This is a genomic window from Pantoea latae (assembly GCF_002077695.1).
Classification (GTDB): domain Bacteria; phylum Pseudomonadota; class Gammaproteobacteria; order Enterobacterales; family Enterobacteriaceae; genus Pantoea; species Pantoea latae.
The window spans coordinates 1-55,462 of record NZ_MWUE01000019.1; the positions used below are offsets into that span (position 1 = coordinate 1).

The 55,462-nt window shown below is 60.8% G+C and carries 55 protein-coding genes and 1 other annotated feature (1 of these 56 cut by a window edge); of the genes, 25 read left to right on the forward strand and 30 right to left on the reverse strand.

All coding sequences use genetic code 11. The features are described 5' to 3' along the window. The 4 genes from B2J69_RS13175 to gndA all read left to right on the forward strand — a co-directional run. Positions 1–1,241: rhamnan synthesis F family protein (locus B2J69_RS13175; protein ID WP_081139855.1), on the forward strand; the 1,241-nt coding region annotated here is incomplete at its 5' end. After that, the gene (locus tag B2J69_RS13180) at positions 1,241–2,041 is read left to right on the forward strand and encodes an ABC transporter permease (protein ID WP_081139857.1); all 801 of its coding nucleotides are present in this window, start codon (positions 1,241–1,243) and stop codon (positions 2,039–2,041) included. The genes B2J69_RS13175 and B2J69_RS13180, both read left to right, overlap by 1 nt. 8 nt (positions 2,042–2,049) lie before the next feature. After that, positions 2,050–2,829, forward strand: coding sequence for an ABC transporter ATP-binding protein (locus tag B2J69_RS13185; protein ID WP_081139859.1), 780 nt, complete (start codon positions 2,050–2,052; stop codon positions 2,827–2,829). Positions 2,830–2,961: 132 nt separating this feature from the next. Next, positions 2,962–4,371, forward strand: coding sequence for an NADP-dependent phosphogluconate dehydrogenase (gene gndA, locus B2J69_RS13190; RefSeq protein WP_081139862.1), 1,410 nt, complete (start codon positions 2,962–2,964; stop codon positions 4,369–4,371). Between the two features lie 32 nt (positions 4,372–4,403). Here the strand turns inward: gndA and B2J69_RS13195 are convergent, their stop codons facing one another. The 12 genes from B2J69_RS13195 to hisL all read right to left on the reverse strand — a co-directional run bounded on the left by B2J69_RS13195 (position 4,404) and on the right by hisL (position 14,456). After that, the gene (locus B2J69_RS13195) at positions 4,404–5,702 is read right to left on the reverse strand and encodes a succinylglutamate desuccinylase/aspartoacylase family protein (RefSeq protein ID WP_081139864.1); all 1,299 of its coding nucleotides are present in this window, start codon (positions 5,700–5,702) and stop codon (positions 4,404–4,406) included. 108 nt (positions 5,703–5,810) lie between these two features. Continuing rightward, positions 5,811–6,605: an ABC transporter substrate-binding protein gene (locus B2J69_RS13200; protein ID WP_081139867.1), complete on the reverse strand. Its 795-nt coding sequence runs from the start codon at positions 6,603–6,605 to the stop codon at positions 5,811–5,813. 62 nt (positions 6,606–6,667) lie between these two features. Beyond that, positions 6,668–7,144: a YbaK/prolyl-tRNA synthetase associated domain-containing protein gene (locus B2J69_RS13205; protein WP_081139870.1), complete on the reverse strand. Its 477-nt coding sequence runs from the start codon at positions 7,142–7,144 to the stop codon at positions 6,668–6,670. 76 nt (positions 7,145–7,220) lie between these two features. Beyond that, positions 7,221–7,832, reverse strand: coding sequence for a bifunctional phosphoribosyl-AMP cyclohydrolase/phosphoribosyl-ATP diphosphatase HisIE (gene hisIE, locus B2J69_RS13210; RefSeq protein WP_081139874.1), 612 nt, complete (start codon positions 7,830–7,832; stop codon positions 7,221–7,223). After that, a complete protein-coding gene (gene hisF / locus B2J69_RS13215; RefSeq protein WP_081139877.1) occupies positions 7,826–8,602 on the reverse strand; it encodes an imidazole glycerol phosphate synthase subunit HisF in 777 nt (258 codons plus the stop codon). The genes hisIE and hisF overlap by 7 nt, the downstream gene beginning before the upstream one ends. Next, positions 8,584–9,321 (reverse strand): 1-(5-phosphoribosyl)-5-[(5-phosphoribosylamino)methylideneamino]imidazole-4-carboxamide isomerase, encoded by a 738-nt coding sequence (hisA, locus tag B2J69_RS13220; RefSeq protein WP_081139879.1) that lies wholly within the window; start codon positions 9,319–9,321, stop codon positions 8,584–8,586. The genes hisF and hisA overlap by 19 nt, the downstream gene beginning before the upstream one ends. Beyond that, the gene (hisH, locus tag B2J69_RS13225; RefSeq protein WP_081139881.1) at positions 9,321–9,911 is read right to left on the reverse strand and encodes an imidazole glycerol phosphate synthase subunit HisH; all 591 of its coding nucleotides are present in this window, start codon (positions 9,909–9,911) and stop codon (positions 9,321–9,323) included. Before hisH ends, hisA begins: the two co-directional genes overlap by 1 nt. Further along, positions 9,912–10,979: a bifunctional histidinol-phosphatase/imidazoleglycerol-phosphate dehydratase HisB gene (gene hisB / locus B2J69_RS13230; RefSeq protein ID WP_081139884.1), complete on the reverse strand. Its 1,068-nt coding sequence runs from the start codon at positions 10,977–10,979 to the stop codon at positions 9,912–9,914. After that, on the reverse strand, positions 10,976–12,052 hold the full coding sequence (gene hisC / locus B2J69_RS13235) for a histidinol-phosphate transaminase (protein ID WP_081139886.1): 1,077 nt from the start codon (positions 12,050–12,052) through the stop codon (positions 10,976–10,978). Before hisC ends, hisB begins: the two co-directional genes overlap by 4 nt. Then, positions 12,049–13,356, reverse strand: a complete 1,308-nt coding sequence (hisD, locus tag B2J69_RS13240) for a histidinol dehydrogenase (RefSeq protein WP_081139889.1) — start codon at positions 13,354–13,356, stop codon at positions 12,049–12,051. Before hisD ends, hisC begins: the two co-directional genes overlap by 4 nt. A gap of 3 nt (positions 13,357–13,359) precedes the next feature. Next, on the reverse strand, positions 13,360–14,259 hold the full coding sequence (gene hisG / locus B2J69_RS13245) for an ATP phosphoribosyltransferase (RefSeq protein ID WP_081140126.1): 900 nt from the start codon (positions 14,257–14,259) through the stop codon (positions 13,360–13,362). 53 nt (positions 14,260–14,312) lie between these two features. Next, positions 14,313–14,433 (reverse strand) — a sequence feature (His leader region). Further along, positions 14,409–14,456: a his operon leader peptide gene (hisL, locus tag B2J69_RS23845; protein ID WP_100396937.1), complete on the reverse strand. Its 48-nt coding sequence runs from the start codon at positions 14,454–14,456 to the stop codon at positions 14,409–14,411. Its footprint overlaps the feature before it by 25 nt. 147 nt (positions 14,457–14,603) lie before the next feature. Between hisL and B2J69_RS13250 the strand changes: the two genes are divergently transcribed. Further along, a complete protein-coding gene (locus B2J69_RS13250) occupies positions 14,604–15,431 on the forward strand; it encodes an SDR family oxidoreductase (protein ID WP_081139891.1) in 828 nt (275 codons plus the stop codon). 3 nt (positions 15,432–15,434) lie between these two features. Here the strand turns inward: B2J69_RS13250 and B2J69_RS13255 are convergent, their stop codons facing one another. Genes B2J69_RS13255 through puuD form a run of 3 tightly spaced genes read right to left on the reverse strand, consistent with a single transcriptional unit; the run spans position 15,435 to position 18,055 of the window. Beyond that, a complete protein-coding gene (locus B2J69_RS13255) occupies positions 15,435–16,712 on the reverse strand; it encodes an NAD(P)/FAD-dependent oxidoreductase (protein ID WP_081139894.1) in 1,278 nt (425 codons plus the stop codon). A 24-nt stretch (positions 16,713–16,736) separates the two neighbouring features. Then, entirely contained in the window at positions 16,737–17,294 is a 558-nt protein-coding gene (puuR, locus tag B2J69_RS13260; RefSeq protein ID WP_081139895.1) for an HTH-type transcriptional regulator PuuR, read from the reverse strand. Next, positions 17,291–18,055 carry a gamma-glutamyl-gamma-aminobutyrate hydrolase gene (puuD, locus tag B2J69_RS13265; RefSeq protein ID WP_081139898.1) on the reverse strand — a complete coding sequence of 255 codons (765 nt, stop codon included), beginning with the start codon at positions 18,053–18,055 and terminating at the stop codon, positions 17,291–17,293. Before puuD ends, puuR begins: the two co-directional genes overlap by 4 nt. 209 nt (positions 18,056–18,264) lie before the next feature. On the opposite strand from puuD, the gene B2J69_RS13270 reads away from it, so the two are divergent. Both B2J69_RS13270 and B2J69_RS13275 read left to right on the forward strand, forming a co-directional pair. Further along, positions 18,265–19,680: a glutamine synthetase family protein gene (locus B2J69_RS13270; protein WP_081139900.1), complete on the forward strand. Its 1,416-nt coding sequence runs from the start codon at positions 18,265–18,267 to the stop codon at positions 19,678–19,680. 349 nt (positions 19,681–20,029) lie between these two features. After that, positions 20,030–21,385 (forward strand): APC family permease, encoded by a 1,356-nt coding sequence (locus B2J69_RS13275; protein WP_033791508.1) that lies wholly within the window; start codon positions 20,030–20,032, stop codon positions 21,383–21,385. A 47-nt stretch (positions 21,386–21,432) separates the two neighbouring features. Here the strand turns inward: B2J69_RS13275 and B2J69_RS13280 are convergent, their stop codons facing one another. Both B2J69_RS13280 and ygbI read right to left on the reverse strand, forming a co-directional pair. Then, positions 21,433–22,698 (reverse strand): acid phosphatase, encoded by a 1,266-nt coding sequence (locus tag B2J69_RS13280; RefSeq protein ID WP_081139903.1) that lies wholly within the window; start codon positions 22,696–22,698, stop codon positions 21,433–21,435. Positions 22,699–22,794: 96 nt separating this feature from the next. Continuing rightward, positions 22,795–23,556, reverse strand: coding sequence for a DNA-binding transcriptional repressor YgbI (ygbI, locus tag B2J69_RS13285; RefSeq protein WP_081139905.1), 762 nt, complete (start codon positions 23,554–23,556; stop codon positions 22,795–22,797). A gap of 260 nt (positions 23,557–23,816) precedes the next feature. On the opposite strand from ygbI, the gene ltnD reads away from it, so the two are divergent. The 5 genes from ltnD (at position 23,817) to B2J69_RS13310 (ending at position 28,857) form a co-directional block, all read left to right on the forward strand. Continuing rightward, positions 23,817–24,716, forward strand: coding sequence for an L-threonate dehydrogenase (gene ltnD / locus B2J69_RS13290; protein ID WP_081139907.1), 900 nt, complete (start codon positions 23,817–23,819; stop codon positions 24,714–24,716). Between the two features lie 2 nt (positions 24,717–24,718). After that, positions 24,719–25,987, forward strand: a complete 1,269-nt coding sequence (gene otnK, locus B2J69_RS13295; RefSeq protein WP_081139909.1) for a 3-oxo-tetronate kinase — start codon at positions 24,719–24,721, stop codon at positions 25,985–25,987. Continuing rightward, positions 25,980–26,606 (forward strand): 3-oxo-tetronate 4-phosphate decarboxylase, encoded by a 627-nt coding sequence (gene otnC / locus B2J69_RS13300; protein WP_081139912.1) that lies wholly within the window; start codon positions 25,980–25,982, stop codon positions 26,604–26,606. Before otnK ends, otnC begins: the two co-directional genes overlap by 8 nt. Then, the gene (locus B2J69_RS13305; protein WP_081139914.1) at positions 26,606–27,391 is read left to right on the forward strand and encodes an HPr family phosphocarrier protein; all 786 of its coding nucleotides are present in this window, start codon (positions 26,606–26,608) and stop codon (positions 27,389–27,391) included. Before otnC ends, B2J69_RS13305 begins: the two co-directional genes overlap by 1 nt. Before the next feature lie 110 nt (positions 27,392–27,501). Beyond that, positions 27,502–28,857, forward strand: a complete 1,356-nt coding sequence (locus B2J69_RS13310; RefSeq protein ID WP_081139917.1) for a GntP family transporter — start codon at positions 27,502–27,504, stop codon at positions 28,855–28,857. A 73-nt stretch (positions 28,858–28,930) separates the two neighbouring features. On the opposite strand, the gene sbcB is transcribed toward B2J69_RS13310, so the two are convergent. The 3 genes from sbcB to B2J69_RS13325 all read right to left on the reverse strand — a co-directional run bounded on the left by sbcB (position 28,931) and on the right by B2J69_RS13325 (position 31,114). Further along, positions 28,931–30,355, reverse strand: coding sequence for an exodeoxyribonuclease I (gene sbcB, locus B2J69_RS13315; protein ID WP_081140128.1), 1,425 nt, complete (start codon positions 30,353–30,355; stop codon positions 28,931–28,933). Between the two features lie 130 nt (positions 30,356–30,485). Continuing rightward, positions 30,486–30,890 carry a type II toxin-antitoxin system HicB family antitoxin gene (locus tag B2J69_RS13320; protein WP_081139919.1) on the reverse strand — a complete coding sequence of 135 codons (405 nt, stop codon included), beginning with the start codon at positions 30,888–30,890 and terminating at the stop codon, positions 30,486–30,488. 62 nt (positions 30,891–30,952) lie between these two features. Further along, on the reverse strand, positions 30,953–31,114 hold the full coding sequence (locus B2J69_RS13325; RefSeq protein WP_407944745.1) for a type II toxin-antitoxin system HicA family toxin: 162 nt from the start codon (positions 31,112–31,114) through the stop codon (positions 30,953–30,955). A 288-nt stretch (positions 31,115–31,402) separates the two neighbouring features. Here B2J69_RS13325 and dacD point away from each other — a divergent pair, with 288 nt between their 5' ends. Beyond that, complete coding sequence (gene dacD, locus B2J69_RS13330; RefSeq protein ID WP_174580904.1) at positions 31,403–32,566, forward strand: serine-type D-Ala-D-Ala carboxypeptidase DacD; 1,164 nt, start codon at positions 31,403–31,405, stop codon at positions 32,564–32,566. A gap of 34 nt (positions 32,567–32,600) precedes the next feature. Here dacD and B2J69_RS13335 read toward each other — a convergent pair whose 3' ends face one another. From B2J69_RS13335 to B2J69_RS13345, 3 genes are read right to left on the reverse strand one after another with little or no spacing between them, the layout of a single operon-like run. Then, positions 32,601–33,815: a cytochrome c gene (locus tag B2J69_RS13335; RefSeq protein WP_081139926.1), complete on the reverse strand. Its 1,215-nt coding sequence runs from the start codon at positions 33,813–33,815 to the stop codon at positions 32,601–32,603. Further along, positions 33,812–35,575 carry a GMC family oxidoreductase gene (locus tag B2J69_RS13340; protein WP_081139928.1) on the reverse strand — a complete coding sequence of 588 codons (1,764 nt, stop codon included), beginning with the start codon at positions 35,573–35,575 and terminating at the stop codon, positions 33,812–33,814. The genes B2J69_RS13335 and B2J69_RS13340 overlap by 4 nt, the downstream gene beginning before the upstream one ends. Further along, positions 35,572–36,324, reverse strand: coding sequence for a gluconate 2-dehydrogenase subunit 3 family protein (locus B2J69_RS13345; protein WP_081139931.1), 753 nt, complete (start codon positions 36,322–36,324; stop codon positions 35,572–35,574). Before B2J69_RS13345 ends, B2J69_RS13340 begins: the two co-directional genes overlap by 4 nt. 207 nt (positions 36,325–36,531) lie before the next feature. On the opposite strand from B2J69_RS13345, the gene B2J69_RS13350 reads away from it, so the two are divergent. Continuing rightward, positions 36,532–37,590 carry an FUSC family protein gene (locus B2J69_RS13350; protein ID WP_174580905.1) on the forward strand — a complete coding sequence of 353 codons (1,059 nt, stop codon included), beginning with the start codon at positions 36,532–36,534 and terminating at the stop codon, positions 37,588–37,590. Positions 37,591–37,751: 161 nt separating this feature from the next. After that, the gene (gene tmaR, locus B2J69_RS13355; RefSeq protein WP_033791495.1) at positions 37,752–38,072 is read left to right on the forward strand and encodes a PTS system regulator TmaR; all 321 of its coding nucleotides are present in this window, start codon (positions 37,752–37,754) and stop codon (positions 38,070–38,072) included. A gap of 119 nt (positions 38,073–38,191) precedes the next feature. Here the strand turns inward: tmaR and B2J69_RS13360 are convergent, their stop codons facing one another. Genes B2J69_RS13360 through B2J69_RS13370 form a run of 3 tightly spaced genes read right to left on the reverse strand, consistent with a single transcriptional unit; the run spans position 38,192 to position 39,786 of the window. Beyond that, positions 38,192–38,455: a DUF2442 domain-containing protein gene (locus tag B2J69_RS13360; protein ID WP_081139935.1), complete on the reverse strand. Its 264-nt coding sequence runs from the start codon at positions 38,453–38,455 to the stop codon at positions 38,192–38,194. Further along, a complete protein-coding gene (locus B2J69_RS13365; RefSeq protein WP_081139937.1) occupies positions 38,436–38,672 on the reverse strand; it encodes a DUF4160 domain-containing protein in 237 nt (78 codons plus the stop codon). The genes B2J69_RS13360 and B2J69_RS13365 overlap by 20 nt, the downstream gene beginning before the upstream one ends. A 52-nt stretch (positions 38,673–38,724) precedes the next feature. Beyond that, positions 38,725–39,786, reverse strand: a complete 1,062-nt coding sequence (locus tag B2J69_RS13370) for a LacI family DNA-binding transcriptional regulator (RefSeq protein WP_081139940.1) — start codon at positions 39,784–39,786, stop codon at positions 38,725–38,727. A 95-nt stretch (positions 39,787–39,881) separates the two neighbouring features. On the opposite strand from B2J69_RS13370, the gene B2J69_RS13375 reads away from it, so the two are divergent. Next, entirely contained in the window at positions 39,882–40,661 is a 780-nt protein-coding gene (locus B2J69_RS13375) for a YdcF family protein (protein ID WP_081139942.1), read from the forward strand. Here B2J69_RS13375 and B2J69_RS13380 read toward each other — a convergent pair. Both B2J69_RS13380 and B2J69_RS13385 read right to left on the reverse strand, forming a co-directional pair. Next, positions 40,658–41,569 carry a ketopantoate reductase family protein gene (locus tag B2J69_RS13380; RefSeq protein ID WP_081139944.1) on the reverse strand — a complete coding sequence of 304 codons (912 nt, stop codon included), beginning with the start codon at positions 41,567–41,569 and terminating at the stop codon, positions 40,658–40,660. The two genes, B2J69_RS13375 and B2J69_RS13380, sit on opposite strands and share 4 nt — an antisense overlap. Before the next feature lie 73 nt (positions 41,570–41,642). Then, positions 41,643–41,948 (reverse strand): ArsR/SmtB family transcription factor, encoded by a 306-nt coding sequence (locus tag B2J69_RS13385; protein WP_081139947.1) that lies wholly within the window; start codon positions 41,946–41,948, stop codon positions 41,643–41,645. Positions 41,949–42,089: 141 nt separating this feature from the next. Between B2J69_RS13385 and fusA the strand changes: the two genes are divergently transcribed. The 8 genes from fusA to B2J69_RS13425 all read left to right on the forward strand — a co-directional run bounded on the left by fusA (position 42,090) and on the right by B2J69_RS13425 (position 53,091). After that, complete coding sequence (fusA, locus tag B2J69_RS13390) at positions 42,090–44,186, forward strand: elongation factor G (RefSeq protein ID WP_081139949.1); 2,097 nt, start codon at positions 42,090–42,092, stop codon at positions 44,184–44,186. 172 nt (positions 44,187–44,358) lie between these two features. Then, on the forward strand, positions 44,359–45,975 hold the full coding sequence (locus B2J69_RS13395) for an ABC transporter substrate-binding protein (protein WP_081139952.1): 1,617 nt from the start codon (positions 44,359–44,361) through the stop codon (positions 45,973–45,975). Between the two features lie 159 nt (positions 45,976–46,134). Beyond that, on the forward strand, positions 46,135–46,659 hold the full coding sequence (locus tag B2J69_RS13400; RefSeq protein ID WP_081139954.1) for a GNAT family N-acetyltransferase: 525 nt from the start codon (positions 46,135–46,137) through the stop codon (positions 46,657–46,659). A gap of 39 nt (positions 46,660–46,698) precedes the next feature. After that, a complete protein-coding gene (locus B2J69_RS13405) occupies positions 46,699–48,312 on the forward strand; it encodes an ABC transporter substrate-binding protein (RefSeq protein WP_081139956.1) in 1,614 nt (537 codons plus the stop codon). Positions 48,313–48,324: 12 nt separating this feature from the next. Continuing rightward, on the forward strand, positions 48,325–49,314 hold the full coding sequence (locus B2J69_RS13410; protein ID WP_081139958.1) for an ABC transporter permease: 990 nt from the start codon (positions 48,325–48,327) through the stop codon (positions 49,312–49,314). Then, the gene (locus B2J69_RS13415; protein ID WP_081139960.1) at positions 49,314–50,147 is read left to right on the forward strand and encodes an ABC transporter permease; all 834 of its coding nucleotides are present in this window, start codon (positions 49,314–49,316) and stop codon (positions 50,145–50,147) included. The genes B2J69_RS13410 and B2J69_RS13415 overlap by 1 nt, the downstream gene beginning before the upstream one ends. Further along, a complete protein-coding gene (locus B2J69_RS13420; protein ID WP_081139962.1) occupies positions 50,144–51,745 on the forward strand; it encodes a dipeptide ABC transporter ATP-binding protein in 1,602 nt (533 codons plus the stop codon). Before B2J69_RS13415 ends, B2J69_RS13420 begins: the two co-directional genes overlap by 4 nt. An 11-nt stretch (positions 51,746–51,756) precedes the next feature. After that, complete coding sequence (locus B2J69_RS13425; protein WP_081139964.1) at positions 51,757–53,091, forward strand: LLM class flavin-dependent oxidoreductase; 1,335 nt, start codon at positions 51,757–51,759, stop codon at positions 53,089–53,091. Position 53,092: 1 nt separating this feature from the next. Here B2J69_RS13425 and B2J69_RS13430 read toward each other — a convergent pair whose 3' ends face one another. Both B2J69_RS13430 and B2J69_RS13435 read right to left on the reverse strand, forming a co-directional pair. Beyond that, a complete protein-coding gene (locus B2J69_RS13430; RefSeq protein WP_081139966.1) occupies positions 53,093–53,860 on the reverse strand; it encodes a phosphate/phosphite/phosphonate ABC transporter substrate-binding protein in 768 nt (255 codons plus the stop codon). Next, positions 53,757–54,815, reverse strand: coding sequence for a fatty acid desaturase (locus B2J69_RS13435; protein WP_081139969.1), 1,059 nt, complete (start codon positions 54,813–54,815; stop codon positions 53,757–53,759). Before B2J69_RS13435 ends, B2J69_RS13430 begins: the two co-directional genes overlap by 104 nt. Before the next feature lie 210 nt (positions 54,816–55,025). On the opposite strand from B2J69_RS13435, the gene B2J69_RS13440 reads away from it, so the two are divergent. Further along, positions 55,026–55,462, forward strand: partial view of an LLM class flavin-dependent oxidoreductase gene (locus B2J69_RS13440; protein ID WP_081139971.1) — the 5' portion only. Its footprint extends 586 nt past the window's final position; the window shows 437 of its 1,023 coding nt (coding positions 1–437); the start codon lies at positions 55,026–55,028; its stop codon lies beyond the right edge, outside the window.

Consider the following 55,462-nt stretch of genomic DNA (forward strand, 5'->3'; position numbering starts at 1 on the left):
CTCTAAAAGACAGTATAAAAATAAAAAAGTACAATAATACTATTGTAAAAAAAGAATTTTCTGGCGGCAATGTCATGCTGTTAGCTTTATATGAGAAAAGTGCGCTTCGAAACGATACACAGCTTTTGATCAAGGAAGCCAAAGAGCAGGGTATTTATGTTATTGGTGTCAATACATTAAAACTCAAGCCTGAAAATATCGCATCTAATCTCTTTGATGTTTATATTGAAAAAGATAACTATGGCCGCGATTTCAGCAGTTATCAGACAGGAATGAAATTTATCTTTGATAATAAAATTGATGAAAGGTGCGAAAGGCTGCTAATTATAAACGATAGTGTATTTTTTTCAATCAGAGGCTTAAAAGAATTTCTTTATCAGTTGTTTAATAGTAAAACTGAAGTTTTAGGAGCAACTGAGAATAGCCAGCACTCCCATCATCTAGGTTCTTTTTGTATTTCAGTATGCGGAGATATAGTCAGGAACCAACGATTTGAGGAATATTGGAAAAAATACAAATTATCTAATGTTCGTCCACTTGTTATCAAGAGAGGTGAGTTTGCACTCAGTAAACTGTTAAAATCATTAGTAAGCTCAGAACAACAATTCAAATCTCTTTACAATATCTCTTTTATTGAAAAGAAACTCAAGACAGATGAAGATTTTTTTAACAACTATTACTACTATCGTCGAGAAGGTGAGCGCGCCTGGTATAACCAGACGATTACTTCACTATTCAAAAATGATGAAGTGCTTAACTCTTATTTTCGTAACTTTGTGAAAGATGAGAAAAGTAAAAAACATGAAATAAAAATGCAGTCAATTATCAGCAGTGGTGGAAGTTTTCCAACCAGTATTTATGATCCAGAGAACAAAGAAGAAAAAGAAGATCAAAAAATAGATTATCTCGAGTTGATAAGATTTTTGACGCGGGAGAACATTGAAAGTAATAAACATCTCAAGCAGTTAAAACATCGTTTAATTGCTCTTTACCTTGATGAGTTTACTCTTGGTTCACAAATTCATATCAACTGCCTTGCTTTGCATCACTGTGGATTGCCAATCATCAAACTTGATTTGCTGTTTAGATGTGTATGTAATATTAGTGATATAATTAAGCTTAGAGATCAGCTTGATGAATCGCAACGTGAAGAATTTATGACTTTAATGACGTCACGTTTGTGTGGCGACAGATTTCTTGTTGGGCTTGATCGCTTGGCTTATCAACATGGTATATTGTAATGAAATTTCTTAAAAACTCTCCAGGGATGGAAGATCTTCTTTCTGCCTTAAAGAACTATCATATTATTCAAGTAATGGGCGGACAAGACATCCGCATGAGATATAAAAGGTCTAAAATGGGTCCATTTTGGATAACCATTAGCATGGCTGTTATGATAACTACTATGGGGCTAGTTTTTGGTAATCTCTTCAAAACGAATGTTAAGGAGTTCCTTCCTTTCTTGACTTTGGGATTAATCATCTGGACCTTTATGCTAAGTAGTATTAGTGAAGGGTGCGACGCATTAATTTCGTCAGAAGGAATAATAAAGCAACTTCCCGTTCCTCTTCACATACATATCTTGCGCGTTGTATGGAAGAATTTTATTATATTTATGCATAATATTGTTATTTTCCCATTGGTCATGTTGGCTGTAGGAAAAGGATTGAATTGGTATGCATTATTAGCTATTCCTGGATTTATTTTATTGGCTATCAATCTGTCATGGTTACTGGTCGTGTTGTCATTAATTTGTGCTAGATTTCGCGATATGACACAGATTGTATTGAGTATAATGCAAGTTATCTTTTATCTTACGCCTGTAATCTGGTTACCCAAGCTTTTAACGCACCGAACTGGCGAGCTATTGCTGAATCTGAATCCTTTTTATCACCTCATTGATCTTGTGCGCACTCCTTTGCTAGGGGAGGTGCCTATGGTTTCGAGTTACTATACCGCTATGGTGATGGGAATACTTGGTGTCATGTTCTCAACGTTTATGTTGAGCAAGTATAAGTATCGTGTGCCTTATTGGGTTTAGGAAATCATATGGCTATCATAAAATTTGAAAATGTTGGGATAGAATTTCCAATATATAACGCTGCAGCACGATCAATAAAAAAAGGTTTTATCAATTTTGCTACAGGTGGAAAAGTTGGTGAGCAAAATGGACGCGTAGTTGTCTCTGCACTAAATAACCTTAATTTTGAAATTAAGGATGGAGAAAGAGTTGGTCTAATCGGTCATAATGGAGCAGGTAAAACCACGCTTTTACGCATGTTTAGCCGTGTGTATCATCCTACAACAGGTAATGCAACTATTAAAGGTGAAATTGGTTCTTTAATTTCAATTTCATTGGGGATTAATCCCGAGTTTACAGGTCGTGAAAATATTTATATTCGAGGTGCGCTTTTAGGTCTTAGAAAGAAAGAGATAAATAATAAAATAGAAGAAATCATTTCTTTTACAGATTTGGGCGACTTTATTGACATGCCAGTTCGTACTTACTCTTCTGGTATGCAAATGCGTCTTGGTTTTAGTGTCTCTACAATTTTTACGCCAGAGATTCTTTTAATGGACGAGTGGCTCTCTGTAGGAGATGAAGGGTTTAAAGAAAAGGCTGAAAGCCGTCTTAATAGTATAATCAGTTCAACCAAAATATTGATACTTGCAAGCCATAGCCGTGCTCTTTTGCAAAAAACGTGCACTCGTATTCTTTGGCTAGAACACGGTACAGTTAAAATGGATGGTAAACCAGACGACATTTTACCTCTTTATTTCAAGCAACCTGCAAAAAAAGAAGATTTATCTGATTTGAGCAATCAATAGGCAAATCAGTGCCATCGTCTAACTGCAATCGCATCAATCACTACCTTTTATCTCATTTCGTGAGTTAACATGTTTGCCACATTGATTCGCCTGACTTTTCTCAGGCGATTGATCTTCAGACAGGAGTAAAAAATGTCCAAGCAACAGATCGGCGTTGTAGGTATGGCCGTTATGGGCCGTAACCTGGCTCTCAACATTGAAAGCCGTGGTTATACCGTCTCTATCTTCAACCGTTCACGCGAAAAGACTGATGAAGTCATCGCTGAAAACCAGGGCAAGAAACTCGCGCCTTACTACACCATCGAAGAGTTCGTCGACTCGCTGGAAAAACCGCGCCGTATCCTGCTGATGGTTCAGGCGGGCGAAGCAACTGACAAAACTATCGCTTCCCTGACTCCGCATCTCGACAAAGGCGACATCCTGATCGACGGCGGTAACACCTTCTATAAAGACACCATCCGTCGTAACAAAGAGCTGTCTGAGCAGGGCTTTAACTTCATCGGTACCGGTGTTTCCGGTGGTGAAGAGGGCGCATTGAAAGGCCCATCAATCATGCCTGGCGGTCAGAAAGAAGCCTACGAGCTGGTTGCCCCAATTCTGGACAAAATCGCCGCACGTGCGGAAGATGGCGAAGCCTGCGTGACCTACATCGGTCCGGACGGCGCCGGTCACTATGTGAAGATGGTGCACAACGGCATCGAATATGGCGATATGCAGCTGATCGCTGAAGCCTACGCCCTGCTGAAAGGCGCGCTGGGTCTGAGCAATGAAGAGCTGGCCAAAACCTTCACCGAGTGGAACAACGGCGAGCTGAGCAGCTACCTGATCGACATCACCAAGGATATCTTCACCAAGAAAGATGAAGAGGGTAACTACCTGGTTGACGTGATTCTGGATGAAGCGGCTAACAAAGGCACCGGTAAATGGACCAGCCAGAGTTCACTGGATCTCGGCGAGCCGCTGTCACTGATTACTGAATCTGTATTTGCTCGCTACCTCTCTTCTCTGAAGACGCAGCGCGTTGCAGCCTCTAAAGTGCTGAGCGGACCGCAGGCGCAGGCCTTCACCGGCGACAAAGCAGAATTCGTAGAGAAAGTGCGTCGTGCGCTCTACCTGGGAAAAATCGTTTCCTACGCGCAGGGCTTCTCACAGCTGCGTGCGGCTTCCGAGCAGTACAACTGGGATCTGCACTACGGTGAAATTGCTAAAATTTTCCGTGCTGGCTGCATCATCCGTGCCCAGTTCCTGCAGAAAATTACCGATGCCTACGCCGAAAACGCTAACATCGCTAACCTGCTGCTGGCACCGTACTTCAAGAATATCGCTGACGAATATCAGCAGGCGCTGCGCGATGTGGTTGCCTACGCTGTGCAGAACGGTATCCCGACGCCGACCTTCTCTGCCGCTATCGCATACTACGACAGCTACCGTTCAGAAGTGCTGCCTGCCAACCTGATTCAGGCACAGCGCGACTATTTCGGCGCGCATACTTACAAGCGCATCGATAAAGACGGTGTGTTTCACACCGAATGGCTGGACTAACATTAAAAAGGCTTCCGTCAGGAAGCCTTTTTTTACCCCACCAGCAAATCCCCGCTCCTCACCTCATCTTCCCCCGCCAGCCTGATCACCAGCATGCCCGCCGTGGCGAACTTCGCCCAGTGCCGCGCATAGAGCACGCCGCCATACTCCGCCACCAGCGGTGTCACAAAGTCCGTCACCGGATCCACCACCTCAGCCACTACTTCGCCCGGACGGATATGCGCGCCCAGCTTCTTGCGATGCAGAATCAGCCCGGAAACCGGCGAGTGAATATACTCACAGCCCGCCAGTGGCGTCGCAGGGTGCTTAAGGGCAGGGGAGACCGCGCCGGCGCCTTCGGTATGACGCTGCTTAATCACGCTCATCTCTTCCGGCATATCCACCGCCTCCAGCGCGCTCGCCGCAGCGCTGCTCTCCGCCATGCCTGCGATATCCTCGGCGTTAGCTGTGACCAGCGCCAGCTCGTCGCCGCCAATCACCGGCGCGGCCACTTCCACCGACACCGACGGGTTCTCCGCGGCGATATAGCCGCTTTCGCGCAGCGCGCTGATGATCGCATCCGCATCCTGCTCCGCCTGATCGGGATCGACATCGCGCAGTCCGCGCAGCTCCAGCGTCACCGGCAGCAGCCCGCGCGGCATCGGGTATTTGTCGCCAAAGCGCTCAGCCAGCGTCAGCCAGGGTTCGCAGCAGGCTTCATCGAACGGCTCGCCACCGGAAATCTGCGCCAGCAGCTGCACTTCGCTACCCAGCCAGCGCGCCAGCGGCTCGATATCGGGCCAGGCGTGCGGCGTGGTGTAGAGATGAGGCAATGCTTCCCAGTCGCAGTGCAAATCAATCATCAGATCCGCCTGACTCGCCATGCGCATCAGGGTAAAGCGCTGCGCCTCCAGCTCGGTTTTGGCGATCACATCGCGATAGTGACGATCAATCGCGTCGCGGATCAGCCGCTTGTTGTCGCCTTCGTTCGGCGTCAACGAACTGGCCAGCTCCGCCGCCAGCTTCTCGCCCAGCGCAGGAAAGCGGCGGTTAAAGTCCTGGCCCGACTCGCTGTGGAAGCGTCCGAGATGCGTGCCGTGCCAGTGCTGGCTCAGCGCCAGCGGGTTGGCCACCGGCACCAGGGTAAAGCCGGCGCGCAGCCTGCCAGCGGACTCCAGCGCCATCAGTTTCTGCTTCAGAAACCAGGCAACCGCCATGCCGGGGATTTCGTCGCCGTGCAGGGAGGCCTGAATATAAACCTGTTTATATTTCTCTTCGCCGAAGTGGAAGCTGACGATTTCGCGCTGAGTGCCCAGCGAGGCGCTGATAAGAGGATGATGTTGTTGATGCATGGGGCGCTGATTGTCCTGTCATTTAAGAGGGGGCGCGGGTCGCACCCCGGAAATGAAGAAAAGTATAGTGCCGAATCAAAGCGGGCGACCACTCGGGCCGCCTCGGGGTTACTGCTTGATGGAGATGTCAGTCGCGAAATACTGCTTCTGAATCTTGTCGAAGGTGCCATTCTTTTTGATTTCGGCGAAGGCGTTATCCAGCGCGGTTTTCAGCTCGGCGTCGCCTTTACGCAGGCCGATGGCGGTGCCGGGGCCAATAATCGGATCCTGCACAATTGGGCCAGCCAGCTCGAAATCTTTGCCCTGCGGATGCTTCAGAAAGCCGATTGCCGCCTGCGCCGCATCGGTGAACACCGCATCGAGACGGCCGGACACCAGGTCGCTCTCTACCTGCGCCTGATCGCCATAAGGCACCACGTTCACGCCGAACGGCTGCCATTTGGCGCGCGCGTAGCGCTCCTGCACCGTGCCTTGCTCCACGCCGACGGTTTTGCCTTTCAGCGACTCGGCGGTCGGCAGCAGGCCAGAGCCTTTACGCGCAATCAGCTGCGTATGGGTGTCATAGAGCGGCACGGTGAAGTCGATCTGCTTCAGGCGCTCTTCGGTGATGCCCATATCTGACAGGATCGCGTCGAACTTGCGCGCCTTCAGCGCCGGGATCATGCCGTCGAACTGGCTTTCCACCCAGACGCACTTCGCCTGCATCTGCTGGCAGAGCGCGTTGCCCAGATCGATATCGAAACCGACCAGCTTGCCCTGCGGGGTTTTGGACTCAAACGGCGGATAGGTAGGATCGACCGCGAAGCGGACCTGTTCAATTTTTGCCTGCGCGCCAAAGGCGCAGCCTGCCAGCACGGCGGTCATCAGCGCCGCGCGCAGACGGGAGAAACCAGGAGTAGCCATAATCTCTTCTTTTATCGTGATGTTGAATTAAGCAGAGTACCTGCCTGCCACCACGATGACAATTACTGGATTATTTTCACTACGTTAGCATTACAGAGGCGGCGATAATCTTCCGTGTGCAAAACCATCGACAAATCCAGCCGTCCGGCGTTGAAGGCGATCTCATCAAAGCGCGCAAACAGCAGCGGATCGACCACCAGCCGGAGATCGGGATGAAACGAGAAGGGCGGAATGGCGCCAAACACGCAGCCGGTCAGCATATCCACTTCCGCCGGGCTGGCGAGCGAGGCGCGGCGACCGCCGACCGCTTGCGCCACGCGCGCTAAATCCGCCTGCTGGTCAGCGGGCAACACCGCCAGCACATGCTGTTTCACGCCGTTGCCTTTAACGTGGCACACCAGCGCCTTCGCGCCCTGGCCCAGCGCCGTGCCGCGCAGCGCCGCCACCGCTTCGCATTTGCCGGTCGCTTCATGCGGCATCAGCCGATAGCGCGCCTGATGCTGATCCAGCAGGGCGATCAGTTTGTCATGGGTGGTCATAGCCGGGTCCTGAAAATGAGAAGTATGTTGCTCAATATTCGCGTCACCTGCCGATATTGAGCAACATAGTGCACCGCTACTTATGGCGCGCGCGCAGGTTATTGATGATGGCGCTGAGGTCGAGATCCTGATCCTGCAGCAGTACCAGCAGGTGATAGAGCAAATCAGAAGCCTCGTTGGTCAGCTCATGACGATCGTTGACCGTTGCCGCCAGCGCGGTCTCAACGCCTTCTTCGCCCACCTTCTGCGCGATGCGCTTGGTGCCGCTGGCATAGAGCTGCGCGGTGTAGGAACTGGCGGGATCGGCGCTTTTGCGCGACGCCAGCAGCTGCTCCAGCTGATGCAGAAACACCCAGTCGGGCGCGGCGGGCGAAAAGCAGCTTGAGGTGCCGCGATGGCAGGTCGGCCCAATGGGATCGGCCAGCACCAGCAGCGTGTCATTGTCGCAGTCCGGCGTGATGCTGACGACGCGCAGAAAGTGGCCGGAGGTCTCGCCTTTGGTCCAGAGACGCTGTTTGGTGCGTGAGAAAAAGGTGACGTTGCCTTCGCTGCAGGTTTTCGCCAGCGCCGCCTGATCCATATAGCCGTGCATCAGCACTTCGCCAGAAACGCTGTGCTGCACGATAACGGGCATCATGCCCTCGGTTTTGACCCAGTCAAGCTGGGCCAGTTGCTCACTAGTTAACACGCGCGAATCTCCACTCCGTTCTCTTTCAGAAAGCTTTTCAGCTCGCCGATATTGATAATTTGCTTATGGAACACCGAGGCGGCCAGCGCACCGTCGACGTTCGCCTGCTCAAAGGCGTCGAGGAAGTGCTGCATCGTGCCTGCGCCGCCGGAGGCGATCAGCGGCACCTTGCACACCTCACGCACTTTTTGCAGCTGCACCAGGTCGTAGCCGTTGCGCACGCCATCCTGATTCATCATATTCAGCACGATCTCCCCTGCGCCGCGCTTCTGCACCTCCTGCACCCACTCTAAGGTTTCCCACTGGGTGACGCGGGTGCGCGCTTCGTCGCCGGTGTACTGGTTAACGTGATATTTGCCGCTCGCCTCGTCGAACCAGGTGTCGATGCCCACCACGATGCACTGCACGCCAAAGCGATCCGCCAGGCGGGTGATCAGCTCGGGATCGGCCAGCGCCGGCGAGTTGACGGAGATTTTATCGGCGCCGAACTCCAGAATGCGCGCCGCGTCCTCTTCGCTTTTGATGCCGCCCGCCACGCAGAAGGGAATGTCGATCACCTCCGCCACGCGCGACACCCAGCTTTTGTCGACCACGCGGCCGTCGCTGGAGGCGGTGATATCGTAGAACACCAGCTCGTCCGCGCCTTCCTGCGCGTAGCGCTGCGCCAGCGGCACGATGTCGCCGATGATCTCGTGATTGCGGAACTGCACGCCCTTGACGACCTGTCCGTCGCGCACGTCAAGACAGGGGATTATGCGTTTTGCCAGCATGCGATAGCCTCCGAAACCGTGAATTTACCTTCGAGCAGCGCGCGTCCGACGATCACGCCTTGTACGCCGCTGTCGCGCAGCGCCGCGATATCCTCAATATTGCCAATGCCGCCGGAGGACTGAAACGCAATCTCGGGATAGCGCGCGGTCACTTCCTTATAGAGCGCGACGTTGGAGCCGCTCAGGGTGCCGTCGCGTGAAATATCGGTGCAGAGCACGTGCTTCAGGCCCACCGGCGCAAACTGCGCGATCACCTCTTCCAGCGTGACGCCGGCCGCTTCCTGCCAGCCGCTGATGGCGATCTCTTTGCGGTTCGCCGCGTCGATGCGCACATCCAGCGCCAGCACGATCGCCTCGGCGCCGAACTCGCTGAACCATTTTTTCACCTCATCCGGCGCTTTTACCGCCGTCGAGCCGACCACCACGCGGCTGGCGCCGGCGTCGAGCAGCGCTTTCACGTCGTCGCGCGTGCGGATGCCGCCGCCAACCTGCACGATCGCCTCAACGCCGTTAAGCAGCGTTTTCAGCAGCGGGATCTGGCGCTTTGCCGGATCCTTCGCGCCGGTCAGGTCCACGAGGTGCAGCACCGTCGCGCCCTGGCTGGCGTAATCCTGCAGGCGCGGCAGCGGATCGCTGCCGTAGTCGCGCTGCTGGCCGTAGTCGCCCTGATGCAGGCGCACCACTTTGCCGTCAATCAAATCTAACGCGGGGATAATCATCACATCTCCAGGAAGTTTTTCAGCAGCTGCGCGCCCGCTTTGCCGGAGCGCTCAGGGTGGAACTGCACGCCGAAGAAGTTATCTTTCTGCACTGCCGCGGTGAAGGGCTGGCCGTAATCGCACTGGGCGATGGTGCTGGCGTTGACCGGCATGGCGTAGCTGTGCACGAAGTAGAAGTAGCTCTCTTCGTCGATGCCGCGAAACAGATGGTTGCCCGCCTGGGCGGTGATCTGGTTCCAGCCCATATGCGGCAGCGGCAGGCCGCGCGTCTCCATCAGCCCGCATTCGGCGTCGATAATGTTGAGGGTGCTGACGCCGCCGTTCTCCTCGCTGCTGCTGCCGAGCAGCTGCATGCCGAGGCAGATGCCGAGCACCGGCTGGGTGCAGGCTTTGATCAGGTCAACCAGATCGCGCTCTTCCAGCTGGTTCATCGCCGCGCGCGCGGTGCCGACGCCCGGCAAGAACAGCTTGTCGGCGCGCAGCACCACGTCAGGATCGCGGCTGACGTCGGGCGTGTAGCCGAGGCGCTCAACCGCCCATTTCACCGACGAGAGGTTGGCGCAGCCGGTATCGAGGATCACCACGTTCATTCACAGCACTCCTTTCGAGCTGGGCAGGGTGTTGCCCTCAACGCGGATCGCCTGGCGCAGCGTGCGGCCAAAGGCCTTAAACAGGCTCTCCACGCGGTGATGATCGTTTTTGCCTTTGGTTTTCAGGTGCAGGGTGCTCATCATGGCGTAGGAGAGCGAGCTGAAGAAGTGCTCTACCATCTCGGTGCTCATGTCGCCGACGCGCTGATAGTTGAACTCCGCCTTGAATTCGAGGTGCGGACGGCCGGAAATATCGAGCGCGCAGCGCGCCAGGCACTCATCCATCGGCAGCACGAAGCCGAAGCGGCCGATGCCGCGCTTGTCGCCCAGCGCCTTCAGCAGCGCCTCGCCGAGCGCCAGCCCGGTGTCTTCGATGGTGTGGTGATCGTCGATATAGAGATCGCCTTTCACCTCGATGTTCATGCGGAAGCCGCCGTGCACCGCGATCTGGTCCAGCATATGGTCAAAGAAGCCGACGCCGGTGTTGATTTTGCTGTTGCCTTCGCGGTCCAGCCACACCTCGACCTGAATCTGCGTCTCTTTGGTGTTGCGGTTGACCAGCGCATGGCGATCGCGTTTGGTCAGGCGCGCCTGAATCGCGTTCCAGTCTTCGCCTTCGCGGCCGAAGCGGATGCCCTGGATCCCCATATTCTGCGCCAGCTGAATATCGGTCAGCCGGTCGCCGATCACATAGCTGTTCGCCACGTCGATGGCGCCCTGCGCCAGCCACGCCTCGACCATTTTGGTCTTCGGCTTGCGGCAGTCGCAGTTATCTTCCGGCTTGTGCGGGCAGATCAGCACGTCGTCAAAATGGATCCCCTGCGAGGTGAACACCTGCATCATCAGGTTTTGCGGGCCGTCGAAATCCGCCTGCGGGAAGCTGCTGGTGCCCAGCCCATCCTGGTTGGTGATCATCACCAGCCGGTAGCCGGCGTTTTGCAGCGCCAGCAGCGCCGGAATAACGTTGGCTTCAAACGCCAGCTTCTCCAGGCGATCCACCTGAAAATCTTCAGGCGGCTCGGCGATAAGGGTGCCGTCGCGATCGATAAAAAGGGTCTTCTGACTCATGCTCTCTCCACAGATAAAGCCTGTAACGCGGCGATCAGGCGCTCGCACTCTTCACGCGTGCCGATTGAGATGCGCAGGCATCCCGCAAGGCCCGGATTTTTGTTCTGGTCGCGCAGAATAATGCCCTGTTCCCACAGGGATTTAAACACCGCAGGCGAATCAGTAAAGCGCGCCAGAATATAGTTGGTTTCACTTGGGAAGACCTGCTGCACCAGGCTGAGCTGGGGCAGCTGCTGCAGCAGCCAGGCGCGGCTGGCGTTCAGCTCGGCGACGTGCTGCTGCATCAGCGCGATGCCCTGATCGCTCAGCGCCTGACCGGCAACGTCGGCGACCGGCGTCGCCAGCGGATAGGGCGCGATCACCTTCATCAGCAGATCGATGACGGGCTTATTCGCCAGCGTAAAGCCGCAGCGCAGGCCGGCCAGCGCAAACGCCTTCGACAGCGTGCGCAGGATCACCAGATGCGGATACGTTTTCAGCCAGCCGCTCAGCGTCGCCTGCGGACAGAATTCAATATAGGCCTCATCCGCCACCACCAGCGCTTTTCCGGCAGTCATTTCAAGCAGCGTGCGGATATCGTCCGGGTCGATCAGGTTGCCGGTCGGGTTGTTAGGGCTGCACATATAGACCACTTTCACGCCGTCGAGCTGCCCGGCGATAGCGGGCAGGTTGAGCTGCCAGTTCTCCAGCGCGGGCACGGTGCGGTATTCAATGCCGATGGTTTCGGCGCTGACGCTGTACATGCCGTAGGTTGGCGGGCAGAACAGAATGGCGTCTTTGCCCGGCTCGCAGAAGGCGCGCATCACCAGCTCAATGCCCTCGTCGGCGCCGCGGCTCACCAGCACCTGCTCCGGCTGCAGCCCGGCGTAGGCGGCGTAGCGCTCAATCACGATCTTCGGCTGGCACTCCGGGTAGCGGTTCAGCGTCTGCTGCGACAGCTCAAAGGGCACCGGCAGCGGAAATTCGTTGGCGTTAAGCCAGACGTCGCCGTTGCCGCCGAGGCGGCGCGCAGACTGGTAGGGCGTCAGGGCGCGCACGTTGTCGCGCGCCAGCTCTTCAATATTCCGGCTCATGCCTGCTCCTTGTTCAGCGCGGCGACGCGCAGGGTAACGGCGTTTTTGTGGGCCTCCAGCTGCTCGGCGGCGGCCAGCGTCTCAATGGTGGCGGCGAGGTTGAGGAAGCCCTGCGGCGTCAGCTCCTGCACCGTCATGCGCTTCTGAAAATCGGCGAGGCCGAGGCTGGAGCTGGTGGCGGTGTAGCCGTAGGTCGGCAGCACATGGTTGGTGCCGGAGGCGTAATCGCCCGCCGACTCTGGCGACCAGTCGCCGAGGAACACCGAACCGGCGCTGGTGATCGCCTCGACCAGATCGCGCGGCTGGCGCGTCTGAATAATCAGGTGCTCCGGGCCGTACTGGTTGGAGATTGCCACGCACGCCTCCAGGTCGCGCGCCACAATCAGGCGGCTGCTTGCCAGCGCCTGACGGGCGGTGGCGGCGCGCGGCAGCGCCTGCAGCTGCGTCTCTACCGCCTCCGCGACCTGCTGCGCCAGCGCCAGCGACGGCGTCAGCAGGATCACCTGGGAGTCGGGGCCGTGCTCCGCCTGCGACAGCAGATCGGAGGCGACAAAAGCGGGCGTCGCGCCCTCGTCGGCGATCACCAGCACTTCCGACGGACCGGCGGGCATATCGATCGCCGCACCGTCGAGGCGCTGGCTCACCTGGCGCTTCGCCTCGGTGACATACGCGTTGCCCGGTCCAAAGATCTTGTCGACCTTCGGCACGCTCTCGGTGCCGAAGGCGAGGGCGGCGATCGCCTGCGCGCCGCCGACCTGAAACACCTCTTCGACGCCGCACAGCTGCGCCGCATAGAGGATCTCGTCGGCGATGGGCGGCGGCGAGCAGAGCGCCACACGGCCGCAGCCGGCGATGCGCGCCGGGGTGGCCAGCATCAGCACGGTGGAGAAGAGCGGGGCGGAGCCGCCGGGAATATAGAGGCCGACCGACCGCACCGGCCGGGTGATCTGCTGGCAGCGCACGCCGGGCTGGGTTTCAACGTCCACGGTCGCCAGCTGCTGCGCGTTGTGGAAGGTTTCGATATTGGCGACGGCGACGGCCATCGCCTGTTTCAGCTCGTCGCTCAGCCGCGCGCCGGCGGCGGCGATCTGCTCGGGCGTCACGCGCAGCGCCTCTACCTGCGCCTTGTCGAAGCGCGCGCTGAACGCACGCAGCGCCGCGTCGCCGTTACTTTTCACCTGGTCCAGCACCTCGCGCACCGTGGCGCTAATCGCCTCGGAGGCGGCGATGGCCGGACGCTGCAGCAGCGCCTGCTGCTGCTCCTCGCTGCACTGCTGCCACTCGACGGGGGTCATAAAGGCCATGATTTACTCCATCATCTTTTCAATAGGCAGCACCAGAATCGAGCTGGCGCCCAGCGCTTTCAGCTTTTCCATGGTTTCCCAGAACAGGGTTTCGCTGCTCACCATGTGCATCGCCACGCGGCTCTGATCGCCCGCCAGCGGCAGCACGGTCGGACGCTCGGCGCCCGGCAGCAGCTGGATCACCTCTTCCAGACGCTCGCTCGGCGCGTGCATCATGATGTATTTCGATTCGCGCGCTTTGATGACGCCCTGAATGCGGGTCATCAGCTTGTCGATCAGCTCCTGCTTCTCCGCTGCCATCTCGCCGTCGCGCTGGATCAGCACCGCTTTAGAGCGGTAGATCACTTCCACTTCGCGCAGGCCATTGGCTTCCAGCGTGGCGCCGGTGGAGACCAGGTCGCAAATCGCGTCTGCCAGGCCGGCGCGCGGCGCCACTTCCACCGAGCCGTTCAGCATGCAGGGTTTGAAGTTAAGGCCTTTTTTGTCGAGGTACTGTTTCAGCAGGTGAGGATAGGAGGTGGCGATGCGGGCGTTATTCAGACACTGCGGGCCGCTGTACGCTTCATCCACCGGCATCGCCAGCGACAGGCGGCAGCCGCCGAAGTCCAGGCGACGCAGGGTGAAGTAGCGCGGATCTTCGCCCTGGGCGCGGCGCGTCAGCAGCTCCTCTTCCAGCACGTTCTCGCCGATAATGCCGAGATCGACCACGCCATCCATCACCAGGCCGGGAATATCGTCATCGCGAACGCGCAGAATATCGATCGGCATGTTTTCTGCGAAGGCGATCAGGCGCTGTTGCTGCAGGTTGATTTTAATGCCGCAGCGCGCCAGCAGCTCGCGTGAGTCATCGCTTAAACGGCCAGATTTCTGCATAGCTATGCGAATTCGTTTGTTATCTAACATCATTCCCGTCCTCTGTTTTCATTCCTGTCTGAAAAAAAGTGGTGCGCCAGCCCATAAAAAAACCCCCGGAAGACGATCTTCCGGGGGTTCTCTTTGCGTTCGCACCACTGGAAGATCTGAATGTCTCCCAGCACACATCGCCTGAAAGACTAGTCAGGGTGATGGTGATGATGATGGTTGAACTGAACGCGTGTCATAGTAAATTCCGTTGCTGAATGGGTATTCATTTGCGTGCTGATTAACCTAGCGAAGATAACGCCGATGCGCAACCCTTTTTTAACCTTTGCGGTTCGGCCGCGCGGCGCACTAAGATGAACAGCAGTGAAGCAAGCGCAGGAGAGAAGATGAAAAAGGTTGCCATTATCGGTCTGGGATGGCTCGGCATGCCGCTGGCGCTGGGGTTAACCGCGCGCGGCTGGCAGGTCACCGGCAGCAAAACCACGCTGGACGGCGTCGAGGCGGCGCGGCGCTGCGGCATCGACGCGGTGCCGCTGCGGCTGACGCCGGAAATCGAGTGCGACGCCGGGGATCTCGAGCTGCTGCTGAATGTCGACGCGCTGGTGGTGACCCTGCCCGCCAGCCGCACGGCGGAGGGAGGCGCAAGCTATATGCAGGCGGTGCAGAACGTGGTGGACAGCGCGCTGGCGAAGCAGGTGCCGCGCATTATTTTCACCAGCTCCACCTCGGTCTACGGCAGCGGCAACGGCGTGATGAAAGAGAACAGCGCGCTGCAGCCGGAAACCGTGGCGGGCAAGACGCTGGCGGAACTGGAAAGCTGGCTGCACGATCTGCCGGGTACCCAGGTAGATATTTTGCGCCTGGCGGGGCTGGTGGGGCCGAGCCGTCATCCCGGCCGCTTCCTGGCGGGAAAAACCGGCCTGACCCACGGCGCGCACGGCGTCAATCTGGTGCATCTGGATGATGTGGTCAGCGCCATCACGCTGCTACTGCAGACGCCGAAAGGTGGCCGGACTTATAACCTGTGCGCGCAGCAGCATCCGTCGCGCGACGCCTTCTATCCCGCCGTTTCGCGCCAGCTCGGCCTGACGCCGCCGACGTTTCTACCCGATGAAGCGGGCGAGCGCGGCAAGCTGATAGACGGCTCGCGCATCTGCAGCGAGCTGGGATTTGAATACCGCTACGACGATCCGGCGAAGATGCCGCTGGAGTAAGGTCTACACGCCGAGCCGGTCGCGCAGCGCATACCAGGCGGCACCCATCGCGGTGAGCGGCACCTTAAAGCGCCGTCCGCCGGGGAAGGGCAGATGCGGCAGCTTCGCAAAGGCGTCGAAGCGCTCCGCATCGCCGCGCAGCGCTTCGCAGATCAGCTTGCCGGCCAGATGGGTGCAGGTGACGCCGTGGCCGCTGTCGCCCTGCATAAAGTAGACGTTATGCTCCAGCCGGCCGAACTGCGGCAGCCGTGACAGCGTCAGCAGAAAGTTGCCGCTCCAGCGGTAGCTAAAGGCGAGATCGCGCAGCTGCGGGAAGGTGCGCAGCAGTTTAGGGCGGATCAATGCCTCGATATCGCCGGGATCGCGCGCGCCGTAGACCACGCCGCCGCCGTAGAGCAGCCGGTTGTCCGCCGTGAGCCGGAAGTAGTCCAGCAGATAGTTGCAGTCCTCGACGGCGTGATTGTTCGGCAGCAGCGCCAGCGCCTGATCGCGGCTCAGCGGCTCGCTGGTGAGGATCTGCGAGCCGCACGCCATGCTGTTGCGCGCCAGGCGCGGCTCCAGCTGTGAGGGCAGGTAGGCGTTGCCGGCGAAAATCACAAAGGTGGCGCTCACCTCGCCGTGGGCGGTTTTCACCCGATTCGGCGCGCCGTAGGTCAGCGCCGTCGCGGCGGAGCGTTCATAGATGCGCCCGCCGTGGCGGCGAATCGCCTCGGCTTCTCCCAGCGCCAGATTAAGCGGATGCAGATGGCCGCCGCGCCGGTCCAGCAGGCCGCCGACGTAGCGATCCGTGGCGATCTCGCGCCGGATGCCGCGCTCGTCCAGCAGCTCCAGTTCCTGATTACCATACTTTTCCCACAGCCGCTGCTGGCGGCGCAGGTGATTCATCTGGCGCGGGTTGAGCGCGGCGAAAATATTGCCGGGCCGATAGTCGCAGGCGATGGCGTAGCGGTCGATGCGGTCGCGAATAATATCGGCACCCTCGAACATCATGCTGCCGAGCATGCGCGCGCTCTCTTTGCCGTAGCGCTGTTCAATCACGTCCACGTCGCGGCTGTAGGAGTTGACCACCTGACCGCCGTTGCGGCCGCTGGCGCCGAAGCCCACGCGCGCCGCCTCCAGCACCACCACGTCATAGCCCGCTTCGGTGAGGTAGAGCGCGGCGGAGAGGCCGGTAAAACCGGCGCCGATAATGCAGACGTCGCACTGGATGCTCTCCTGCAGCGTCGGCCAGGGCGCATGGTCGTTGGCGGTCGCCGCGTAGTAGCTTTCAACGTGTTTCATCACAACCTCCTGCATACAGATGCGTCAGAAATTGGCGGGCGTATGAGCGCTGACGATACGGCACGGCTGCGCGGAAAGATTGCTAAAGCTGTGCGGCAGCCCGGTATCGATCACATAACTTTCGCCCGCGTAAAGGTGATAGCTCTGGCCGTTGACCACCAGGGTGATCTCGCCTTCCAGCAGCGTGCCGGTCTCTTCGCCCGGATGACGCAGCTTTTCGCCAGTGCTGGCGCCGGGCTGATAGGTCTCCAGCAGCATGCCGAGCGAGCGCTGCGCCTGCCCGTTGTCCACCAGCTTCAGCGACACGCCCTGGCTGCCGATCTCCACCAGATCCTGCTGTTTGACGATCACCTTCGGCGCGTCGTGGTGTTTCGGCTCGGAGAAAAACTCCGACAGCGACAGCCCGTATACCTTTAACAGCTTCTGCAGCGTGCTCACCGCCGGACTCACCTTGTCCTGTTCGATGGTGCTGATGGCGCTGTGGGTCAAACCTGACAGTTCAGCGGCGCGGCGCTGAGACAATCCCAACTCTTGCCGGATCTGCGATAAGCGTCGTCCGGGCGCCAGAGCGGCATCGTTCATGGTGTTTTTTCCTTGTGATAGTGCTGGGCGGCGTGGATAAACCCCGCGAAAAGCGCGCGCGAGGCGTCGTTATGTTCAGGCTGCCATTCAGGGTGCCACTGCACCGCGAGGGCGAACGGATGGTGGCGCAGGCTGACCGCTTCGATCAGGCCGTCCGGCGCGCGCGCCTCGATGCGCAGCTGTGGCCCCGGCTCGCGGATGCCCTGATGGTGCAGCGAATTAACCGCCAGGGTAGCGTCGCCGCCCAGCAGCGAGGCCAGCAGGCCGTCCGCCTCAGGAAAGACGTCATGCGCCGGCGCGTACTGCTGGTTCAACGGCTGCGTCGCCTCTGGATGATGCGGCAGGCCGCGCTTAAACTGGTCAAGATCGCGCCACAGCGCGCCGCCGTTCGCCACTACCAGTTCCTGCATGCCGCGACAGATGCCGAACAGCGGCATCTTGCGGCTGGTGGCCCAGGTAATGATGGCGAAGGCGAGCCGGTCGCGACCGGGATCGGCGTGCGCCTCGCTGCCCGCTTCGCCGTAATGCCAGGGTTCGATATTGCTCGGGCTGCCGGTCAGCAATACGCCGTCGAGCGCCGCCAGCGCCTGCTCCAGCAGCTGCGGCGCGGCGCAGAGCTGCTGCGGCAGGGCAAGGGGCACGCCGCCCGCCTGGGCGATGGCCGTCAGATATTTGTTATGCACCGACTGGGTGAGATGGCCATGATGGTCGATCTGGCACATCGTGACGCCGATCAACGGCTTGTTAAAAATAATGCCCATCTCACTCCTCGACTCGCTGTTCAAAAAATTCACCGATCGGGCCCGTAACGGGAAAAACTGTGCAATATTTTTTCAATCTAGCAATGCGCTGTTTGTTTCTCAAACAGATTTGTTACATTTGCACACTTTTTCTGTTGGCGCTATGTTAGAGGAGTGGCTGTTATTTTGAGCATTGCGCAAACCAACTAACGGTAGAAGGCGGGTGGGATATGACGAACCTCGTGGAAGTAGAAGACTTCACGCGTCACAGTGAAGAGAGACGAACCAGCGCGTTCCAGCTTGAAGTGAAAAACTGGCTGGAACGCCATCCTGAAACGCAGTATGTCGATATTTTACTTAATGATTTAAATGGTGTTTTTCGCGGTAAGCGTATCCCGGTCGCCGCGCTGGCGAAGCTGGAAAAAGGGTGTTATTTCCCCGCCTCGGTTTTCGCTATGGATATTCTCGGCAACACCGTCGAAGAGGCCGGACTCGGACAATCTCTCGGCGAACCTGACAACCTCTGTATGCCCGTTCCCGGCTCCTTAGTTCCCTCTGCTTCCGATCCCGCGCGCATCGCGCAACTGCTGCTGACCATGTGCAACCAAGATGGCACTCCCTTTGACGTTGAACCCCGTAATGTCCTGAACCGGCTGTGGCAGCAGCTGCGTAATCGAGGGCTGTTTCCGGTGGTAGCGGTAGAGCTGGAGTTCTATCTGGTGGATAAGGCCCGCGACGCCGAAGGCTTTATTCAGCCGCCGTGCGCGCCGGGCAGCAGCGAGCGCAATATGCAGAGCCAGGTTTACTCGGTGGACAACCTCGATCATTTCGGCGCGGTGCTGCGCGATATCGACGCGCTGGCGCGTCAGCAGAATATTCCCGCCGACGGCGCGCTGGCGGAGGCCTCGCCCGGCCAGTTCGAGATTAACCTGCACCACACCCGTGACGTACTGAGCGCCTGCGACCACGCCGTGCAGCTGAAAAGGCTGATCCGTCAGGTGGCGGAGAATCACGGCATGACCGCCACCTTTATGGCTAAACCCTATGAGGAGTACGCGGGCAGCGGCATGCACGTGCATATCAGCATGCTGGATGCCGCCGATCATAACGCCTTCGCCGCGGACGACGGCAGCGACTCGCCGCTGCTGAAGCGCGCGCTGGCGGGCATGCTCGACCTGATGCCGGCGTCGATGGCGCTGCTGGCGCCCAACGTCAACGCCTATCGCCGCTTCGTGCCGGAGGCCTATGTGCCGCTGCAGGCCTCCTGGGGGCACAACAACCGCACCGTGGCGCTGCGCATTCCCTGCGGCGACAGCGATAACCACCGCGTCGAGTATCGCGTCGCGGGCGCGGACGCCAACCCCTATCTGGTGATGTCGGCGATTCTGGCGGGCATTCTGCACGGGCTGGATACCGCGCTGCCGCTGCCGCAGCCGGTGCAGGGCAACGGCCACGAGGCAGAGGGCATTCCGCTGCCGGTGCGTCAGAGCGAGGCGCTGCTGGAGTTCGAAAGCAGCTACCCGCTGCAAAAACTGCTGGGCGAGCGTTTCGGCGCGGTGTGGCACAGCTGCAAGCGCCACGAGATGATGCAGTTTGAACGGCTGGTCACCGCCACGGAGATCGACTGGATGCTGAAAAACGCCTGAGAAAAAAGTCGCTATACTGAGCAGCGGGTCTTGTATTTTTGCCGCATTTTGGGGCAGAATACGCGGCCTGCAAAAATACGAATATAACCGATGCTTATCAGAGCCTCGGTTATTTTTTTTGCATGTACTTAACCGATTCGCATGAGGCCGGGCGCGCCCGGATAGATACACGTTAAAAAACGCGTAAGCGTAAGAACTGAGGATACAAAGATGGGGATGTTATTCATTCAGCCGGCCCGCGCTGGCTCTCGTTTCCGTGACGACTACGGCGCCGCGCTTGCGTTTAACGCCACCTCTCTCACTCCCGTGATGCAATCCAGTCAGGTTGCAGCGCAGGGAGGTCTGAACCATGTCGCTTGATACCTCAGCACCGCAGCGTGCGCACCTGAAAAAATCTCTGACCCTGCTTCCGGTCGTCATGATTGGCCTCGCCTACATGCAGCCGATGACCCTGTTTGATACCTTCGGTATCGTGTCGGGTCTGACCAGCGGTCACGTCGCCACCGCCTACGCCTTCGCGCTGATTGCGATTCTGTTTACCGCCGTAAGCTACGGTAAGCTGGTACGCCGCTTCCCATCTGCGGGCTCCGCTTATACCTACGCGCAAAAGGCGATCAGTCCGCATGTCGGCTTTATGGTCGGCTGGTCATCGCTGTTAGACTACCTGTTCATGCCGATGATCAACATTCTGCTGGCGAAAAACTATTTTGAAGCGCTGGTGCCTGGTATTCCGTCGTGGATTTTCGTGGTGCTGCTGGTGGCGTTTATGACGATGTCCAACCTGCGCGGCATTAAAACCGTGGCGAACTTCAACAGCGTTATCGTGGTGCTGCAGGTTGTGGTGATGATCGGTATCACCGGCATGGTGATTTACGGCGTGGCGCACGGCGAAGGCGCGGGCACGCTCACCAGCTCGCAGCCGTTCTGGTCCGCTGACGCCCATGTGGTGCCGATGATCACCGGCGCGACGATCCTCTGTTTCTCGTTCCTCGGCTTTGACGGCATTAGCTCGCTGTCGGAAGAGACTAAAGACGCAGAACGCACCATTCCGCGCGCGATTTTCCTTACCGCGCTGATCGGCGGTCTGATCTTTATCGTCGCCTCTTACTTCCTGCAGCTCTACTTCCCGGATATCTCGCGCTTTAAGGATCCGGATTCGTCGCAGCCGGAGATTATGCTGTACGTAGCGGGCCATGTGCTGCAGTTCGGCATCCTGATCTTCTCGGTGGTGACCGTGCTGGCGTCAGGTATGGCGGCGCACGCCGGCGTATCGCGTCTGATGTACGTGATGGGCCGCGACGGCGTCTTCCCGGAGCGTTTCTTTGGCTATATCCATCCGAAGTGGCGCACCCCGTCGCTGAACGTGCTGCTGGTCGGCGCCGTGGCGCTGATGGCGATCCGCTTCGACCTGGTGACCGCGACGGCGCTGGTTAACTTTGGCGCGCTGGTGGCGTTTACCTTCGTTAACCTGTCGGTGATCGCGCAGTTCTGGATCCGCGAGAAGCGTAACCGCACGCTGCGCGACCATATCAACTATCTGGTGCTGCCGGTGCTCGGCGCGCTGACGGTGGGCGCGCTGTGGATTAACCTGGAAGAGAGTTCGATGGTGCTGGGCCTGATTTGGGCCGCCGTGGGGATTGTTTACCTCGCGTTTGTCACCCGCAGCTTCCGTAATCCGGTGCCGCAGTACAGCGAAGAAGTGTAATTTGCTGGCAAAGAAAAAAGGGTGAGGCGCAAGCCTCACCCTTTTTTTTATCCCTGATGCTTCGCCTGGGCAAAGGCGGCGCTGAGATCGAGACGCTGCCAGAACTGCTGCTCCGGCGTGGCGCCCGACAGCGGATAGCCCGCCGGCAGCGCGGTTTTCGCCATCAGCGCGCGACGCTGTGCCGCAGAGAGCTGCGGCAGCGCCGATTCCAGCAGCACCTCCGCGCCTGGCGGCACGCTGACGGCGCGCGGCTGTGTGCTCAGCCGTGGCAGATTGTAGGTCATGGTGAAGCGATAGAAGCGCTGCATCGCCGCATCCTGATAGTTATCCTCGCCCTTAACCGTCTGCGCGCAGGTCGCCAGCGCGACGCCGCACTCTTTCTCCAGCGCGCTGCGCAGCTGGTCGCGCGCCTCGCTGAATAGCCTGCGATAAGCGGGATCGTTGAGGTAGTGCGCCACGTTGCGCTCGGCCACCATACGCGACCCCATCACGTCGAGCGGATAGTGCACGCCCAGCACGATGCGCGAGTAGCCATAGCGCGCGCCGCGCGCCACCAGCGCCTGAAACCGTTCCGGGATCATCTCCGCCAGCAGCAGCGCATCGGTGACGCCGGTATTGGTATGGCCGCTGGGAAAGGAGCCGCCGTCGGCGGTGTAGGGCTTGCCATCTTTCACCACCACGTCGTCCGGCACCAGATGGATGCTGTTGCCCGTCGCCAGGAAGGGACGCGCATAGTTGAAGTGTTTTTTCGCCGCGCTGGTGCTGATTTCCGTCGCTTTGATCAGCACGGCCGCCTTGCTCAGCTCGCCCTTATCGTAGGCGGCCAGAAACGCCTTGCCGAGACGCGGGCCGAGCGCGTCGGCGGTAAAGTAGAGATAGCTGATGCCCTCCGCGTCGGCCAGCGCCTGCTGGCGCGCGCCCTGCGTGGCGTTGAGGTTAATCTGCGCCACAGTGGCGCGGTTGGCGTTCAGCGTCGCCTCCGGCAGCGCGCTAAAGCTGGAGAGCAGTTCAATGCCCGCCTGCTGGTTGGCTTTCACCTGAAAGTCATAGCCGCTCGCCCTGAGCCAGGCGCTGTCCGCCTGCAGCTGCGACTGCTTCGCCTTTTCCAGCGCGCTGCGCGTCAGCGTCGGCGCGCCGTTCTGCAGCGCCTGACGTTCCGCCTGCAGGATATGTTGCTCCAGCGCATCGAAAGTCTGGCTGCCTGATTCCGGCGTGGTCATGCGCGCCAGCGCCGCCGCCTCTGGCAGCGTTGTCGCCTGCGCCTGCTGCGCCAGCAGCAGCGACGCGGCGATAAGCGTATAACGTAATGTCATGTTTTTATCCTGTTATTCAGAGAATTACCTTGCCGGCTTTGACGGTAACTCCGCAGGATGACAGTTTTATTACGGCGCGAAGCCTTTCACGCGCCGCTACTCCGCCAGCAGCAGCTCCCAGCTGCCTTCGCGCAGCACGCTGCGCGCCGCCGCGCTGAGCTGGCTATCGGTGATAAGGATGTCAAAGTCGCTGAGCGGCAGCGCCAGGTAGGTGGCGATTTTGTTGTACTTCGAGCTGTCGCTCAGCAGCACGCGCTTGCTGCTGACGTCGCGCACCGTCTGCTTCACCGTGACTTTGTCCTCGTCAGGCGTATAGAGCCCGCGCGGACCCCAGCAGGAGGCGGAGATAAAGGCGATGTCGATCGCCAGATGGCGCAGGCTGCGCGCCGCGCTCTCCCCCACGCAGGAGCGGTTGTCGCGACACACCGTGCCGCCGGTATGGATCACCCGGCAGTCGCTCGCCTCCATCAGCAGGTTGGTGACCATAAAGTCGTTGGTCACCACCAGCAGGTCGTCGCGATCCAGCAGCTCGCGCGCCAGCGCCAGCGTGGTGGTGCCCGCATCCAGATAAATGCAGCTGTTGCGCGGAATATGCTGGGCGGCACAGCGGCCGATGGCGTTCTTCTCGGCGTTATAGAGCGTGGTCTTGGTCTGATGGGACGGCTCCGCCGCCAGGCGATCGGCCGAGCGCACGCCGCCGGAAACCGACAGCACCGCGCCTTGCTCTTCCAGCTTCTGCACGTCGCGGCGAATAGTCATATGCGACACGCCAAGCCGCTCGGTCAGTTCGGCAATGCTGACCACGCCGCGTTCGGCGACCAGCGCCAGGATCTGCTGGTGGCGTTCAACAGGGATCATCTTTGCTCTCCATGCTTATCAATTTTTCACAGTGTAAAGCATTTACCTGTGCAGGCGAATGAATAATTTTGCCGAAATAAACGAGAGGTTATCGTCTAAAGTTGCACAATATCATGCAGATAGACGGATTGTGAAGAAATGTTCCATCTTAGTCTGCTTAGTGAAAATGTGTGATGGGCAGCACATTTATCCGCCAGCGTTCCTGCCAGAATTAACAACATCCAACAAATAATCACTTAAATTAACAGCGGAGGCTCACAGTGCCACTCTCAAATGTCTGTGTTATCGGGTTAGGGTCAATGGGGATGGGCGCGGCGACCTCCTGTATTCGCGCCGGGCTGAACACCTGGGGCGTGGATCTTAATCCTGCCGCGCTGGAGACGCTGCGTCAGGCCGGCGCGCGCGGCGCGCAAACGTCGGCCGACAGCTTTGCCGCCGAGCTGGACGCCGTGCTGCTGCTGGTGGTTAACGCCGCGCAGGTCAACGCCATTCTGTTTGGCGACAAGGGTCTGGCGGCGAAGCTGAAGCCCGGCACCATCGTCATGATGTCGTCGACTATCTCCGCGCAGGACGCGCAGCAGATTGAACAGCAGCTGGCGCAGCATCAGCTGCTGATGCTCGACGCGCCGGTCTCCGGCGGTGCGGCGAAGGCGGCCACCGGCGAGATGACGGTGATGGCCTCCGGCAGCGACGCGGTGTTCGACCGCCTGCAGCCGGTGCTGGATGCGGTCGCGGCGAAAGTCTACCGCGTCGGCAGCGAGATCGGCCTCGGCTCCACGGTAAAAATCGTTCACCAGCTGCTGGCGGGCGTGCATATCGCCGTCGGCGCGGAAGCGATGGCGCTGGCGGCGCGCGCCGGCATTCCGCTGGAGACCATGTATGACGTGGTGACCAACGCGGCGGGCAACTCCTGGATGTTCGAGAACCGCATGCGTCACGTGGTAGACGGCGACTACAGCCCGAAATCCGCGGTGGATATCTTCGTTAAAGACCTCAACCTGGTGGCGGACACCGCGAAATCGCTGCACTTCCCGCTGCCGCTCGCCTCTACCGCACTCAATATGTTTACCGAAGCGAGCAACGCCGGTTACGGCCGCGAAGATGACAGCGCGGTGATCAAAATTTTCAGCGGCATCGAGCTGCCGCAGGCAAAGGAGTGAGCATGACGCGCTTAGGCATCATCGCCGACGACTTTACCGGCGCCACCGATATCGCCAGCTTTCTGGTGCAAAACGGCCTCTCCACCATTCAGTTTAACGGCGTGCCGTCGCAGCATGACGCGCTGACCGCCCAGGCGATCGTCATCAGTCTGAAGTCGCGCTCCTGCCCGGCACAGCAGGCGGTCGCCCAGTCGCTGGACGCGCTGCGCTGGCTGCAGGAACAGGGCTGCGACCGCTTCTACTTCAAATACTGCTCGACGTTCGACAGCACTGAACAGGGCAATATTGGCCCGGTGACCGACGCGCTGCTGGCGGCGCTGGGAGAAACCCAGACGGTGATCTCGCCGGCGCTGCCGGTGAACGGCCGCACCGTCTATCTGGGCCATCTGTTTGTCGGCGAGCAGCTGCTGAGCGATTCCGGCATGCGCCACCATCCGGTGACGCCGATGACCGACAGCAACCTGCTGCGCCTGATGGAACGTCAGGCAGGCGGCAAAGCCGGGCTGATCGCCGCGCCGCTGCTCGACCAGGGCGCGCAGGCGGTGCGCGACAGGCTGAGCCAGCTGAAAGAGCAGGGCGTCAACTACGTGGTGCTGGATACGCTGCACGAGCAGCACCTGCTGACGCAGGGGGAAGCGCTGCGCGAGATGCGCCTGGTGACCGGCGGCTCGGGCCTGGCTATCGGACTGGCGCGCCAGTGGGCCGCCGCCGACAGCGACCGCGCCGCAGCGGAAAACGCGGGCCGTCCGCAGGGCGCGCGCGCCGTGGTGATCTCCGGCTCCTGCTCGCAGATGACCAACCTGCAGGTTAGCGCCTATCGCCAGCAGGCGCCGTCGCACGAAGTCGAGGTGACGCGCTGTCTGGACAATCCTGACGCCTACGCCCGTGAACTCTGCGACTGGGTGGCCGGCCACAGCGACCAGCCGCTGGCGCCGCTGCTCTACGCCACCGCTGACGCGCAGCAGCTGCAGGCGATTCAGCGCGACTATGGCGCGCAGCGCAGCAGCGAGGCGGTAGAGCAGCTGTTTGCCGCCGTCACGCGCGAACTCAAGGCGCGCGGCTGGCAGCGCTTTATCGTGGCGGGCGGCGAAACCTCCGGCGTGGTGGCGCAGAGCCTCGGCGTGACGGCGTTTCACATTGGGCCGACTATTTCGGCAGGCGTGCCCTGGGTACGCGATATCCATCAGCCGCTGTCGCTGACGCTGAAGTCCGGCAATTTCGGCGATGAACACTTTTTCCGCCGCGCACAAACGGAGTTTGCTTATGACTGAACAACAGGCCCGCGAAGAGATGGTTAAACTGGGCGCCTCTTTTTTCGCCCGCGGCTACGCCACCGGCTCCGCCGGCAATCTCTCTCTGCTGCTGGAAGACGGCACGCTGCTGGCGACGCCCACCGGCTCCTGCCTCGGCGAGCTGCAGGCCGATCGCCTGTCGAAAGTGACGCTGGAAGGGGAGTGGCTCTCTGGCGATAAGCCCTCAAAAGAGATCGCTTTCCATCGCGCGCTCTACGCCGGCGATGCGGACTGCAAAGCGGTGGTGCACCTGCACAGCCACTACCTGACCGCGCTCTCCTGCCTGGAGGGGCTGGACACGCAAAACTGTATTCGCCCGTTTACCCCCTACGTGGTCATGCGCGTCGGCGACGTGCCGGTGGTGCCCTACTACAAGCCCGGCGACACGCGGCTGGCGGACGATCTGTCGCAGCTGGCGGGCCAGTATCGCGCTTTTCTGCTGGCGAACCACGGCCCGGTGGTGATCGGTAAATCCCTGCGCGAAGCCGCCGACAACACCGAAGAGCTGGAAGAGACCGCGCGCCTGATGTTTACCCTGGGCGATCGCGCCATTCGCTATCTCAGCGCAGGCGAAGTTGCAGAATTAAGGAGCCGATAATGCCAAAGTTTGCTGCAAACCTCTCAACGCAGTTCAACGAAGTGCCCTTTACCGAGCGCTTCGCGGCGGCGGCGCAGGCTGGTTTCGAGGCGGTGGAGTTTCTCTTTCCCTATGACTATCCAGCGGCGCAGCTGAAGCAGCTGCTGGATGAGAACAACCTGAAGCTGGTGCTGTTCAATACCGCGCCGGGTAACGTGGCGGCGGGCGAGTGGGGCGTCTCGGCGATCCCCGGACGCGAAGCAGAGGCGCGCGCCGACATCGACCGCGCGCTGGAATATGCGCTGGCGCTTGAGGTGCCGCAGGTGCATATCATGGCCGCCACGGTGCCTGCCGGCGCAGATCGCGAAGCCTACGCCGAGACCTTTGTGCGCAACATGCACTACGCCGCGGAGCGCTTTGCGCCGCACGGCATCAACCTGCTGCTGGAGGCGCTCAATCCGGTGACCAAACCGCGCTATCTCTATGCCAGCCAGTATCAGACGCTGGAGATGGCAGCGCGCATCGATCGCCCCAACGTCTTTACCCAACTCGATCTGTTCCACGCCCAGCTGGTGGACGGCAATCTCAGCGCGCTGATCCGCGAGAACCTCGGCCGCTATCGTCATATCCAGATCGCCTCCGCGCCGGATCGCCATGAGCCTGATGAGGGGGAAATCAACTATCCGTGGCTGTTTAACCTGCTGGATGAGGTGGGCTACGACGGCTGGATCGGCTGCGAATATATGCCGCGCGGCAACACGCTGGACGGCCTCGGCTGGTTCGCGCCCTGGGCGAAAAAAGCGTGACATAACCTTGCTAACCCCGGCGCAAGGGCGCCGGCATTTTGCTTGATGAGCCTGCACCAGGCAGCGCTGTACCCCTTACGACTAAAAAGATAACGATACCTGAGGTAAACATGTCCACCGCACTGCTGTTAGCCATTGCGACCGCCAGCATCGTCATACTGCTGCTGCTGGTCATCAAAGCCAAAGTTCATCCCTTTGTCGCACTGCTGATTGTCAGCCTGCTGGTCGCTATCGCGACGGGCATTCCGGCTGAAAAAATCATGGAAACCATTATGAGCGGGATGGGCAGCTTGCTCGGCCATATCGCCATTATCATCGTGCTGGGGGCGATGCTCGGCGCGGTTATCGAAGCGTCGGGCGGCGCTGAGTCGCTGGCGCAGCGCTTCAGCAAGAGCCTTGGCATTAAGCGCACCGTGGCGGCGCTGACCATGGCCGCCTTTATCCTCGGCATTCCGGTGTTCTTCGAGGTCGGCTTTATTATCGTTATTCCCCTGATCTACGGCTTTACCAAGGTGGCGCGCGTTTCGCCGCTGAAGTTCGGCCTGCCGATGGCGGGCGTGATGCTGACCGTGCACGTGGCGCTGCCGACCCATCCAGGTCCGGCAGCGGCGGCAGGCATTCTGCATACCGATATGGGCTGGCTGATGATGATCGGTCTGGCGGTGTCGGTGCCGGTCGGCATTATTGGCTACTACGTGGCGAAGGCGATGAATCGCCGTCACTACCATCTGTCGGTCGAGGTGCTGGAGCAGCTGCAGATGGCGAAGCCGGAAGGCGTAGAGAAGAAGAATGAGCCGGCGCCGCCGGGCGCGCTGACTATCGCCGGGCTGATTGTGGTGCCGATCCTGCTGATTGTGCTCGGCACAATTTCCCACTCGCTGCTGGCGGCCGACAGCCTGCCGGGTAAAGTGATGACGGTGATCGGCACGCCGCCCATCGCGCTGCTGATTGCGCTGGCGCTGGCCGCCTGGCTGCTGGGCGTGCGTCGCGGCTGGAGTAAGGACAAGCTGGAAGATTTGACCGGCCGCGCCATTCCAGGATCGGCGAGCGTGATCCTGGTGGCGGGCGCAGGCGGCGCCTTCGGCAAAGTGCTGGTGGAGTCGGGCGTCGGCAAAGCGCTGGCGACTACCCTGGAGACGCTGCATCTGCCGCTGGTGCCTGCCGCCTTTATTCTGTCGCTGGCGCTGCGCGCCTCGCAGGGATCCGCGACGGTGGCGATCCTCACCACCAGCGGGCTGCTCACCTCCGCGGTGAGCGGCGCCAGCGATATGGAGCGCGTGCTGGTAACGCTGGCGGCCTGCTTTGGCGGCCTGGGCCTGTCGCACGTCAACGATGCGGGCTTCTGGGTGGTGACGCGCTATCTGGGGCTGTCGGTGGGCGACGGGCTAAAAACCTGGACGGTGCTGACCACCATTATGGGGCTGAGCGGCTTTGCGCTCACCTGGCTGGTGTGGGCGCTGGTATAACCCATATGGGGCGCTTCTCCCCCGGCTACCGGGGGAGAAAAGGGAGAGTGCGCGCTAAGGCGCAGTTATTCCATTATGAGACCAGTTCCTGCGCATAGAGATAGAGCGCTTTCAGCTGCGCCATCTTCTCCGCATCCTCTTCATGCAGGCTCGCCAGCGACTCCAGCTCCAGCAAAAAGGCCTGCACGCGCTCGGCGTTCAGGGCTTCGCGGCGGTGCTGCAGCCAGCGCTGCTGCTCGGCGTCGTCCAGCGTGCCGGGGAAGTTGCGCGCGCGGTAGCGGAACAGCAGCTTCGCCACGCGCGCGTCCTGGAAAGAGAGATCCATCGCCGGCAGGTTCGCGGGCGCGGTCTGACGCAGGATGTTCATGCCCGCGCGGTCGGCGTCGCTGAAGAAACCGTCATAGAGCTGCGCGTCGACATCGTCCGAAGCGGTGAAAGGCTCCGCGTCGGCGAACAGCGCCACCACTTTTTCGCGCACCTCGGCGTGCTGACGCAGCAGCGCCAGATTCGCCAGGCAGGCTTCTCGATCGATGCCCAGGCGCGCCGCGTCTTCCGGGCGCAGCGTGTTGGCGGGCGCCAGCACCGGGCACTTATTGATATGCACCAGCTTGATCGGCACCGACGCTTCGTCGTCGGCCAGATCGCTTTTGCGCGTATAGAGACGCTCGCGCAGCGCATCCGCATCCATCTCCAGCAGCGGCGTCATATCGCCCGCCAGGTCGGCGACGATCAGCGCGTTGCGGTTATCGGGATGCCACGCCAGCGGCACGACCCAGCTGGTGTTGCCGCGCGCCGCGCCGAACATGCCGGAGACGTGCACCAGCGGCTTCATCTGCGGAATGTCGATCAGCGTCATCAGCTTGTTTTTGTTGCGATGGGTAAACAGAAACTCAAACAGCTTCGGCTGCTTCTCTTTCACCAGCTTCGCCATCGCCAGCGTGGCGTGCACGTCGGACATGGCGTCATGGGCGTTTTCATGCGCCACGCCGTTGGCTTTGGTCAGGTGTTCGAGCTTAAAGCTGGGAAAGCCATCCTCATTTTCCGGCCAGACAATGCCGTCGGGACGCAGCGCATAGCAGGCGCGCATCACATCCAGCAGATCCCAGCGCGAATTGCCGTTCTGCCAGCTCCAGCCGTAGGGATCGTAAAAGTTGCGGTAGAAGATGTTGCGTGTCACTTCGTCGTCGAAGCGCACATTGTTGTAGCCCACCACGCAGGTCTGCTCTTCGGTAAACAGCGCATAGATGCGGGCGGCGAACTCCGCCTCCGATACGCCGCGCGCACGCGCCACCTGCGGCGTAATGCCGGTAATCATCACCGCTTCCGGCTGCGGCAAATAGTCATCTGCTGGGCGGCAGTAGAAGATCTGCGGCTCGCCGACCGGGTTGAAATCGCTGTCGGTGCGCAGCGCGGCAAACTGCGCCGGACGGTCCAGCGACGGGCTTTTACCGAAGGTTTCGTAGTCGTGAAACAGAAAAGTGCGTTCAGAGGCGGGCACGAGCATATCCTGTACTGAGAAAACAACGCACAGCATAGTCGCTTGCGTCGCCAGTCACAACCACGCCCGCGAAGGTTGCGTGCCGACGGCGAAAGACGCGATAGCGAATGCAGTGCAACGACTGTGTGCGTCAGGCTTTCGCCAGCTCCCGACGTGCCAGTTCGGCTAAGAAGCCACTTCTGGAGCTGAATTCTTTATGTGACTCGACGAAGCGATCGATGCGTGTTAACAGGTGCTGCGGCAGGGTGATATTCAGCTTCACCGCTTTACCGTCATATTTACTCACATCAATATCAACAAAGGCCCAGATACCCCCCTGGCACGCTTCAGCCTGCAGATAAGATTCAATGCCTTTTGTTTCAGGTATGGGCATATTGCTGTCTGCCAGGGTTTCCAGATGAACATGTATCGCTTCAGCCGCATCCAGAATCGTGTCATCTACCGTTTTGCCAGCAAAAAAGCAGCCATCTATATCAGGCGCAAATCCCGAATAGCTGTCAGAATCGGTTTTATGCAAATAGATCGGAAATCTCATCGCTCTCTCCTTATTACCGCTTAACCTGAGTATGGCGATTGCAAGCCAGCACTCTGTATAAGCTACTCCATCATCTTCATGATTTTTTTTAGCGTGCCGGTCGCCAGATCTTTTTCCGGATGGGGCAGCGTTATGTGGTGATTTTTGCCCGGCTTAACGAACACATGGTGGCTTCCCCTGACGCGAATCAGCATCCAGCCATGCTCCCTCAAGAGCTTCATCATCTCTTTACTGCTCAAAAGCACCTCCCTGTGCCATTTCTGGCCGATTTTATACCCACCATAACCACAATATCAATCTCGAATGAGGAGACTGTGAACATCATGGGTCGGATGAAAGGATAAAATTCGCACAGAGGATGCAGCGTTTTGCTCGAATAAAGAAAGCAAAGCGAACCTGTTCTGCGAGCACGTCCGCAGCCGATCACACTTTTTTTCAATTTAATCAAACCTGTTTATGCCTTTTGCCGTAAAACGAGCCGCTGTTTTCCCTGTAACCCTGAGGATGAAGTGTTGAAAAGGCGTCTGTTGATTACTGTATCTGGAACTCTCTTGTTGGCTTCGCTGGCGCACGCCGACGATATGCCGTTTCCCCTGACGCCACCGTCGATTGATGCCGCCTCCTGGGTGCTGATGGACGCCACCACCGGACAGGTGCTAACCGCGGGCAATCCTGACGAGCGCCGCAACCCCGCCAGCCTGACCAAACTGATGACCGGCTATGTGGTCGACCGCGCCATCGACGCGAAAAAAATCACCCGCGACGATGTCGTGACCGTGGGCAAAGACGCCTGGGCAGCCGGCAACCCGGTGTTCAAAGGCTCGTCGCTGATGTTCATCAAGCCCGGCGACAAGATCACGGTGCGCGACCTCAGCCGTGGCGTCATCATCGACTCCGGCAACGACGCCTGCGTGGCGCTGGCCGACTATGTGGCGGGCAGCCAGCAGAATTTCGTCAATATGATGAACCAGTACGTGCAGAAGCTGGGCCTGACCAACACTCACTTTGAAACCGTGCACGGCCTCGACGCGCCGGGTCAGTTCTCCTCGGCGCTCGATATGGCGAAGCTGTCGCGCGCGATTATCAGCGGCGAGCCCGATTTCTACGCCATGTACAGCGAAAAAACCCTTAGCTGGAACGGCATCACGCAGAACAACCGCAACGGGCTGCTGTGGGACAACAGCCTGCACGTTGACGGCCTGAAAACCGGCCATACCGAAACCGCAGGCTTTAATATCATCGCCTCGAACGTGGTCGGCCAGCATCGTCTGATCGCGGTAGTGATGGGTGGCAAAAGCCCGAAAGGGCGTGAAGAGCAGGCGCGCAAGCTGCTGGTCTGGGGCCAGAACACCTTCGACACCGTGCAGCTGTTCCACGCGGGCAAGAAAATCGGCACGGAAAACGTCTGGTACGGCAATCCGCACAGCGTCGCCGTCGGCACCGCGAACGACGTCTACCTGTCGCTGCCGCGCAGCGAGATCCAGAACGTGCAGGCGAAATATGTGATTGACCGCAAAGAGCTGGAAGCGCCGCTGAAAGCGGGCGAAACCATCGGCGAGATTCAGGTGATCGACAAAGAGAAGCAGCTGGCGAGCTATCCGCTGGTGACCCTCTCAGCGGTGGAGAAAGCGGGCGTCCTGACGCGGATCCAGGACTACCTGAAGCAAAAATTCTAGTAGCAGGCAGGCGGCCTCCGTGCCGCCGTTCGCCTTACTTCAGCTCTTCCTTCACATCCTTAACGTCGCTGGCCGAGACCGGCGCGGCGGCGTTGCCCCAGCTGTTGCGCACGTAGGTCAGCACGGCGGCGATCTGCTCGTCATCCAGCACGCCGGCAAAGGCGGGCATGGCGGGCGCGGTCGGTCGCGCGTCAGTATCGACGCCGCGGCTGCCCGCGCTGACCACGCGGATCAGCGAGGTGGCGTTTGGCTGATTGATCAGCGGGTTGGACGCCAGCTGCGGGAAGATATTCTTCTCGCCGCGTCCGCCAGGGCTGTGGCAGGCGGAACACTTCGCCTCGTAAATCTGCGCGCCGAGCTTCATGCGATCGTCGCTGGCCGCCAGCGGCTGCGGCACGCTCTCGTCGTGGGTTTTGCCCTCTTTCAGGAAGGTCGCCACCGCGCGCAGATCCTCGTCGCGCCAGTGCTGCGTAGAATGACGCACCGCGTCGGCCATCGGCCCGGAGGCGATGGCGTAGCGGTTCACGCCGGTGCGCAGGTAGCTGACGATATCCTCCTGCGTCCATTTGCCCAGTCCGGTGTGGTTGTCCGCGCCGAGATTGGGTGCATACCAGCCCTCAACTTCGCTACCGCTGAGGAAGCGATCGCCTTCATCGCCGCCGAGAAAGTTTTTCGAGGTGTGACAGGTGCCGCAGTGGCCAAGACCCTGCACCAGATAGGCGCCGCGGTTCCACTCCGCTGACTTTTTCGGGTCGGGCGTAAAGGTGCCCTTGTCGAAGTTGAGCCAGTTCCAGGCGATCAGGCTGGTGCGGATATTAAACGGAAAGGGCAGCTGGTTGGTCTCTACTTCATGGTGGATCGGCTGCAGCGTCTGTATCCACGCCCAGAGATCCTGCAGGTCCCGCTCCGACATTTTGGTGTAGGCGGTGAAGGGCATCGCGCCATAGAGCCGTTTGCCGTTGTGACCAATGCCTTCGGTCATGGCGCGGCGGAAGTCATCATAGCTCCAGTCGCCGATGCCGGTTTCGCGATCCGGCGTAATATTGGCGCCGGCCAGCACGCCGAATGGCGTATTGATCTTGACGCCGCCCGCATAGGGCTGCTTCGCATCGGTGGTGTGGCAGGCGGTGCAGTCGCCGAGCGTGGCGAGATAGCTGCCGCGCGCATACTGGTCATATTCCGGCTGCGCCTGGGCAGTCATGCTCGCGGCAAGCAGCAGCGCGGCGGAGAGAGCATTCAGCGTTTTCATGCGGTGATCATCTCCCCCGGACGTTTCAGATACCAGGTGCGGATCGCGTGCGCCGCCTTGAACGCCAGCGCGCCCACGGTGCCGGTCGGGTTATAGCCAGGGTTCTGCGGAAAGGCGGAGGCGCCCACCACAAACAGATTCGGCACGTCCCACACCTGCAAATGTTTATTCACTGAGCTGGTGCTGGGATCGGCGCCCATAATAAAGCCGCCGACAACGTGCGAGGACTGATAGGGCACGCTGCTCCAGTGGCCGGTCATCGGTTTGACGATCATCTCGCGCGGGTTCATCGATTTGGCGATCTCCGCCACCTTGCCGGTGCAGTACTGCGCCATCTTCAGGTCATTCTGCGAGAAGTCGAAGGTAATGCGCAGCAGCGGGCGGCCGTGCGGATCCTTGTAGTTGGGGTCGAGCGACAGGTAGTTGGTGCGCGTGGTGTAGCTGCTCGCCTCGCAGCCGATTGACATGGTGCTGAGATAGTTATCCTTCAGCGCGCGCTTCCATTTCGACCCCCACTTCGGCGTACCGGGCGGCAGCGGGCGATAGCCGATAGGCGCGGAGCCGATCGGCGTGACGCGAATACTGCCGCCGCCGAAAAAGCCGAGGCCGCTGTGGTCGAAGTTATCGTTGTTGAACTCATCGATGCCCATGCCGACCGCGCCGGCGCCGATAAAGGGATTAAAGTTCTTGTCGTCGAAAAACAGCGTCACGTTGTTGGCGGTCTGGTAGGCGTAGTTGCGGCCGGTGGTGCCCTTGTTGGTCACCGGATCGTAGGCCTCACCAATTTGCGACAGCAGCATCAGCCGCACGTTTTCAAAGGTAAAGGCGGCGACGATCACCAGATCGGCCGGCTGTTCCCAGCTATCGCCCGACGAATCCACATAGGTGACGCCGGTCGCTTTTTTACCGCTGGAGTCGGTGAGCACCTCCAGCACTTCGCAGTTGGTGTAGGCGGTAAAATTCTCTTTGCGCATCAGCGCGGGCAGCACGGTGGTAATGGCGCTCGCTTTGGAGTAGTTGGCGCAGCCGTAGTTGGTGCAGAAGCCGCAAAAGGTGCAGGGCCCCATAGTGACGCCGTAGGGGTTGGTGTAGGCCTCGGAGACCAGCGAAGAGGGCACCGGGAAGGGTTGATAGCCCATCTCTTTCGCCGCCTGGGCGAACAGCGTCGGACCGTAGGGCTGACGCAGCGGTGGCGTCGGATAGTCGCCGCTGCGCGGCCCTTCGAACGGATTGCCGCCGGCGCGCTTTTCGCCGTTAAGATTGCCCGCGTAGCCGGAAGTGCCCGCCACGCGCTCGAACTGCATATAGTGCGGCTCCATCTCCTCCCACGTAGTGCCCCAGTCCTGCAAAGCCAGCTCGCCGGGCATCGCGTCGGCGCCGTAGCGCTCGGTGAGATAGCTCTTCAGCTGAAATTCGTGCGGCTGAAAGCGGAAGGTAATGCCCGCCCAGTGGTTGCCCGCGCCGCCGGTGCCGTTGCCGGGGTGAAAGGATCCCCAGGTGCGCATCGGCAGCGCGGTCTGCGACGGGTTATTGCGCATGGTGCAGGTGTTTTGCCGCGTGCGCAGCATCAGCTCTTCGCGCATCACATAGCGCAGCTCGTCGGTGACGGTGCCGATATTGAAATCGCGTGCGGTATCGCGCCACGGGCCGCGCTCGATGCCGATCACCTCCAGCCCCTCGTCGGCCAGCTCATTGGCGATAATCGATCCCGCCCAGCCAAGGCCGATCACCACGACATCCGTTTTGGGTAACTTTTTCATGGCTTATCCTTAGCTTTCCACTGGGCGATGCTGATGGGTTCGAGATGCAGATCTTCGTTATGGCGCTCGATGTAGGGGCGATAGTCGTAGCGCGCGCCGGGGAAGCCCAGCATCTTCCACGACGCCATATCGCGATTGCCGCCGTAGATGGGATCGGCAAAAAAGCCTTCCATGGTGTTGTTGAGCACCTCGATAAACAGCGACTGGGCGTCAAAGCCCTCGAAATGCACCTTGCCCGCTTCCATCGCGGCCAGCAGCGCATCCTGCTGCTGCGGCGTCAGCTCTTTGAAGCGTTTCTGAGAGGTCTGCTGGACGTAGCGATCGAGCGCGGCCAGGCCCTGACGGTAGCGCTGCTGCGGCACCAGCGGAGACTGATCGCCCTGTTCGGTGGTGCCTTTCTGGAACGGGCCTTCCATATAAATGCGCTCGAAGGTGCCATAAAAGCCGTGCAGCTGGCGATCGATAAACTGGGCGCAGCCCGCTTCTTTGCCGCCCACGCTCAGCTCGTCGGCGGGGATCAGGCGATCGACGATCGCTTCGATGGTTTCCGCTTCCTGCGGCGTGAAAAAGAGCCAGCCGGGCTGGTCAAAGGTTTCAGGCGGGTTATCGGAGAAGGGCGTCCAGCCGGGCGAACCTTGCAGAGAGACGGCGTCGGCCGCGCGAGTAACCGTGGCGGCTACGCCTAACGTAGACCAGGTCAGCACCTGCCGTCGCGTCACGCCCGGCAAAGTTTTGGCTCTTTTTTTCATGTTGCTTCCTTTGATCGTGTTATCAAATAAACGAAAAGAGAAGAAGTGGTTAGCTTGTTGTTTTAGTGATTTTGATTGCTTGTAAAGTAAGTGTTGATAATTGTAAGAAGGTGTCAAAACTGTATTGAAATGTAGAAGCGGCAGTAAGCCTTAGCAACGTCATGGGATAAAATAACGCACTTTATGATCCTCAGCCGGAAAGCCACCTTGCGTCCTGATAAGCCCATATCGAATATTGAGTTTTGGTTCTATCGCCACTACCGCAGCGTGCATGGCGTGCGCATCGCCATCGCCTTTTTACTCACCTTTCTGCTGGTACGGCTGACCGGCATTCCAGAGGGCACCTGGCCGCTGATCACGCTGGTGGTGGTGATGGGGCCGATCTCCACCTGGGGCAACGTGTTTCCGCGCGCCATCCAGCGCATCTGCGGCACCTTTGCTGGCTCCATCTCCGGGCTGATCGCCCTGAAGCTGGAGCTGATGTCGCTGCCGGTGATGCTGGCCTGGTGCGGCGTGGTGATGATGGTGTGCGGCTACCTGACGCTGGGGAAACATCCCTATATGGCGCTGCTGATCGGCATTACGCTCAGCGTGGTGGTGGGCGCGCCGGCGGGCGACTTCACCGTGGCGCTGTGGCGCGGCGGCGACGTCATTCTCGGCTCGCTGCTGGCGCTGCTGTTCAGCGCAATCTGGGCGCAGCGCGCCTACACCCACTGGCGCATCCAGCTGTCGGATTCGCTGGCGGAGATCGCCAAGATTTATCACGCCGGCTTCTCGCCTAACCTGATTGAGAAGCCGCGCCTGAAGAAGCCGATTGGCAAGCTGCTCACCAGCGTGGTGAAAATGCGCGCGCTGCTGGTGCCGGCCAGTAAAGAGACGCGTATCCCGAAATCGGTGTTCGAAGCGATTCAGACCATCAATCGCAATATGGTGAACACGGTGGAGATGCAGATCGAAGCCTGGTGGGCCTCGCGCGAAACCCATTTGATCCTGCTTAACGCGCCGACGCTGCGCCGCACCCAGCAGATGACCGAAAAGACGCTGCGGGCGCTCTCGGTGCTGGCGCTGCGCGGCGAAACTGACGAGGTGGTGGCCAACAGCCATGAGCTGACGGAGATTACCCGCGAGCTAAAGCAGCTGATCGCCGATGCGGGCAGCGAGCGGCTGGAGGAGGCGCCCATCTATGGCTATGTCTGGCTGAGCCTGGAGCTGGCGAAGCAGCTGGAGCGCATGACCGATCTGATCCGCCTGGCGCTGCGCAAATAATCACCAGGGACAATGACTTAATGCGAAAGGCGCATTCTTTGCGCTAAGATAAGCGCCAGTCCGATTTTAGCGGCGACAATTGTCGCCACGGCTGGCGAACCGCTAAGCTGAAGGTTATGACTCTACTCCCTGCGCAAGCAGGCCCAAAAAAAGGTGCCACCATGGAAAATGCCAAGCAATCATTTCAGGACGTACTGGAGTTTGTGCGTATGTTCCGTCGCAAAAACAAACTGCAGCGTGAAATCACGGATAACGAAAAGAAAATTCGTGATAACCAGAAGCGTGTTCTGCTGCTGGACAACCTGAGCGAGTACATCAAACCCGGCATGAGCATCGAAGCGATTCAGGAAATCATCGCCTCAATGCGTTCCGACTACGAAGATCGTGTGGATGAATACATCATTAAAAACGCCGATCTGTCGAAAGAGCGTCGCGACCTGTCGAAAAAACTGAAATCGATGGGCGAGCCAAAAGCGCAGTAACTGGCCGTACAGAAGACAAATTCATTTTCATAGCGTAAAAAACCGCAGCTTTTTAAGTCTGCGGTTTTTTTATCTGCACTTCGTCCCGAGGAAGGGTACGACTACGGAGAAAATCAGCGTCATTGTCCTGTTAATATTCCCTTTGCGCCACGCAGTAGGCCCTCTGTACTCAGGTCTTCATCAAGATCGGGCCAGTGAATGCCGTAGCCTGCGCCACACAGTTCCCATTTCTGACGCTGTTCAGGCGTGCCGGCAGCCAGACGCGGGTACCATGCAACCGGCACGGAGATAGTGCGCCCATCCATCAGATCGACAGTCAGACGGTCGTCATCTATATGAACTTCCATGACGCGGATATCGTTTTCACTTTGTAAAATAAGCATTCCAGGCCTCCTGAAGATGATTCTGGTTCTCTTTCACCAGGCGCTGAAGTTCACGCAGCTCATGCGAAGCAAAACCCACACTGCGCGCCACGCTCAAGTCATGCAACCATATTTTAGCCGTTGCATTCTCCTTATCAACGTGGATGTGCGCGGGTTCGTTAGGTTCATGACTGTAGAAATAGAAGCGGTACGCACCAATTCTGAGAACGGTCGGCATGTTTATCTCCCTGACAAACAGTGTGAACAGAATATACGCTTTTACTCCACCCTCAGCGATGCTGCAACTGACGCGCAATCTGCTGTAGCTGCTGCGCCATCGCCGCCAGATCGGGCGCTTCGCCGCCCGGCGCGGCGGTGGTTGCGCGCTGCACCAGCGCCGGCTCCAGCACCCGCTGCGGCGGCGCCTCATCCTGCAGCCGCGCCAGCAGCGTCTCGACACACGTCTCACCCAGCGCCTGCAGATCCTGGCGCACCGTGGTCAGCGGCGGCTGATACCAGGCGCTTTCAGCGGTATCGTCATAGCCGACGATCGACATCTGCGCCGGGATCGCCACGCCGTGCTGGTGCAGCGCGCGCATCGCGCCCAGCGCCATTTGATCGTTCGCCACCAGCAGCGCCTGCGGCAGGCGATCCGGCAGCTGCTGCAGCATCGCCTGATAGCCGGACTGCGCGCTCCAGTCGCCCTGCAGCACGCAGCAGGGCGTCAGCTGATGCGCCGCCAGCGCCGCGCGCCAGGCCGCTTCCCGCAGCCGCGCTGAGATCGCCTGCGCCGGGCCGTTCAGCAGGCCGATCTGGCGATGTCCCAGCGCCACAAGGTGCTCAACCGCCGCCCGCGCGCCGCGCGCGTTGGAGTACTGACACTGCGCCACGTTCGCCTCAGGGTCGACATCCATAAAAATAACCGGCTTGTCGCCGCACAGCGTCTGGATCTGCTCCGCCTCTTCGACGGCCAGCGGCAGGTTGATCATCAGCGCATCCACGCGCTGCGCCAGCAGTTCGTTGACGGTGTCAGCGGCGCTGTGCTGGCCGCGCATGGCGATCACCAGATGGTAGCCGGCGCGGCTGGCGCGCTGCTGGATCGCCGAGGCGATCTGCGCCGGCGCCATCAGCGCCAGATCGCTGGTGGCGAGGCCGAGGGTGCGCGTCGCTTTGCCCGCCAGTTGCTGCGCCACGCGGTTTGGCACATAGTTGAGCTGCTGCATCGCCGCTTCTACCTTCGCGCGCGTGCGCGGCGACACCTGCGGCGAGTGGTTAAGCACGCGAGAAACGGTCTGATAGGAGACGCCCGCCAGGCGGGCGACGTCGTCGAGGGTAATAGCGCGGGAAGTCATGGAATTCTCCACAGAACAGAGGCGGGCAGTGTAGCAAAATTTCATCGTCGCAGGGCGTTCCGTCGCGCCTGCGCGTCATCCGACACGGAGGAAACATGCAGCTTACCCCGCAGGCTATTCAGGATCTTAATCTTATCGCCGCCTGGCTGGCGCTGGACGAGATGCCCGTTGAGGGCGACATCGATGCGGATATGGCGATCCTCGCCGGCCATGCGGTGCTGCCGAACATCGAGGGCGCGGTGGCGCTGGCAAAACGCTTCGGGCTGCCCTTGCTGCTCAGCGGCGGCATCGGCCACGCCACCGGCGCGCTGGCGCAGGCGATGGCGCTGCATCCGCTCTATCGCGATATCGACACGCGCGGCAACAGCGAGGCGCAGATGCTGGCGGCTATCGCCAGGGTTTTCGGCGGCATCGACGAGGATCAGCTGCTGCTGGAAGGGGAGTCGCGCCACTCTGGTGAGAACGCCGCCTTTAGCCAACGCCTGCTCGACGCGCAGCACCTGCGGCCGCAGCGCGTGGTGCTGATCCAGGACCCGCTGCTGCAGCGCCGCGCCGACGCCACCTTTCGCTGGCAGTGGCGCCACCGCGACGACGCACCGCTGTTTATCAACTGGCCGGTGTTTACGCCAGTGGTGACGCTCGACGGCGGCATGGCGCGCGTGACCGGCGCGCCGCCGCAGGGGCTCTGGTCGCTGGAGCGCTTCGTGCAGCTGCTGATGGGCGAAGTTGAGCGCCTGCGCAACGATGAAAAAGGCTACGGGCCGCGCGGCGCCGTTTTTTTCGGCGAGGTAGAGATGCCCGACGCGGTAGACGCCGCCTGGCATCGTCTGATGCGGCTGCCCGCCGTGCAGGCGCGGCTGGCGGCGCGGCGTTAACGTCCCTTGAGATAGACCTGCAGATTGACATTCACCGCGTTAAGCAGCGGCACGCTGACGCCGTTGCGCCGCGCGCGCTGCACCAGATCGCCGATCACCTGTTCCGCTTCGATATCAAAGCCCTGGGTTAAATCGCGGTACATCGACGAGGTCATCGGCGTGGCGGGGTTGCTCAGCAGCGCGAAAATTTTCGCCGTCACCGCCGGGCGCGGCTGGTAGCCGTCGGCGGTAATCGTCGCCAGCACCTCGCTGAAGAGGGCGTGCAGCAGCGCCTCGCCGCCCTCGGCGCTCAGCGCCTGCTGCGTATCGCCGCGCGTCAGGCAGCAGAAAGCGCCGAGCGTGCTCAGCAGCAGCCACTTCTCCCAGAGTTCGCTGATGATATTGTCGCTAAAAAAGGTCTCGACGCGGGCGGCGCGCAGCGCCTCGTCCACGCGCTGCAGCCGCGCGTCGTTGCGGCCATCCAGCGCGCCGTAGTAGATCTGATGCAGCGGCGTCATCTGCACCACCTCGCCCTGTTCGCCCAGCGTGGCGTTGATCTTCACCAGCCCGCCGATCACCTTATCGCCGAAGCGGTCACGCAGCGTATCGATATGGCGCATGCCGTTGAGGATCGGCAGGATCAGCGTCTGCTCGCCGACGGCGGGCGCGATGTCTTCTATCGCCTGCGCCAGACCAAAGCTTTTCACCGTCAGAATGATCAGGTCGTACGCGCCGCGCAGCGATCCCGCCTGCGCCAGCTGCGGCTGCAGCTTCTCCACTCCCTGCGGCGTGCGCAGCACCAGCCCGTGCTGCTGTAACTGCTGAAAACGACGCTCGCGCACCAGAAAGGTAACGTCGCGTCCCGCCTGCGCCAGACGCGCGCCAAAATATCCGCCGGTGGCCCCGGCGCCTGCGATAAGAATGCGCATGATCGATTTTTCCCTTAACAGTTGAGGCTGATACCTTAAAACCTGGCGGCGGCGGTTGCCAGCGTCGCGTCGCTCAGCGCTGCGTCGCCGCTGTCAGCAGCGCGTCCAGCAGGCCGGGAAAGCGCTGATCCAGGCAGTCGCGCCGCAGCGAAATCAGATTCTCCCGCCCCACGGGCCGCTGCCAGATCACGCCGCTGTCGCGCAGCACGCGCCAGTGATGCGTCATGGTCGATTTGGCGATCTCGCCGCGCAGCGCGTTGCAGCTCTGCTCGCCGCGCTGTGCCAGCGACTGCAGAATGGCGAGACGAAGCGGATTGCCCAGCGCGAACAGCACGTTTTCCAGTTTGATTTCGTGCGGCTGCGGATGATTTTCCAGCATGGTTTTCCTGTTCTACGATCTATGCATTGCGCAATTATAGCTCAATCTGTTCGTATTTAATCGTACAGTGGGCGTAAGCTGCTCATCGATGGCGCGCAATCCTGTGCGCCGCGCCACAAGTCAACCGACTAAGGACGCATCATGCCCCGAACCCTTCCCGTTGAGCGTTACCGCAATATCGGCATCTCCGCGCATATCGATGCCGGTAAAACCACCACCACTGAGCGCATCCTGTTTTACACCGGGATGAGCCACAAGCTGGGTGAAGTGCACGATGGCGCCGCAACGACCGACTGGATGGCGCAGGAGCAGGAGCGCGGCATCACCATTACCTCGGCGGCGGTCAGCTGCTTCTGGCCCGGCATGGACGGCAGCTTCGCGCCGCACCGCATCAATATTATCGACACGCCCGGCCACGTTGACTTCACCATTGAGGTCGAGCGCTCAATGCGCGTGCTGGACGGCGCGGTGATGGTCTATGACGCCGTCGGCGGCGTTCAGCCGCAGTCGGAGACGGTGTGGCGTCAGGCCAATAAATACCATGTGCCGCGCCTGGCCTTCGTCAACAAAATGGACCGGCAGGGCGCGGATTTCTTTCGCGTGGTGCAGATGATGAAAGATCGTCTGAGCGCCAACCCGGTGCCGATCGTCCTGCCCATCGGCGCGGAAGAGCGCTTCAGCGGCGTGGTCGATCTGCTGAAGATGCAGGCGATTTACTGGGACGAGGCGTCGCAGGGCATGACCTTCAGCTACGCGCCGATCCCCGACGCGCAGCTGGACGAGGCGAACGCCTGGCGGGAAAAAATGGTCGCGGCGGCGGCGGAAGCGAGTGATGAACTGATGGAAGCCTGGCTGGAGAGCGGCGATCTGGCGCACGACCAGATTATCGCCGGCCTGCGCCAGCGCACGCTGCGCAACGAGATCCAGCCGATGCTGTGCGGCAGCGCCTTTAAGAACAAGGGCGTGCAGCGCATGCTTGACGCGGTGGTGGAGCTGATGCCGTCACCGGCGGATATTCCCGCTATCAAAGGCGTGGATGAAAACGGCAACGAGGCGGAGCGGCATCCGGGCGATGACGAGCCTTTCTCGGCGCTGGCGTTCAAGCTGATGAGCGATCCCTTTGTCGGCCAGCTCACCTTTGTGCGCGTCTACTCCGGCGTGCTGCGCAAAGGCGACAGCGTCTGGAACGCGGTGAAGGGCAAGAAAGAGCGCATTGGCCGCATCGTGCAGATGCACGCCAACGCGCGCCATGAGATCGAAGAGATCCGCGCCGGAGATATCGCCGCCTGCGTCGGGCTGAAAGAGGTGACGACCGGGGAAACCCTGTGCGATCCCAGCGCCATTATCACCCTGGAGCGCATGGAGTTCCCGGAGCCGGTGATCTCGCTCTCTATCGAGCCGAAAACCAAAGGCGATCAGGAGAAGATGAGCCTGGCGCTGCAGCGGCTGGCGGCAGAAGATCCCTCGTTCCGGCTGCACACCGACGAGGAGTCGGGCCAGGCGATTATCTCCGGCATGGGCGAGCTGCATCTGGAGATCATCGTCGACCGCCTGAAGCGCGAATTCGGCGTCGAGGCAAATATCGGTCGACCGCAGGTGACCTACCGCGAGACGCTGCGCAAAGCGGCGCGCGACGTCGAAGGCAAATTCGTGCGCCAGTCCGGCGGCAAAGGGCAGTATGGCCACGTGGTGCTGACGCTGGAGCCGCTGGCACCGGGCGGCGGCTTTGTGTTCGAAGACGCCACCAAAGGCGGCGTGGTGCCGCGCGAATATATTCCGTCGGTGGAGAAGGGCATCCGCGAGGCGCTCAATACCGGCGTCATTGCCGGCTATCCCATTGTCGATGTGAAGGCGACGCTGACCTTCGGCTCCTATCACGACGTCGACTCCTCGGAGATGGCGTTCCGCATGGCGGCCATTCTCGGCTTCCGCGCGGCGGCGAAGCTGGCCGAGCCGGTGCTGCTGGAGCCGGTGATGAAGGTGGAAGTGGAGTCGCCGGAAGAGTACGCGGGCGGCATTATGGGCGATCTCTCGTCGCGTCGCGGACAGGTGCAGGGCATGGATGAGCACTTCGGCGGCCGCATCATCCGCGCCGAAGTGCCGCTGGCGGAGATGTTCGGCTACTCCACCGCGCTGCGCTCCCTGACGCAGGGGCGCGCCACCTACAGCATGGAGTTCGCCCACTACGCGCAGGCGCCGCGTCAGGTGGCGGACGCGGTGGTGGCGGCGCGTCACTGAGTTTTCCGCCGCGGATGGCAGGGACGCCATCCTTCTCTATTCCCGCCTGACGTCAAACCATTGTCACTATTCTCGTTTTACTTCCTCTTTTCCCCCGTTTAATCATTTCGCGGCTCGACTCTTTTGCGCGCGCCGCGGGCGCGCGCCTTTCCTCTCTGCGGACAAGGACACTATGAACGCACATTCTCTGCACCGCGCGCTGGGCGCGATCTGCCTGCTGGGCCACGTCGCCGCCGTCTCCGCCGCCGAAACGCCGCGATCGGGCGGCAGCTTTACCGTCGGCGTCGAAACCGAACCCAACACCTTCAATCCCCAGCTCAACGGGCAGGCGAAAGCTGACGTGACGCTGCGCAACGTCTGGGAGTCGCTGCTGGCACGTCAGCCCGACGGCAGCTTTGTTCCCTGGCTGGCGGAGCGTTATGAGGCGAGCCCGGACGGCTCCCGCTACCGTTTTACGCTGCGCCGCGACGTCTTTTTCTCTAACGGCGAGAAGCTGGACGCCCACGCCGTCGCGGAAAACTTTCGCCATACCCAGGATGCCGGATACTGCGCCGGATCCAGCCTGTGCATGATGGGCGCGCGCATCAGCCGCATCGAAACGCCCGATGACGCTACCGTCATCATTACCCTGAAACAGGGCTATACGCCGTTTCTGTCGTTTGCCGCCGCGCTGGAGATCCTCGCGCCCGCCAGCTGGCACTCGGCGCAGCTCAAGTCGGGCGGCAAGGAGATTGCCGGCACCGGCCCCTTTATTCTCGACAGCTATGAAAAAGGGCAGCAGGTCACTTTTATCAGGAACCCGAACTACCGCTGGGCGCCCGCCACGGCGAAACATCAGGGACCGGCGTATCTTGAGCGCGTCACCTACCGCTTCCTGCCGGAATCCTCGGTGCGCACCGGCGCGCTGCTCTCCGGCCAGCTGGACGCCATTGAAGGCATCTCTGGCAACGACGCGGGCGAGTTTAAAGAGAACGGCGACTTCACCTACCAGCACGCGCTGAACACCGGCACGCCGTACTCGCTCTATCTCAACGTCGACTATGGCCCGACCCAGGATCGGCGCGTGCGCCAGGCGATCGTGCAGGGGCTGCACATCGACCCGATCCTGCAGTCGGTCTACCGCGGCGAACGCACCCGCGGCTGGGGTATCACCTCGCCGGTAGAACCGCTGTATGACAAGGCGCTGGAGGGCAAATATGGCAACCAGCCGGAGGCGGCCAACCGGCTGCTGGATGAGGCGGGCTGGACCGCGCGCGACGGTGACGGCTTCCGCAGCAAAAACGGCCAGCGGCTAACCATTGAGGTGATCCAGGCGCAGGCGACGGTGCGCGACCAGCGCGACGTGCTGCTGCAGGCGATTCAGGCGCAGGCGCGCCAGCGGCTCGGCATCGATTTCAGGCTGCGCTACGTCGATTCGGGCACCTACAGCGCGGTGCGCAACAGCGGCCAGTTCGGCGCCATCGCTAACTCCAACACCGAAACCGACGGCATCGATATTGAAAATCACTATCGGCCCATCAGCCAGGGCGGGGCGATTAACTACAGCCGCGTCAACGATGAGCAGATTAACGCGCTGCTGGATAAAGCCGCCAGCACGCTGGATGTCGCGCAGCGGCGTCAGGACTATAGCGAACTGCAAAACCGCGCCCTGATCCAGCTGGCGCTGGCGGTGCCGCTCTATCAGCCGGAGGATCAAATCGCCGCCGCGCGCTACGTACACGGCTACGGTTTTCGCAGCTTTAAGCAGATGCCGGAAAATGCCTACGACGTCTGGCTGAGCGATCGTTAATTTCACTATTTGTTCTGTCGATATGCGCCTGACGCGGTTATTCCTGCGTCAGGCTGTTATGGATTCCCGTATTCGAAAAAACGATTGTCATTATTGTTGTTTTACATTTAGCACGCCGAATTTTAATAATTTCCCGGTGATTAACCCAGGAATAAAAATATGAGTCAGTCTGTTGAGGTGGCAAAACCCGAAGATGCGGAAGAGATTTTCGCCCTGCTGCAGCGCGCCTACGCCTCGCTGCTGGCGCAGGATATCCATTTCACCATTACGCAGGGCAATGTCGCGCAGGTGCGTCAGACCATAGAACGAGAAACGGTGCTGGTACTGCGTAAATGGAAGCGGGCGGTGGCGACGGTCACGGTGCGCTTCAGCTGGACGCCAGAGCCGAACGCGCCGTCGCAGCTGCCCTTTATTCACTGGTTCGCCGTCGATCCCGATTTTAAAGGCCAGGGATATGGCCGTGAAATTATCAGCTGGGCGGAAGATCATTTATTAAAGGAGACGCTAAAAGCGCCGGGCGTGTATCTGGCGACGGCGATAAAACATCCGTGGCTCAGCGAATTATATCAGCGCCGCGGCTATCAGCCTTTTTATCATCGCACCAACCCATTAGGCGAAGCGCTGGTTTTTATGAAAAAGGAATTTACCCCTGCTGCCGCCTCGCCATTAGCACGCTCGGCCTGATTAACAAAATAAAACACACCTGCTTCTTATAAGGATAATATGAAAAAGTCGTTTACCCTTGCGCTGGGTTTCACCTCTCTGTTGGCAAGCGCATCACCTTTGCTGGCCGCTGACGCACCGCGCAGCGGCGGCGCGCTGACGGTCGGCGTCGAGACCGAACCCACCACCTTTAACCCGCAGCTGAATGGTCAGGATAAAGCGGAAATCACCCTGCGCAATTTCTGGGAGTCGCTGCTGGCGCGCCGCCCCGACGGCAGCTTTGTTCCCTGGCTGGCGGAAAGCTATCACATCAGCCCGGACGGCAAAACCCTGCGCTTCTCCCTGCGCCGCGACGTCACCTTCTCTAACGGCGAAAAGCTAAACGCCAACGCGGTGGCGGAAAACTTTCGCCATACCCAGGACGCGAAGTATTGCGCGGGCACCAGCCTCTGCCTGATGGGCACCCATATCGCCAGCATCGAGACGCCAGACGACGCCACGGTGGTGATCAACCTTAACGCCACCTATGCGCCGTTCCTGTCGTTCGCCGCCGGTTTGCAAATTCTCGCCCCCGCCAGCTGGCAGTCGGCGCAGCTCAAGTCGGGCGGCAAGGAGATTGCCGGCACCGGGCCCTTTATTCTCGACAGCTATGAGAAAGGGCAGCAGGTGACCTTTGTCCGCAACCCGAACTACCGCTGGGCGCCCGCCACGGCGAAACATCAGGGCCCGGCGTATCTCGATCGCGTCACCTACCGCTTTCTGCCGGAGTCCTCGGTGCGCACCGGCGCGCTGCTTTCGGGCCAGGTGGACGCCATCGAGGGCATCTCCGGTAACGACGCAGGCGAGTTTAAAGACAACGACGACTTCACCTACCAGCACGCGCTGAACACCGGCACGCCCTACTCGCTGTTCCTCAACGTCGACTATGGCCCGACCCAGGATGTGCGCGTGCGCCAGGCGCTGCTGCAGGGGCTGGCGATCGATCCGCTGCTGAAATCGGTCTATCGCGGCGAGCGCACCCGCGCGTGGGGCATTACCTCGCCGGTCGATCCGCTCTATAACAAGGCGCTGGAAGGCCAGTATGGCAACCAGCCAGAAGCCGCCAACAAACTGCTGGACGAGGCGGGCTGGAGCGCGCGCGACGGCGACGGCTTCCGCACCAAAGAGGGCCAGCGGCTGCGTATTGAGCTGATCCAGGCGCAGGCCACGGTGCGCGACCAGCGTGACGTGCTGCTGCAGGCGATCCAGGCGCAGGCGCGCCAGCGGCTCGGCGTCGATCTCAAGCTGAACTACGTCGACTCTGGCACCTACACCGAGGTGCGCGCCAGCGGCAAGTTCGGCACCATCGCCAACTCCAATACGCCCACCGACGGCGTGGATATTGAAAACCACTACCGACCCATTAAGCAGGGCGGCGCCATCAACTACAGCCGCGTCAATGACGACCAGATCAATGCGCTGCTGGACAAGGCCGCCGGCACGCTGGACATCGCCCAGCGTCGCCAGGCCTATAGCGATCTGCAAAAGCGCGCGCTGACCGACCTGGCGCTGGCGCTGCCGCTCTACGAGCCGGAAGACCAGCTCGCCACTGCGCGCTATGTGCACGGCTACGGTTTCCGCAGCTACAAACAGATGCCGGAGAGCGCTTACGACGTCTGGCTCGATGAACATTAACAGGAGGCGAGGATGAGTCTGGAGAGCATCGCAACCCGCGCGCCGCGTAAGCCCGCGCCGTCGCTGTGGCGCCACGCGCTGGCGCGGCGTATTGCCGGCCGGCTGGGCGGCGGCGTGCTGGTGCTGTGGGCCGCCGTGACGCTGGCGTTTCTCGGCGTGCATCTGGCGCCGGGGGATATCGTCAGCCTGCTGATCGGCGAACAGGTGCGCACGCCCGCCATCGAGGCGGCGATCCGCGCCGAATGGGGGCTGAACGAGCCGCTGTGGCTACAGTATCTGCACTATCTCTGGCGCGTGCTGCACGGCGATTTCGGCCGCTCCTACATCCTGAATACCGAGGTCAGCCATTTGCTGGCGACGCAGCTGTGGCCGACCATCAAGCTGACGCTGGCAGCGCTGCTGGTGAGCGTGCTGTTCGCCGTCGCGGTGGCCGTCGCCACCGCGCATCGCCGCTGGGGCCGACGCGTGGCCAACGCGCTGGAGCTGCTGCTCGCCTCAACGCCGTCGTTCTGGATGGGCATTGTGCTGCTGTTTCTCTTTAGCTTTACGCTGCGCTGGTTCCCGGTGGCGGGCGACCGCACGCTCTCCGCGCTGGTGCTGCCCGCGCTGGCGCTGGGTCTGGCGCAGGGCGCGGTGATCGCCCAGCTGCTGCGGCGCGAGCTGGAGCGCGCACTGGAGGCGCCCTTTACCCTGACGCTGCGCGCCTGGGGCGTGGGCGAAACCACCATCCGCCTGCGCCACGCGCTGCGCCATGCCGCGTTGCCTGCGGTGACCCTCACCGGCTGGCTGGTGGGCGGTCTGCTGAGCGGCGCGGTGATCACCGAGCAGGTCTTTGGCCGTCCCGGCCTCGGCAAGCTGACGGTGGACGCGGTGCTGGCGAAGGATCTGCCGGTGGTGCTGGCGGTGGCAATCTTATCGGCGCTGATCTATGTGGTGATGAGCACGCTGGTGGACATTCTGGCGCTGTGGATCGATCCGCGCCTGCGTGGGGAGCCGCAATAATGCAAGCGATTCTGCAACGCGTTTCCTTCTCGCTGCCTGCCGCGGTGTGGGCCGCGATCCTCTTTCTGTTTCTGGTGCTGCTGGCGGTGATTGCGCCGCAATGGCTGGCACCCGGCGATCCGCTGCTGGCCGATCCGCTCAACGCCCAGCTGGCGCCCTCGGCGCAGCACTGGCTCGGCACCGATCAGCTGGGTCGCGATCTGCTGACCCGCGTGATCTACGGCAGCCGCTACTCGCTGCTGATTAGCGTGGCGGCCATGACGCTGGCGGTGCTGTTCGGCACGCTGCTCGGGCTGGTCGCGGCGCTGGCGCGTGGCGCGATCGACGAACTGCTGAGCCGCGCGGTCGACGTCATCTCCGCCTTTCCCGACCTGCTGCTGGCGCTGATGCTGATCGCCTTTACCGGGCCCGGCACCACGAATCTGATTATCGCGCTGGGCGTGGCGTCGGTGCCGCGCTTCGCCCGCGTGGTGCGTGCGCAGACTTACCGCGTCATGACCTCTGGCTATGTCGAGCAGGCGCGCACCTTCGGCCTGCCGCGCGCCACGCTGATCCTGCGTCATATTCTGCCGCACGCCCTTGCGCAGGTGCCGGCGCTGGCGACGCTCGGGCTGGGCACCGCCATTATCGGCACCGCCGGGCTGAGCTTTCTCGGCATGGGGCCACAGCCGCCAACCGCGGAGTGGGGGCTGATGCTGGCGGAAGGGCGCAACTATCTGCGCAACGCCTGGTGGATCGCGGTCTGGCCTGGGGTGTTTATCACCCTGACGGTGATTGCGGTCAACACGCTGGGCCGCTACTGGCAGGCGCGTTTTGAAGGAGGCGAAGCATGAAGCCGGTGATCGATATTCTCAATCTCTCTATCCGCTTTGGGCCGCACTATGTGGTGAAAAATCTCGATTTGGAGGTGCAGCCGGGCGAGTCGGTGGCGCTGGTGGGCGAGTCCGGCTCTGGCAAAACCCTGACGGCGCGCAGCCTGCTTGGGCTGCTGCCAGACGGCGCAACCCTGAGCGCCGATCGCTTCGTTATCGACGGGCGCGATATGCGCCACGCCGGGCGCGAAGCGTGGCGCGCACTGCGCGGCCGGCGTATCGGCTATGTGTTGCAGGACGCGCTGGTGTCGCTCGATCCGCTGCGGCGCATCGGTCAGCAGCTGGCGGACGCGCTGAGCGCCGCTGGCGCGCGCGGCAATCTGCAGGCGAAAAGCATTGCGCTGCTGCAGGCGGCGGGGATCCCCGACGCGGAAAACCGCCTGGCGCGCTATCCGCATCAGCTTTCCGGCGGCCAGCGCCAGCGCGCCCTGATCGCCGCCGCGCTGGCGGCCAGCCCGGCGCTGCTGATCGCCGATGAGCCGACCACGGCGCTCGATATGACGGTGCAGCAGCAAATTTTACAGCTGCTGGCGCAGCGCCGCCGCGACGGCCACGCGCTGCTGCTGATCAGCCACGACCTGGCGGTGGTTTCGGAACTGGCGGATCGCGTGCTGGTGATGCGCGACGGCGAGGTGGTGGAGCAGGGTAATAGCGCTCCGCTGCTGGCGCGGCCGCAGCATCCCTGGACGCAGCGCCTGCTGCGCGCGGTGCCGACCCCCGCCACGCGCGGCCTGCGCCTGAGCGCCGCCGAGCCGACGCCGCTGCCGCCGCGCCCGCAGCCCGGCAACGCGCCGCTGCTGGAGGCGATCGGGCTGAATAAGGCCTACGGCGATCGCCAGGTGCTGAACAATATTCACTTCCGCCTGCATCCGGGCGAAACCCTCGGCGTGGTGGGTGAATCCGGCTCCGGCAAAACCTCGCTGGTGAAAGTGGTGATGGGGCTGACCGAGCCGGACAGCGGCACGCTGCTGCTGGAGGGCAGCCGCTGGGATCGCCTTCACGAGAAGGCGCGCCGCGCGCGTCGGGCGCGCCTGCAGCTGATCGCCCAGGATCCCTTTAGCTCTTTCGATCCGCGCTACACGGTGGAAAAGATTATCGGCGAAAGCCTCGACAGCGCGGGTATTTTTGGCGATGCGCGCCGCCAGCGCGTGCGCCAGCTGCTGGACGAGGTGCAGCTCGGCGATCGCTTTCTCCATCGCTATCCGCAGCAGCTCTCCGGCGGCCAGCGCCAGCGCGTCGCCATCGCGCGCGCCTTTGCGCCCAATCCGGCGCTGCTGGTGGCGGATGAGCCGGTGAGCGCGCTCGACGTCTCGGTGCAGGCGCAGGTGCTGGATCTGCTGGCCGACATGCAGGCAGAGCACGGCACCGCGCTGCTGTTTATTTCCCACGATCTCGGCGTCATCCAGCACCTCGCCGACCGCGTGCTGGTGATGCAAAACGGCCAGGTGGTAGAGAGCGGCGATCTGCGTCAGGTGTTCGACGCGCCGCAGCATCCCTGGACGCAAAAACTGTTACAGGCCCTGCCGGCGCTTCCCGCCTGGCGGCCTGCCGTCGCATAAAGGAGAACAGCATGAGTCAGACACAACGCCAGCTGCGGCTGGGAGCCATAATTCAGGGCGCATCCGGCAATATGTCCGCCTGGCGTCATCCCGATGCGGTGGCCGACGCCAGCATCAACGTCGATTACGTGCTGGATCTGGCGCGCAAGGCGGAGCAGGCGAAGATCGACTTTCTGTTCGTCGCCGACGGCCTCTATATTACGCCGCAGTCGATCCCCCATTTTCTCAATCGTTTTGAGCCGGTTACGCTGCTCTCGGCGCTGTCGCTGGTGACGAAAAACATCGGGCTGGTGGCGACGCTTTCCACCTCCTACAGCGAGCCCTTTACCGTGGCGCGCCAGTTCGCCAGCCTCGATCACCTGAGCGGCGGTCGCGTCGGCTGGAACGTGGTGACCTCGCCGCTGGAGGGATCGGCGAAAAACTTTTCCCGCGCCAGCCATCCAGAACATGACGAGCGCTATCGCGTCGCCAGCGAATATCTTGAGGTAGCGAAGGGATTGTGGGATTCGTGGGAGGCGGACGCCTTTGTGCGCGACAAGGCGAGCGGCCAGTTCTTCGACGCCGACAAGCTGCATACCTTGAACCATAAAGGGAAATATTTCTCGGTGCAGGGGCCGCTCAACGTCGGCCGCTCACCGCAGGGACGGCCGGTGGTGTTTCAGGCGGGCGCGTCGGAAGCGGGGAAAGCCTTCGCCGTTGAAGCCGCTGACGCCATCTACACCCGGCAGGAGACGCCAGCGCTGGCGCGAGAATTCCGCGAGGATGTGCGCCGTCAGCTGGTGGCGCGCGGCCGTCGCGCCGATGATATCCGCGTGTTTCAGGGCATTAGCGTGATTATCGGCAGCAGCGAGGCTGACGCCGAGCGCCGCTATCAGCAGACCGCCGAGCTGGTGACGCTCGACAAGGCGCTGGAATATCTCGGCCGCTACTTTGAGCATCACGACTTCAGCCAGTACGACGCCGATGCGCCGTTTCCGGCGATCGGCGATCTTGGCGAGAACAGCTTTCGCAGCACCACTGACGCCATCAAGCGCAACGCGCGCGAGCGCGGCCTGACGCTGCGTCAGGTGGCGCTGGAAGAGGCGACGCCGCGTCCCACCTTTCTCGGCACGGCGCAGCAGGTGGCGGACGGATTAGCAGCGTGGTTTCTCAGCGGCGCGGCAGACGGTTTCGTGGTGCGCGGCGGCACGCCGACGGCGTTTGATGACTTTGTCGAGCAGGTGATCCCGCTGCTGCAGGCGCGCGGCATCTATCGTCAGCAGTATGAAGGCGCAACGCTGCGTGAAAATCTCGGCCTGGCCGAGCCGGAAAACCAGTTCGCCAGCCGTCGCCAGCAGGTGGCCTGAGCTACAGCGCCGTCACGCCGAGCGCGGCGGCCTGCTCCTCCCAGCGCGTGATTTCCTGATACGCCTCGCGCTTCGGCACGATAAAGCCGGTAATAAAACTGGCGCGCACCGCTTTCTCTTCTGCCAGCCGGGCTAATTCACGACGCAGCGTCGCCAGCGTCTGCGCATCCGTCTGGGCGGAGGTAATCAGCGGCGGCGCAGGGCAGAGCGGGGTTTCGCCGATAATCGCCAGGCCCGCCAGCTCCTGCGCGGCGTGACGGCGCAGCAGCGCCCAGGTTACACAGTCAATCGCCGCAATATCCGCTTTCCCGGCGCGCAGCTCCGCCAGCGACTGGCGATGGCTGCCGCTCAGCGTCGTGACGCTAAAAAAGCGGCCATCCTGCGCCAGCGGCGCGATCAGGTAGCGCAGCGCGTTGTAGCCGGAGTGGGAATCGAGGCTGTTGGCCACCGCGCGGCGGCCGCGAAAATCCGCCAGCGCGCGATCCTCATCCTCCGCCCGCGCCACCAGCCAGCTGCGGTAGCGTGCACCGTCACAGCCCGGCGCGCTAAGGGTAAAGGCGCCGACCAGCTGCACCTCTGGCAGCTGCGTCATCAGCGGGTAGCCGCAGGTCTGGCTCAGCAGCAGATCGCTGGCGCGCCAGTGTTTCATCAGATCCTCTGGCCACTCAACATCCGCCTGTAATCGCTGCGCCAGCTTTGCGCTCAGCGCCTGGGTGTCGGGGTGGTGAATGTCGTACATCGGTAACGCAAGGCGCTTCATGCTCTGCATCCTGTTGCCAGCCCGGATGGGCGTTAACGTTCACGGGGCGGGTCGAGAAGCGCCGCCACCATTCGCCGTAGCCCGCCGCGCGAAAGCCGCGGTTGCGCTGGTGATAGTCGTCGCGCCACAGCAGATAGACCCTGCGCAGACCATACCACGGCAGGCCGGGCAGGTCGTGATGCACCGCGTGATAGTTAAGATTAAGAAACAGCAGGCGCCACGCCCAGCCCGCCTCGTTATTCACCGAGCGCGCCAGCGGATCGGCAGCGGCGCGGTGTTCGTAAAACGAGCGCACCTTGGTCAGCATCAGCGCGGGATAGCTCACCGCCAGCACAAACCACAGCGACGAAAAGCCCTGGCGCGCCATCAGGAGAAACAGCCCCGCCAGCAGCAGCAGATGGATCACCCACATGGCGATGGCGCGTCCTTCGCCCCGACAGAACGCCAGCAGCAGCGACCGCAGCGTGGCGGCGATATCCAGCAGCGGCCCCAGCAGCAGCCGACCGGGAAAGGTGTTGCGCAGGTGGATCGCCTGACGCTGCCACGGACGCAGCCGCGCCCAGCGCGCCGGCGACAGATAGTAGGTTTCCGGATCCTCGTCGGGATCGGTCAGGCTGTGGTTGCGGTGGTGCGCCAGATGTGAATCGCGGTAAAGCCCGTAGGGATACCACACCGCCAGCGGCAGCGTGCCGAACAGCTGGTTGAGTCGCGGGAAGCGCGTCGGATGGCCGTGGATCAGCTCATGCTGCAGCGACAGATACCAGCAGGTAAAAAGGATCAGCAGCAGCGTGGCGGGCCACAGACCCAGCGTTCGCCAGTGCGCCAGCGTGGCGAACCAGCCGCCGTAGATGGTGGCCATCAGCAGCCAGGTGGGCAGCTCGCTGCGCCACAGCCAGCTCTTACGCCAGCGATGAATGTGCGCGCGCTGCTGCGCGTCGAGATACGCGGACGATCCTCTTGTCATGGCAACCTGCCGAGTGTGATGAAATTCAGCACAACATGCGTGAAGGCGATGAAAAAGAGAAAGATCTTCTCTCTCTTACTTATGTCGAAAATCTTGATGATACGGTTGAAAACTATTGGCTATCAGTCGAGAGACGGCTGACGTAACCTTTGCCTATCGACTCTTCTCTCTCACGCCGGGGCACAGGCTGCCCGCGCAAGGAACTGAATCATGAAAAATATTGGCTTCTTATCTTTCGGTCACTGGACCCCTTCTTCACAGTCCGCCACCCGCTCTGCGCAGGATGTGCTGCTGCAGTCTATCGACCTGGCGGTCGCGGCTGAAGAGCTGGGCGCGGACGGCGCCTACTTCCGCGTGCACCACTTTGCGCGTCAGCTCAGCTCGCCGTTCCCGCTGCTGGCGGCGGTCGGCGCGCGCACCAGCAAAATTGAGATCGGCACCGGCGTGATCGATATGCGCTATGAGAATCCGCTCTACATGGCGGAAGACGCCGGCGCGGCGGACCTGATCAGCAACGGCCGCCTGCAGCTTGGCATCAGCCGCGGCTCGCCGGAGCAGGTGGTTGAAGGCTATCGCTACTTCGGCTATGCGCCGCAGGAGGGCGAAACCGACGCCGATATGGGCCGTCGCCACACGGAAGCGTTTTT

Excerpts from the sequence above, each read along its gene's own strand:
- fusA (WP_081139949.1), top strand. The coding sequence starts at position 42,090 with ATGCCCCGAACCCTTCCCGTTGAGCGTTACCGCAATATCGGCATCTCC.
- B2J69_RS13335 (WP_081139926.1), bottom strand. The coding sequence starts at position 33,815 with ATGAAAACGCTGAATGCTCTCTCCGCCGCGCTGCTGCTTGCCGCGAGC.
- puuR (WP_081139895.1), bottom strand. The coding sequence starts at position 17,294 with ATGAACGATGCCGCTCTGGCGCCCGGACGACGCTTATCGCAGATCCGG.
- ygbI (WP_081139905.1), bottom strand. The coding sequence starts at position 23,556 with ATGATCCCTGTTGAACGCCACCAGCAGATCCTGGCGCTGGTCGCCGAA.
- B2J69_RS13185 (WP_081139859.1), top strand. The coding sequence starts at position 2,050 with ATGGCTATCATAAAATTTGAAAATGTTGGGATAGAATTTCCAATATAT.
- B2J69_RS13275 (WP_033791508.1), top strand. The coding sequence starts at position 20,030 with ATGTCGCTTGATACCTCAGCACCGCAGCGTGCGCACCTGAAAAAATCT.
- B2J69_RS13305 (WP_081139914.1), top strand. The coding sequence starts at position 26,606 with ATGCCAAAGTTTGCTGCAAACCTCTCAACGCAGTTCAACGAAGTGCCC.
- B2J69_RS13405 (WP_081139956.1), top strand. The coding sequence starts at position 46,699 with ATGAAAAAGTCGTTTACCCTTGCGCTGGGTTTCACCTCTCTGTTGGCA.
- B2J69_RS13325 (WP_407944745.1), bottom strand. The coding sequence starts at position 31,114 with ATGATGAAGCTCTTGAGGGAGCATGGCTGGATGCTGATTCGCGTCAGG.
- hisF (WP_081139877.1), bottom strand. The coding sequence starts at position 8,602 with ATGCTGGCAAAACGCATAATCCCCTGTCTTGACGTGCGCGACGGACAG.
- B2J69_RS13270 (WP_081139900.1), top strand. The coding sequence starts at position 18,265 with ATGACGAACCTCGTGGAAGTAGAAGACTTCACGCGTCACAGTGAAGAG.
- hisB (WP_081139884.1), bottom strand. The coding sequence starts at position 10,979 with ATGAGTCAGAAGACCCTTTTTATCGATCGCGACGGCACCCTTATCGCC.
- B2J69_RS13365 (WP_081139937.1), bottom strand. The coding sequence starts at position 38,672 with ATGCCGACCGTTCTCAGAATTGGTGCGTACCGCTTCTATTTCTACAGT.
- tmaR (WP_033791495.1), top strand. The coding sequence starts at position 37,752 with ATGGAAAATGCCAAGCAATCATTTCAGGACGTACTGGAGTTTGTGCGT.
- hisD (WP_081139889.1), bottom strand. The coding sequence starts at position 13,356 with ATGGCCTTTATGACCCCCGTCGAGTGGCAGCAGTGCAGCGAGGAGCAG.
- otnC (WP_081139912.1), top strand. The coding sequence starts at position 25,980 with ATGACTGAACAACAGGCCCGCGAAGAGATGGTTAAACTGGGCGCCTCT.
- B2J69_RS13375 (WP_081139942.1), top strand. The coding sequence starts at position 39,882 with ATGCAGCTTACCCCGCAGGCTATTCAGGATCTTAATCTTATCGCCGCC.
- B2J69_RS13280 (WP_081139903.1), bottom strand. The coding sequence starts at position 22,698 with ATGACATTACGTTATACGCTTATCGCCGCGTCGCTGCTGCTGGCGCAG.
- otnK (WP_081139909.1), top strand. The coding sequence starts at position 24,719 with ATGACGCGCTTAGGCATCATCGCCGACGACTTTACCGGCGCCACCGAT.
- B2J69_RS13180 (WP_081139857.1), top strand. The coding sequence starts at position 1,241 with ATGAAATTTCTTAAAAACTCTCCAGGGATGGAAGATCTTCTTTCTGCC.
- B2J69_RS13425 (WP_081139964.1), top strand. The coding sequence starts at position 51,757 with ATGAGTCAGACACAACGCCAGCTGCGGCTGGGAGCCATAATTCAGGGC.
- B2J69_RS13255 (WP_081139894.1), bottom strand. The coding sequence starts at position 16,712 with ATGAAACACGTTGAAAGCTACTACGCGGCGACCGCCAACGACCATGCG.
- hisH (WP_081139881.1), bottom strand. The coding sequence starts at position 9,911 with ATGAACGTGGTGATCCTCGATACCGGCTGCGCCAACCTCTCGTCGGTG.
- B2J69_RS13385 (WP_081139947.1), bottom strand. The coding sequence starts at position 41,948 with ATGCTGGAAAATCATCCGCAGCCGCACGAAATCAAACTGGAAAACGTG.
- B2J69_RS13435 (WP_081139969.1), bottom strand. The coding sequence starts at position 54,815 with ATGACAAGAGGATCGTCCGCGTATCTCGACGCGCAGCAGCGCGCGCAC.
- B2J69_RS13360 (WP_081139935.1), bottom strand. The coding sequence starts at position 38,455 with ATGCTTATTTTACAAAGTGAAAACGATATCCGCGTCATGGAAGTTCAT.
- B2J69_RS13320 (WP_081139919.1), bottom strand. The coding sequence starts at position 30,890 with ATGAGATTTCCGATCTATTTGCATAAAACCGATTCTGACAGCTATTCG.
- hisG (WP_081140126.1), bottom strand. The coding sequence starts at position 14,259 with ATGTTAGATAACAAACGAATTCGCATAGCTATGCAGAAATCTGGCCGT.
- gndA (WP_081139862.1), top strand. The coding sequence starts at position 2,962 with ATGTCCAAGCAACAGATCGGCGTTGTAGGTATGGCCGTTATGGGCCGT.
- B2J69_RS13430 (WP_081139966.1), bottom strand. The coding sequence starts at position 53,860 with ATGCAGAGCATGAAGCGCCTTGCGTTACCGATGTACGACATTCACCAC.
- B2J69_RS13395 (WP_081139952.1), top strand. The coding sequence starts at position 44,359 with ATGAACGCACATTCTCTGCACCGCGCGCTGGGCGCGATCTGCCTGCTG.
- puuD (WP_081139898.1), bottom strand. The coding sequence starts at position 18,055 with ATGGGCATTATTTTTAACAAGCCGTTGATCGGCGTCACGATGTGCCAG.
- B2J69_RS13200 (WP_081139867.1), bottom strand. The coding sequence starts at position 6,605 with ATGGCTACTCCTGGTTTCTCCCGTCTGCGCGCGGCGCTGATGACCGCC.
- B2J69_RS13415 (WP_081139960.1), top strand. The coding sequence starts at position 49,314 with ATGCAAGCGATTCTGCAACGCGTTTCCTTCTCGCTGCCTGCCGCGGTG.
- B2J69_RS13420 (WP_081139962.1), top strand. The coding sequence starts at position 50,144 with ATGAAGCCGGTGATCGATATTCTCAATCTCTCTATCCGCTTTGGGCCG.
- B2J69_RS13195 (WP_081139864.1), bottom strand. The coding sequence starts at position 5,702 with ATGCATCAACAACATCATCCTCTTATCAGCGCCTCGCTGGGCACTCAG.
- B2J69_RS13345 (WP_081139931.1), bottom strand. The coding sequence starts at position 36,324 with ATGAAAAAAAGAGCCAAAACTTTGCCGGGCGTGACGCGACGGCAGGTG.
- B2J69_RS13400 (WP_081139954.1), top strand. The coding sequence starts at position 46,135 with ATGAGTCAGTCTGTTGAGGTGGCAAAACCCGAAGATGCGGAAGAGATT.
- hisC (WP_081139886.1), bottom strand. The coding sequence starts at position 12,052 with ATGAGCCGGAATATTGAAGAGCTGGCGCGCGACAACGTGCGCGCCCTG.
- B2J69_RS13380 (WP_081139944.1), bottom strand. The coding sequence starts at position 41,569 with ATGCGCATTCTTATCGCAGGCGCCGGGGCCACCGGCGGATATTTTGGC.
- B2J69_RS13310 (WP_081139917.1), top strand. The coding sequence starts at position 27,502 with ATGTCCACCGCACTGCTGTTAGCCATTGCGACCGCCAGCATCGTCATA.
- B2J69_RS13250 (WP_081139891.1), top strand. The coding sequence starts at position 14,604 with ATGAAAAAGGTTGCCATTATCGGTCTGGGATGGCTCGGCATGCCGCTG.
- B2J69_RS13410 (WP_081139958.1), top strand. The coding sequence starts at position 48,325 with ATGAGTCTGGAGAGCATCGCAACCCGCGCGCCGCGTAAGCCCGCGCCG.
- B2J69_RS13370 (WP_081139940.1), bottom strand. The coding sequence starts at position 39,786 with ATGACTTCCCGCGCTATTACCCTCGACGACGTCGCCCGCCTGGCGGGC.
- hisA (WP_081139879.1), bottom strand. The coding sequence starts at position 9,321 with ATGATTATCCCCGCGTTAGATTTGATTGACGGCAAAGTGGTGCGCCTG.
- B2J69_RS13340 (WP_081139928.1), bottom strand. The coding sequence starts at position 35,575 with ATGAAAAAGTTACCCAAAACGGATGTCGTGGTGATCGGCCTTGGCTGG.
- B2J69_RS13205 (WP_081139870.1), bottom strand. The coding sequence starts at position 7,144 with ATGACCACCCATGACAAACTGATCGCCCTGCTGGATCAGCATCAGGCG.